At 65.0% G+C, this 55,864-nt stretch carries 53 protein-coding genes and 1 tRNA gene (1 of these 54 cut by a window edge); 27 read left to right on the top strand and 27 right to left on the bottom strand.

Annotated features, from left to right (window positions below; all coding sequences use genetic code 11):
- Positions 1 to 784: ABC transporter substrate-binding protein (locus PMN64_RS08130; RefSeq protein ID WP_411780332.1), on the top strand; the 784-nt coding region annotated here is incomplete at its 5' end.
- 102 nt (positions 785 to 886) lie between these two features.
- On the opposite strand, the gene PMN64_RS08135 is transcribed toward PMN64_RS08130, so the two are convergent.
- Together PMN64_RS08135 and PMN64_RS08140 are read right to left on the bottom strand one after the other, a co-directional pair.
- Entirely contained in the window at positions 887 to 1,954 is a 1,068-nt protein-coding gene (locus PMN64_RS08135) for an ABC transporter substrate-binding protein (protein ID WP_411780333.1), read from the bottom strand.
- Between the two features lie 183 nt (positions 1,955 to 2,137).
- Positions 2,138 to 4,441 (bottom strand): PAS domain S-box protein, encoded by a 2,304-nt coding sequence (locus tag PMN64_RS08140; protein WP_411780334.1) that lies wholly within the window; start codon positions 4,439 to 4,441, stop codon positions 2,138 to 2,140.
- Between the two features lie 761 nt (positions 4,442 to 5,202).
- Between PMN64_RS08140 and PMN64_RS08145 the strand changes: the two genes are divergently transcribed.
- On the top strand, positions 5,203 to 5,991 hold the full coding sequence (locus PMN64_RS08145) for a hypothetical protein (RefSeq protein ID WP_411780335.1): 789 nt from the start codon (positions 5,203 to 5,205) through the stop codon (positions 5,989 to 5,991).
- Between the two features lie 614 nt (positions 5,992 to 6,605).
- Here the strand turns inward: PMN64_RS08145 and PMN64_RS08150 are convergent.
- Positions 6,606 to 7,376 carry a gamma-glutamyl-gamma-aminobutyrate hydrolase family protein gene (locus PMN64_RS08150; protein WP_411780337.1) on the bottom strand — a complete coding sequence of 257 codons (771 nt, stop codon included), beginning with the start codon at positions 7,374 to 7,376 and terminating at the stop codon, positions 6,606 to 6,608.
- A gap of 276 nt (positions 7,377 to 7,652) precedes the next feature.
- On the opposite strand from PMN64_RS08150, the gene PMN64_RS08155 reads away from it, so the two are divergent.
- On the top strand, positions 7,653 to 8,789 hold the full coding sequence (locus tag PMN64_RS08155; protein WP_411780338.1) for an AI-2E family transporter: 1,137 nt from the start codon (positions 7,653 to 7,655) through the stop codon (positions 8,787 to 8,789).
- A 2-nt stretch (positions 8,790 to 8,791) separates the two neighbouring features.
- Here PMN64_RS08155 and PMN64_RS08160 read toward each other — a convergent pair whose 3' ends face one another.
- The 5 genes from PMN64_RS08160 to PMN64_RS08180 form a co-directional block, all read right to left on the bottom strand.
- Complete coding sequence (locus PMN64_RS08160) at positions 8,792 to 9,028, bottom strand: hypothetical protein (RefSeq protein ID WP_304495581.1); 237 nt, start codon at positions 9,026 to 9,028, stop codon at positions 8,792 to 8,794.
- Positions 9,029 to 9,072: 44 nt separating this feature from the next.
- Positions 9,073 to 10,290 carry a GGDEF domain-containing protein gene (locus PMN64_RS08165; RefSeq protein ID WP_057020653.1) on the bottom strand — a complete coding sequence of 406 codons (1,218 nt, stop codon included), beginning with the start codon at positions 10,288 to 10,290 and terminating at the stop codon, positions 9,073 to 9,075.
- Positions 10,291 to 10,537: 247 nt separating this feature from the next.
- Positions 10,538 to 11,014, bottom strand: a complete 477-nt coding sequence (rpsI, locus tag PMN64_RS08170) for a 30S ribosomal protein S9 (protein ID WP_028333930.1) — start codon at positions 11,012 to 11,014, stop codon at positions 10,538 to 10,540.
- Positions 11,014 to 11,478: a 50S ribosomal protein L13 gene (gene rplM, locus PMN64_RS08175; RefSeq protein ID WP_016840522.1), complete on the bottom strand. Its 465-nt coding sequence runs from the start codon at positions 11,476 to 11,478 to the stop codon at positions 11,014 to 11,016. The genes rpsI and rplM overlap by 1 nt, the downstream gene beginning before the upstream one ends.
- 153 nt (positions 11,479 to 11,631) lie before the next feature.
- Entirely contained in the window at positions 11,632 to 12,060 is a 429-nt protein-coding gene (locus PMN64_RS08180) for a PaaI family thioesterase (protein ID WP_028340177.1), read from the bottom strand.
- 71 nt (positions 12,061 to 12,131) lie between these two features.
- Here PMN64_RS08180 and PMN64_RS08185 point away from each other — a divergent pair, with 71 nt between their 5' ends.
- The 8 genes from PMN64_RS08185 to nadC all read left to right on the top strand — a co-directional run bounded on the left by PMN64_RS08185 (position 12,132) and on the right by nadC (position 19,949).
- Positions 12,132 to 12,959, top strand: a complete 828-nt coding sequence (locus PMN64_RS08185; protein WP_304495584.1) for an enoyl-CoA hydratase — start codon at positions 12,132 to 12,134, stop codon at positions 12,957 to 12,959.
- A gap of 7 nt (positions 12,960 to 12,966) precedes the next feature.
- Positions 12,967 to 13,551, top strand: a complete 585-nt coding sequence (locus tag PMN64_RS08190; protein ID WP_057020656.1) for a CoA-binding protein — start codon at positions 12,967 to 12,969, stop codon at positions 13,549 to 13,551.
- Positions 13,552 to 13,698: 147 nt separating this feature from the next.
- Positions 13,699 to 14,979 carry an O-acetylhomoserine aminocarboxypropyltransferase gene (locus PMN64_RS08195; protein ID WP_411780340.1) on the top strand — a complete coding sequence of 427 codons (1,281 nt, stop codon included), beginning with the start codon at positions 13,699 to 13,701 and terminating at the stop codon, positions 14,977 to 14,979.
- 158 nt (positions 14,980 to 15,137) lie between these two features.
- On the top strand, positions 15,138 to 15,542 hold the full coding sequence (locus tag PMN64_RS08200) for a hypothetical protein (RefSeq protein WP_411780341.1): 405 nt from the start codon (positions 15,138 to 15,140) through the stop codon (positions 15,540 to 15,542).
- Between the two features lie 119 nt (positions 15,543 to 15,661).
- Positions 15,662 to 16,513 (top strand): NUDIX hydrolase, encoded by an 852-nt coding sequence (locus PMN64_RS08205; protein ID WP_411780370.1) that lies wholly within the window; start codon positions 15,662 to 15,664, stop codon positions 16,511 to 16,513.
- A gap of 54 nt (positions 16,514 to 16,567) precedes the next feature.
- Positions 16,568 to 17,554, top strand: a complete 987-nt coding sequence (nadA, locus tag PMN64_RS08210) for a quinolinate synthase NadA (protein WP_411780342.1) — start codon at positions 16,568 to 16,570, stop codon at positions 17,552 to 17,554.
- Positions 17,551 to 19,101 carry an L-aspartate oxidase gene (locus PMN64_RS08215; RefSeq protein ID WP_411780343.1) on the top strand — a complete coding sequence of 517 codons (1,551 nt, stop codon included), beginning with the start codon at positions 17,551 to 17,553 and terminating at the stop codon, positions 19,099 to 19,101. The genes nadA and PMN64_RS08215 overlap by 4 nt, the downstream gene beginning before the upstream one ends.
- Positions 19,098 to 19,949: a carboxylating nicotinate-nucleotide diphosphorylase gene (gene nadC, locus PMN64_RS08220; protein WP_304495590.1), complete on the top strand. Its 852-nt coding sequence runs from the start codon at positions 19,098 to 19,100 to the stop codon at positions 19,947 to 19,949. Before PMN64_RS08215 ends, nadC begins: the two co-directional genes overlap by 4 nt.
- Positions 19,950 to 19,987: 38 nt before the next feature.
- Here nadC and PMN64_RS08225 read toward each other — a convergent pair whose 3' ends face one another.
- Positions 19,988 to 21,073, bottom strand: coding sequence for a COX15/CtaA family protein (locus tag PMN64_RS08225; protein WP_411780344.1), 1,086 nt, complete (start codon positions 21,071 to 21,073; stop codon positions 19,988 to 19,990).
- Between the two features lie 83 nt (positions 21,074 to 21,156).
- Here PMN64_RS08225 and PMN64_RS08230 point away from each other — a divergent pair, with 83 nt between their 5' ends.
- Positions 21,157 to 21,366 (top strand): DUF2842 domain-containing protein, encoded by a 210-nt coding sequence (locus PMN64_RS08230; RefSeq protein ID WP_016844954.1) that lies wholly within the window; start codon positions 21,157 to 21,159, stop codon positions 21,364 to 21,366.
- Here PMN64_RS08230 and PMN64_RS08235 read toward each other — a convergent pair.
- On the bottom strand, positions 21,363 to 22,391 hold the full coding sequence (locus PMN64_RS08235; protein ID WP_411780345.1) for a polysaccharide deacetylase family protein: 1,029 nt from the start codon (positions 22,389 to 22,391) through the stop codon (positions 21,363 to 21,365). The two genes, PMN64_RS08230 and PMN64_RS08235, sit on opposite strands and share 4 nt — an antisense overlap.
- A 172-nt stretch (positions 22,392 to 22,563) precedes the next feature.
- Between PMN64_RS08235 and PMN64_RS08240 the strand changes: the two genes are divergently transcribed.
- On the top strand, positions 22,564 to 23,757 hold the full coding sequence (locus tag PMN64_RS08240) for a GNAT family N-acetyltransferase (RefSeq protein WP_411780346.1): 1,194 nt from the start codon (positions 22,564 to 22,566) through the stop codon (positions 23,755 to 23,757).
- Between the two features lie 4 nt (positions 23,758 to 23,761).
- On the opposite strand, the gene PMN64_RS08245 is transcribed toward PMN64_RS08240, so the two are convergent.
- On the bottom strand, positions 23,762 to 24,700 hold the full coding sequence (locus PMN64_RS08245; protein WP_069276853.1) for a LysR family transcriptional regulator: 939 nt from the start codon (positions 24,698 to 24,700) through the stop codon (positions 23,762 to 23,764).
- Positions 24,701 to 25,023: 323 nt separating this feature from the next.
- On the opposite strand from PMN64_RS08245, the gene PMN64_RS08250 reads away from it, so the two are divergent.
- Positions 25,024 to 26,361: an MFS transporter gene (locus PMN64_RS08250; RefSeq protein ID WP_411780347.1), complete on the top strand. Its 1,338-nt coding sequence runs from the start codon at positions 25,024 to 25,026 to the stop codon at positions 26,359 to 26,361.
- A gap of 45 nt (positions 26,362 to 26,406) precedes the next feature.
- Here PMN64_RS08250 and PMN64_RS08255 read toward each other — a convergent pair whose 3' ends face one another.
- On the bottom strand, positions 26,407 to 27,366 hold the full coding sequence (locus PMN64_RS08255; RefSeq protein ID WP_411780348.1) for a LysR family transcriptional regulator: 960 nt from the start codon (positions 27,364 to 27,366) through the stop codon (positions 26,407 to 26,409).
- A gap of 139 nt (positions 27,367 to 27,505) precedes the next feature.
- Between PMN64_RS08255 and PMN64_RS08260 the strand changes: the two genes are divergently transcribed.
- Complete coding sequence (locus tag PMN64_RS08260) at positions 27,506 to 28,486, top strand: tripartite tricarboxylate transporter substrate-binding protein (protein WP_411780349.1); 981 nt, start codon at positions 27,506 to 27,508, stop codon at positions 28,484 to 28,486.
- 9 nt (positions 28,487 to 28,495) lie between these two features.
- Here the strand turns inward: PMN64_RS08260 and PMN64_RS08265 are convergent, their stop codons facing one another.
- Complete coding sequence (locus PMN64_RS08265) at positions 28,496 to 30,862, bottom strand: GumC family protein (protein WP_411780350.1); 2,367 nt, start codon at positions 30,860 to 30,862, stop codon at positions 28,496 to 28,498.
- A 175-nt stretch (positions 30,863 to 31,037) separates the two neighbouring features.
- Here PMN64_RS08265 and PMN64_RS08270 point away from each other — a divergent pair, with 175 nt between their 5' ends.
- The 4 genes from PMN64_RS08270 to PMN64_RS08285 all read left to right on the top strand — a co-directional run bounded on the left by PMN64_RS08270 (position 31,038) and on the right by PMN64_RS08285 (position 35,862).
- The gene (locus tag PMN64_RS08270) at positions 31,038 to 31,649 is read left to right on the top strand and encodes a polysaccharide biosynthesis/export family protein (protein ID WP_411780351.1); all 612 of its coding nucleotides are present in this window, start codon (positions 31,038 to 31,040) and stop codon (positions 31,647 to 31,649) included.
- Positions 31,650 to 31,652: 3 nt separating this feature from the next.
- The gene (locus PMN64_RS08275) at positions 31,653 to 32,792 is read left to right on the top strand and encodes a glycosyltransferase family 4 protein (protein ID WP_411780352.1); all 1,140 of its coding nucleotides are present in this window, start codon (positions 31,653 to 31,655) and stop codon (positions 32,790 to 32,792) included.
- A 114-nt stretch (positions 32,793 to 32,906) separates the two neighbouring features.
- Positions 32,907 to 34,451 (top strand): undecaprenyl-phosphate glucose phosphotransferase, encoded by a 1,545-nt coding sequence (locus PMN64_RS08280; RefSeq protein ID WP_411780353.1) that lies wholly within the window; start codon positions 32,907 to 32,909, stop codon positions 34,449 to 34,451.
- A 142-nt stretch (positions 34,452 to 34,593) separates the two neighbouring features.
- Positions 34,594 to 35,862: an O-antigen ligase family protein gene (locus PMN64_RS08285; RefSeq protein ID WP_411780371.1), complete on the top strand. Its 1,269-nt coding sequence runs from the start codon at positions 34,594 to 34,596 to the stop codon at positions 35,860 to 35,862.
- Here PMN64_RS08285 and PMN64_RS08290 read toward each other — a convergent pair.
- Positions 35,834 to 36,328 (bottom strand): MarR family transcriptional regulator, encoded by a 495-nt coding sequence (locus PMN64_RS08290; protein ID WP_155258446.1) that lies wholly within the window; start codon positions 36,326 to 36,328, stop codon positions 35,834 to 35,836. The two genes, PMN64_RS08285 and PMN64_RS08290, sit on opposite strands and share 29 nt — an antisense overlap.
- Before the next feature lie 123 nt (positions 36,329 to 36,451).
- On the opposite strand from PMN64_RS08290, the gene PMN64_RS08295 reads away from it, so the two are divergent.
- On the top strand, positions 36,452 to 37,651 hold the full coding sequence (locus PMN64_RS08295; protein WP_411780354.1) for an FAD-dependent oxidoreductase: 1,200 nt from the start codon (positions 36,452 to 36,454) through the stop codon (positions 37,649 to 37,651).
- Between the two features lie 131 nt (positions 37,652 to 37,782).
- Here the strand turns inward: PMN64_RS08295 and PMN64_RS08300 are convergent, their stop codons facing one another.
- From PMN64_RS08300 to PMN64_RS08310, 3 genes are all read right to left on the bottom strand, one after another.
- Positions 37,783 to 38,958, bottom strand: coding sequence for a saccharopine dehydrogenase family protein (locus tag PMN64_RS08300; RefSeq protein ID WP_411780355.1), 1,176 nt, complete (start codon positions 38,956 to 38,958; stop codon positions 37,783 to 37,785).
- Positions 38,959 to 39,024: 66 nt separating this feature from the next.
- Complete coding sequence (locus PMN64_RS08305) at positions 39,025 to 39,807, bottom strand: DUF169 domain-containing protein (protein WP_038385424.1); 783 nt, start codon at positions 39,805 to 39,807, stop codon at positions 39,025 to 39,027.
- Positions 39,808 to 39,893: 86 nt separating this feature from the next.
- Entirely contained in the window at positions 39,894 to 40,688 is a 795-nt protein-coding gene (locus tag PMN64_RS08310) for a YdcF family protein (RefSeq protein ID WP_028340202.1), read from the bottom strand.
- Positions 40,689 to 40,754: 66 nt separating this feature from the next.
- Between PMN64_RS08310 and PMN64_RS08315 the strand changes: the two genes are divergently transcribed.
- The 4 genes from PMN64_RS08315 to PMN64_RS08330 all read left to right on the top strand — a co-directional run bounded on the left by PMN64_RS08315 (position 40,755) and on the right by PMN64_RS08330 (position 44,665).
- Positions 40,755 to 41,696, top strand: a complete 942-nt coding sequence (locus PMN64_RS08315) for an acetamidase/formamidase family protein (RefSeq protein WP_411780356.1) — start codon at positions 40,755 to 40,757, stop codon at positions 41,694 to 41,696.
- A gap of 192 nt (positions 41,697 to 41,888) precedes the next feature.
- Positions 41,889 to 43,715, top strand: a complete 1,827-nt coding sequence (locus PMN64_RS08320; RefSeq protein ID WP_411780357.1) for an AMP-binding protein — start codon at positions 41,889 to 41,891, stop codon at positions 43,713 to 43,715.
- Between the two features lie 174 nt (positions 43,716 to 43,889).
- Complete coding sequence (locus PMN64_RS08325) at positions 43,890 to 44,090, top strand: hypothetical protein (RefSeq protein WP_016844973.1); 201 nt, start codon at positions 43,890 to 43,892, stop codon at positions 44,088 to 44,090.
- Positions 44,091 to 44,197: 107 nt separating this feature from the next.
- On the top strand, positions 44,198 to 44,665 hold the full coding sequence (locus PMN64_RS08330; protein WP_411780358.1) for a GcrA family cell cycle regulator: 468 nt from the start codon (positions 44,198 to 44,200) through the stop codon (positions 44,663 to 44,665).
- A gap of 83 nt (positions 44,666 to 44,748) precedes the next feature.
- Here the strand turns inward: PMN64_RS08330 and PMN64_RS08335 are convergent, their stop codons facing one another.
- The 3 genes from PMN64_RS08335 to PMN64_RS08345 all read right to left on the bottom strand — a co-directional run bounded on the left by PMN64_RS08335 (position 44,749) and on the right by PMN64_RS08345 (position 48,402).
- Complete coding sequence (locus PMN64_RS08335) at positions 44,749 to 45,711, bottom strand: SDR family oxidoreductase (protein WP_411780359.1); 963 nt, start codon at positions 45,709 to 45,711, stop codon at positions 44,749 to 44,751.
- A gap of 539 nt (positions 45,712 to 46,250) precedes the next feature.
- Complete coding sequence (locus tag PMN64_RS08340; protein WP_304500318.1) at positions 46,251 to 46,430, bottom strand: hypothetical protein; 180 nt, start codon at positions 46,428 to 46,430, stop codon at positions 46,251 to 46,253.
- Between the two features lie 439 nt (positions 46,431 to 46,869).
- Entirely contained in the window at positions 46,870 to 48,402 is a 1,533-nt protein-coding gene (locus PMN64_RS08345) for a porin (RefSeq protein ID WP_411780360.1), read from the bottom strand.
- 454 nt (positions 48,403 to 48,856) lie between these two features.
- On the opposite strand from PMN64_RS08345, the gene PMN64_RS08350 reads away from it, so the two are divergent.
- Positions 48,857 to 49,369 (top strand): MarR family winged helix-turn-helix transcriptional regulator, encoded by a 513-nt coding sequence (locus PMN64_RS08350; protein ID WP_304495607.1) that lies wholly within the window; start codon positions 48,857 to 48,859, stop codon positions 49,367 to 49,369.
- 49 nt (positions 49,370 to 49,418) lie between these two features.
- Here PMN64_RS08350 and PMN64_RS08355 read toward each other — a convergent pair.
- The 7 genes from PMN64_RS08355 to PMN64_RS08385 all read right to left on the bottom strand — a co-directional run bounded on the left by PMN64_RS08355 (position 49,419) and on the right by PMN64_RS08385 (position 54,267).
- Positions 49,419 to 49,496: transfer RNA gene (locus tag PMN64_RS08355), tRNA-Pro, on the bottom strand.
- Between the two features lie 98 nt (positions 49,497 to 49,594).
- Positions 49,595 to 50,188, bottom strand: coding sequence for a MerR family transcriptional regulator (locus PMN64_RS08360; protein ID WP_018271909.1), 594 nt, complete (start codon positions 50,186 to 50,188; stop codon positions 49,595 to 49,597).
- A gap of 127 nt (positions 50,189 to 50,315) precedes the next feature.
- On the bottom strand, positions 50,316 to 50,651 hold the full coding sequence (locus PMN64_RS08365) for an integration host factor subunit alpha (RefSeq protein ID WP_035631661.1): 336 nt from the start codon (positions 50,649 to 50,651) through the stop codon (positions 50,316 to 50,318).
- Positions 50,652 to 50,780: 129 nt separating this feature from the next.
- A complete protein-coding gene (locus tag PMN64_RS08370) occupies positions 50,781 to 51,758 on the bottom strand; it encodes a beta-ketoacyl-ACP synthase III (protein ID WP_028340939.1) in 978 nt (325 codons plus the stop codon).
- Entirely contained in the window at positions 51,755 to 52,816 is a 1,062-nt protein-coding gene (plsX, locus tag PMN64_RS08375) for a phosphate acyltransferase PlsX (protein WP_137477763.1), read from the bottom strand. The genes PMN64_RS08370 and plsX overlap by 4 nt, the downstream gene beginning before the upstream one ends.
- A gap of 309 nt (positions 52,817 to 53,125) precedes the next feature.
- Positions 53,126 to 53,719 (bottom strand): YceD family protein, encoded by a 594-nt coding sequence (locus PMN64_RS08380; RefSeq protein WP_411780361.1) that lies wholly within the window; start codon positions 53,717 to 53,719, stop codon positions 53,126 to 53,128.
- Complete coding sequence (locus PMN64_RS08385) at positions 53,716 to 54,267, bottom strand: ubiquinol-cytochrome C chaperone family protein (RefSeq protein WP_411780362.1); 552 nt, start codon at positions 54,265 to 54,267, stop codon at positions 53,716 to 53,718. The genes PMN64_RS08380 and PMN64_RS08385 overlap by 4 nt, the downstream gene beginning before the upstream one ends.
- A 137-nt stretch (positions 54,268 to 54,404) precedes the next feature.
- Here PMN64_RS08385 and PMN64_RS08390 point away from each other — a divergent pair, with 137 nt between their 5' ends.
- Both PMN64_RS08390 and PMN64_RS08395 read left to right on the top strand, forming a co-directional pair.
- Positions 54,405 to 54,881: an outer membrane protein assembly factor BamE gene (locus tag PMN64_RS08390; protein ID WP_018271914.1), complete on the top strand. Its 477-nt coding sequence runs from the start codon at positions 54,405 to 54,407 to the stop codon at positions 54,879 to 54,881.
- A gap of 154 nt (positions 54,882 to 55,035) precedes the next feature.
- Positions 55,036 to 55,864: the 5' portion of a Bug family tripartite tricarboxylate transporter substrate binding protein gene (locus tag PMN64_RS08395; RefSeq protein WP_411780363.1), read on the top strand. The gene runs 179 nt beyond the window's last position; 829 of the gene's 1,008 nt are visible here — the first part of the coding sequence; its start codon is at positions 55,036 to 55,038; its stop codon lies beyond the right edge, outside the window.

Genomic DNA, 55,864 nt, shown 5'->3' on the forward strand with positions numbered 1-55,864 from the left:
CCCGTGGACCATGGGCTGGCAGCCCAGCTATCAGAGCGAGGGACGGATCTACGCCAAGCACATATTGAAGGAAAGGCCGAACGGCAGGATCGCGGTCCTCTACCAGAACGACGATTATGGAAAGGACTATCTCAAGGGCCTGAAGGACGGCCTCGGCGACAAGGCGGCGTCGATGATCGTCATCGAGGATGCCTATGAGGTGGCCGAGCCGACCATCGACACGCACATCGTCAAGATGAAATCGATGAATGCCGATGTATTCGTCGACATAGCCACACCGAAATTCGCGGCGCAGGCCATCAAGAAGACGGCCGAGATCGGCTGGAAACCGCTGCACATCCTCAACTCGGTCGGTTCCTCGCTCGGTGCCGTGATCCAGCCCGCCGGCTTCGAGAACGCGCAAGGCATCATTTCGGTGGCCTACCTGATGGATCCGCTCGATCCGCAATGGAAGGACGACCCCGGCATGAAGGCGTTCGACGAATATCTCTCCAAATATTTCCCCGAGGGCAATCGGGCCGACGGCCTGATTGTGACAGGGTACAATGCCGCCCAGACGCTGGTTCAGGTGTTGAAGCAGTGTGGCGACGATCTCACGCGCGCCAACGTGATGAAACAGGCCGCCAACCTGAAGGCCTTCCGGACCACCAACCTGCTTCCCGGCATCACGATGAACACCAGCCCGATCGATTTCGCGCCGATCAAGCAGATGCAACTCAGACGACTCAAGGGCGAGAGATGGGAGCTGTTCGGGCCGATGCTCAGCGCGGAAGTGGGCGGTTAGCGCGATCTGTAGGATGGGTAGAGCGCAGCGAAATCCATCACCCTCGCCCCTTTGCACAGGCGATGGGTTTCGCTTCGCTCTACCCATCCTACAGGGGCCGAACTACACCCGGAACAGCTTCGCGTACTTCGCCTTGATCTCCTCGCTCTGCACCTGCACCTGGGCCGGATCGGCTTTCAGCATCTTCAGTTTGTCGAGCGGCACGTGCCCGGCCTTCTCCTTCACCTTGGCGTGGAACGAACGGTGCGCGAATTCGTCGGCCAGCATCTGCTGGGTCTCGGCGCTGAAAAAATAGCTCTGGAACAGCCGCGCGGCATTCGGGTTCGGCGCGTTCTTGAAGATGCCGCTGGGGACGATGATCAGCGGCGCGCCTTCGGTTGGATAGACCACCTCGACCGGCTTGCCCTGATCCTTGGCCAGCACGAGGTTATAGTCGTTGCCGTCGGCCATCACCGCGCGCTCGCCGAGCAGGATCTTCTTCGGTGGATCGGCCGCCGACTGCACCTGCATCACCCGCTGCTGCGAAAGCTTCTCCAGATACGGCCAGCCGAGATCGCGCGCCAGCACGAAGGTCGCGGTCATGATCGCGCCGGAGTAGCTCGGGTGGCCCTTGACGATCTTGCCGCGCCACTTGGGATCGAGCAGATCGGCGTAGCTCTTCGGCGCCTCCTCGCGCTTCACCTGGTCGGTGTTGTAGCCGATCACCTCGAACCAGGCGCAGGATGTCGCCGAGGTGCCGTCGGGATCGATCTGGTCGGCCGGAAAATGCCTGGCGACGTCTTCCGGGACATAGGCCGCGAGCCAGTCGTTCTTCTTCCAGTCGAGGTAGTGCGCCGGATCGGTCGAATTGGCGACATCGACGGCGTTGATGCCGCTGCCCTGCTCCTGCGCGATGCGTTGGAAGATGCGCTCCGCGCCGGAGCGCTCGACACGGACGCTGATTCCGGGATATTTCTGCTCGAAGTCACGCGCGAGACGCTCGGCCGTGTTCAGTTCCAGCGCGCTGTAGAACGAGATCTTGCCTTCCTTCTTGGCGGCTGCGATCAGCTCCGGCGTCACCGCTTCCGCCGGCGGCGCCGCCGCGCGCAGCGGCTCCGCGAACACCATGCCGGCGGCGGTGGCCGTCGTCACCTTGAGCCAGTCGCGCCTCGACCATTTGCGGTCCTGCATTCCATACTCCCTGAAATCGGGCCGTTGACCGGCCGCGCCTTTGTCGCGGGAGCTTAGCGCGTAGGATGGGTAGAGCGAAGCGAAACCCATCAAATGGCGGCCGCATCGGGGATGACGGATTTCGTGCAGTTTATCATCGGGCCGTGCGTTGCGGACCCGGTGGCATCCAGGCCACGCCGCGGTCTACGTCTTCCCCGGCGGATTCTCGCGCAGGAAGCGCTCGAGATCGGGCTGCACGGAATAAGGCTGTGGAACCGGATCGCCCTGAAAGTCGACCTGAAGATCAAGGCAGCGCCGCAGCATCCGCGCCAGCTCGCCGCGCCGATAGGGCTTGGTCAGCAGCGGAATGCCGTGCCCGCCACGCCCCTGCTGTGCGGGCAGCACGCCATCGCTGTAGCCCGAGGTGAACAGCACCCGCAGTGCCGGGCGCCCTGCCATCAGTGTCTCCGCCAATTGCCGGCCGTTCATGCTGCCGGGCATCACGATATCGGTGAACAGAAGGTCAAACGCGGTGCCACGTTTGACGATTTCGAGCGCGGCGTCCGCGTTCGCCGCGACCAGCACGTTGTAGCCGAGGCTTTCGAGCTGGCCCGTGACATAGTCCCGGATCGTAGGGTCGTCTTCCACGCACAGGATCGTCTCGTCGCCGCCCCTGACGGGCGGATCGTCCTCCTCCGCCGCGCGCTGTGCGGTGCCGTCGGCCTTCGGCAGATAGATCCTGAAGATGGTGCCGCGCCCCTGCTCGCTCTTGACCTCGATGCCGCCGCCGCTTTGCTTGACGAAGCCGAACACCATGCTGAGCCCGAGCCCGGCGCCCTGCCCGACCTCCTTGGTGGAAAAGAACGGATCGAAGATCTTCTCCAGATGCGTCGGCGAAATGCCGGTGCCGGTATCGGTCACCTCGATCACGAGATGATCGCCGGCGCGCTCGACGCCGCACGCCACGGCGTCGGGAATCCCGAGCTGGATGTTGCGGGTCGCAAAGCTCAGCGTGCCGCCGTCAGGCATGGCATCGCGCGCATTGATGGCGAGATTGACCAGCGCGGCACCAAGCTGGCTGCGGTCGACGAAGGCGAGCCAGGCGTTGCGGCCGAGCTCCGTCCTGATCTCGGTCTGCGATCCCAGCGTCTGCGACAGCAGCCGGACCACCTCGCCGATCAGGTCGTTGACGTCGGTCTCGGCGGGCTGCAGCGGTTGCTTGCGCGCGAATGCCAGGAGGCTCGAGGTGAGCTGCGCGCCGCGATCGGCGGCATCGCTGATCAGCTTGGCGATCGCGGCAAGTTGCGGGTTGTCCTTGACGCCGTCGGCGAGGATCTCGATCGTGCCGGTGATCACGGTCAGCATGTTGTTGAAGTCGTGCGCAATGCCGCCGGTCAGCCGCCCCAGCGATTCCGACCTCTGCGCCTGGATCAACTGCTCCTCGGCGATCCGGCGCTGGCTGACGTCCCTGACAAAGGAATTGATGATCCAGCCATCGCCGCGGCGCAGCGCGTTGAGCGACACCTCGACATAGAACCGGTGACCGTCGCGGTGCAGGCACGCCGTTTCATAGCGCATGCCCATGCCGCCGGCCGCGGTCTCCTGCAGGAAGCGGGTGATCCGCTGCCGGTGCGCGAGGCGCAGCTCCTCCGGAAACACCAGTTCAACCACCCGATAGCCGACCGCCTCGGACCGCGTCCAGCCGGTCAGCGCCTCGGCCTGCGGGCTCCAGTCGAGAATGAAGCCGTCCTGGTCGGTCTGGACGAAGGCGTCGAGCGCGGTCCTGACGATGGCCTGCGCCATCTGCTCGCTCTCGACCAGCGCCTGGTGTGCCCGCCGCTGCGCGGTGACGTCGTGCAGCACGGCGACCGCGCCCCGCAGATTGCCGGTATCGTCGCGCAGCGGCCGTGCGTTGACGACAAGACAGACGGCCGGTTGCGGCGGTTGCGGTTTGACGATCAGCTCGAAATCGTCGACGTCATCGCCGCGCAGCGCACGCGCCATCGGCGTGTCCGGGATCGGCATCACGGTGATGCCGTCGGCATAATAGTTCTGGAAGGTGCGAACGCCGGTCAGGGTATCAAAACCGGGTTCGACGCTGTACAGCCGCCGCGCCGCGGCGTTGACGATCACGATCATCCCGTGCTCGTCGGCGACCACCACCGGATCGCGGATGCTCTCGACGGTCTTCTCCAGCAGGTGCTGCCTGCTGCCCAATTGGGCCGACAATTCGGCCAGCGTCGCCGCGAGCTGAGCGGTCTCGCCGTCATCGCTTGAGCCGAGCGAGACCTGCTGGCCGCGCGACAGCGCCTCCGCCGCCCGCACCAGCTGGGCGGGCGTCTTGGACAGCGATCTCGCAATCACCTCAGCCGTCATCAATACCACCGCAACCGCGCCACCCGCGAGCAGAATGCCCGGCCAGGTCACGCCATGGATGAAGCCCAGCGCGAGCAGGAGCGCGGCGACGGGAAACATCATCCCCATCGCCAGGCGGCCCGACAAATTCATCCCGACCAACCCCTCGTGTCGGCTGCACCGAAAATGGAAAAGGAAAAACAGTATTCGGAAAAGGGGTCGTCGGCGCCGGAGCAAATATCCCTGTTGCTTAGCCGAGTCCGGCGCGGCAATCCGCCACTTTCGTATCCGTATTAGTACGGAGAAAGACCGATTCCGGCGCGCGCTCGATACCGGAAGAACAGCTGCGACCTGTCGACCAGCGGGACTTTCTCGCCAGCAGCGCAACTCAACATACCGAGAATGCGCGTGAGGGCCCCGGGGTACATGTCTGGCGCCACGGTCAGGCACCGGCGGCCGAAGGCGCCTTGCAGGATGCCGACATGGTCCCTTGCCGAACATGGAACGCTCCGCATCCCCGCGTTTCCGGGTCCAGCCCGCCCCTCTCCGTCGCTTGGTGACGCTCTCAACGCCGACTAACGATACCTCGACGTAATGTGCCTCGGCTCCGAGAGGCTTCCGATGTTCGCGCTCGATAGCGTGAGGCGGCCGAACGGCACCCCGATCCACGAGCTCCAGCGCTCCATGGCAAGCGGTGTTCCCGATTGCGGACGAACGATATCTCGGTCAAAATCGTCGGGACAGTTCAGGAAGGGTGAGCTGATAAAAGAAAGACGATGTGACGTACAGGCCGCATCCTCATCCCTGGGAAGCTTAAGCTGCAAATACCCATCCGGGTCCCGTTGAATGTTAGCGCGCCGAGGAGCGGATCTGCTCTCAAGGCGGGTGACCTTGCATTTGATACGGAGCACAAAATGCATTCCATCCTGGATGACAGGGGCGCGGAAGGGCGGCTCGCGAGCTTGGAAGAGCAGCTTTCGAACCTCGCGCGCGAAGCGGGAGTCACTCCTTCCAACCCGCCGACCACCATGAAGGCGTTTCGCGCGCCGCTAGCGACGGTTCATCGATTGGTGGATTGGCGCCACCTGGCTGTTGTCGGTACTGTGTTGGCAGCATGCATTGGTGGCGCTGCTTGGTGGTGGTCGTCACCCGTTGATACGGCGATGGTGGCCTCCTCCGGCCCCCCATCGCCTCCTGCGCAAACCCCGCCGAAAGACGCCGCGCCGAAAGACGTTGCGCCGGCTGCTGCGGCACTTTCTTCCGACTTGGCGCAGCAGCTTCAACCGATGGCGCGCGATCTCGCTGCCTTAAGGCAAGCGGTCGAACAGCTTGAGGTGAGGCAGGAACAATTGGTCCGCGACCATAAAAACGTCGCGAGCCAACTCGAGGCGAGCCAAGCAGAAATGGCGCGCAGCAAAGATATCATCGACCAGATCAAGGCGACCCAGGATCAGATGGCGCGCGAAAGCGAGACGGTCACCGAGCGGCTCAACGCAAGCCAGGAACAGCTGGCTGGTGTCATCGCCAACGCCGCAGAACCGAAGGTGAGCCCCGAACAACCAACGGTAACCCCGGAAATACCACTGCCGCGCCCGCGGCCGTCGGCCAATGTTGTCCAGACGCGCAAACCGGCGCCCCCCCCGGCGCGGCCGCACGCCACCGCCAAACCGCAACCGTCGGCATGGCCATGGTCAGTGCGCTAATGCCGTGACGTGCTTGCTTCCTGCGCGCCATCGACGCGGCGACGGCCCCTACCTGCATTTGCGATCAATGAAGCAACACGAAGAGGCCGCTGGCGCTGGTCAGCGGCCTCCTGAACCTGATCTCAAATGAACGTCTTGGTGGTAAAATCTTTGCCTCAGGTCCGCCGTTATTAGACTGGGAATTCGCCACACAGTGAAGTCCCAACAGGTGCGATGCTCGACGGAACTCTTGTGACGTTGCGGGGACAACACACTTTGCGTCGTGACGCCCTGATTTCGGGACGATCTACTCGCCTGCCGCTCGGCTCGCGCGGATTGGCTCAGGAAAGCCCCGCGTCTTTCATGGCTTCCCAAACCGGCGAGACTGGGCTTGTTTGTCACCGTCTTCACAGACGACGCCACACATTCGCTGTCGTCCCTGCCTAGTGCGCAATTGCGCACGGGAGCAGGGACCCATAACCACCGATGGTCATTGTTGAGCAGTGCTGCAACGACGAGTCCCCTCCACTACAACCGCTGCGGAGTATGGGTCCCTGCTTTCGCAGGGACGACAGCGCGCTTTTTGAAGACGACGTCGTGACTAGACGCGCAGGGACGATGGCGGTGAGACCATCCTACGCCGCCCGCCGCCGCTCGCGCAGCGCGTCGCCGAAGGCCTCGAACAGGGCGCGGTTGATCGGATTGCGCTGCGGATCGTATTCGGCGTGCCACTGCACACCCAGCGCAAAACCCGGCGCGTCGGCGATGCGGATCGCCTCGATGGTGCCGTCCTCGGCGATGCCCTCGATCACGACGCGCTTGCCGGGCTCGAGGATGCCCTGGCCGTGCAGCGAATTGACCCGAATGGTCTCCCGGCCGAGGATTCTTGCGAACGCACCGCCCGGCGTCAGTGCGACGTCGTGACGGTCGGCGAACACAACGGTCGGGTCAGGATGGATTTCACCGTTCTCGAGCCGTGGCATCCGGTGGTTCATGCGGCCCGGAATCTCGCGGATCTCCGGATGCAGCGAGCCGCCGAAGGCGACGTTCATCTCCTGCAGGCCGCGGCAGATGCCGAAGATCGGCACGCCGCGCGCGACGCAGGCTTCCGACAGCGCCAGCGCGACGTCGTCGCGATGGATGTCGTAAGGCTCGTGCGCGGCACACGGTTCGGTGTTGAAGCGCGTCGGATGAACATTGGCGCGGGCTCCGGTCAGCACCACGCCGTCAACCACGTCGAGCAAGGCGCCGACCTCGGTGATTTCGGGGCTGCCCGCGAACATCAGCGGCACCGCGCCCGACACCTCGGCAACCGCACGAAGGTTGCGCTCCCCGACCATCTGGACTGTGAAACGATTTTCGATGCGATGGGCGTTTCCGATCACGCCGACCACGGGCCGTCTCATTATTGAAGTCTCGCGCAATGATTCTTCTAAGTTTGCGACGTTGCGGAGACGATCATGCCTTCGAGTTCCGGCCGGATCAACTGTCTATATCTGCACAGGGGGCCTTGCAGTCCTGCACAGATTCGCGCCCCTCGGGACCCAGAGCCGGCCAGATGCCCACCAATCGCGCCCGGCGCCGCGGCGCGTCAGCGGCAAACCGGCACGCTCCCGCCAGCTTGATCCCGGCGGGATTTTCGCCAAAGACTGCTTCGGACCGTCGCGAAGGGGGAATCACCCGTGACAGACTCGGCTGACAATCGCCTGCAGGCCCGCAACGACTTGGCATGGGCGATCGCCGTCGGCGGCATCGGCGTGGTGCTGTTCGCAGCCCTGCTGACCTTCGCCTGGCATTTCGCCGCGACCCTGTTCCTGCTGTTCGCGGGCATGCTGCTCGGGGTTGCCCTCAATGCCATGACCACCCTGCTCGGCCGGCTGACCAAGCTGCCCCACGCGCTGCGGCTTGCGATCGTCTGCCTGGCGATGGCCGGGCTGCTGTCCGGCATTGTGTTCCTCGGCGGCACCACGATCGCGCAGCAGGCCACGGTGTTGAGCAACACGATCAAATCACAGCTCGGCAGCGTCAAGGACTTCCTCGAGCAGCACGGGGTCGACACCAGCTATCTCGATTTCACAAATGCCGCCGGCGAGGCGAAGGGCGAAGGCAGCGCCGTCACGACAACGACGACGATACCCGCGCCGTCCCAGTCCCATGGCATCCCCGGCGCCGGCGCGCTGGCCTCAAGCGGCGGCGCCATCATCAGCCAGACGCTAAAGGTGCTGCTCGGCACCGTCAGCGTCGTCGGCAACTTCTTCATCGTGCTGTTCCTCGGGCTCGCCTTTGCGGCCCAGCCAAGCATCTACCGCGCCGGGCTGTTGTTCATCGCGCCGGCGAAGTACCGCGCGCAGTCGACGGTCATCGTCGACCGCATCGGCGAGACGCTGGAGCGCTGGCTGATCGCGCAGATCATCACGATGACGGCGGTGTTCCTCGTCACCTGGATCGGGCTTGCCATCATCGGCATTCCGAGCTCGTTCATCCTCGGCATCCAGGCCGGCCTGCTCGCCTTCATCCCGACGGTCGGCGCGATCCTCGGCGGGCTGATCGTGGTGCTGGCGAGCCTTGCGACCGGATGGATCGCGGCGCTCTCGGCCTTCATCCTGTTCCTCGGCGTCCACGCGCTGGAAAGCTACGTGCTGACGCCGATCATCCAGCGCCAGGCGCTCGACATCCCGCCGGCCACGCTGTTCGCGTTCCAGATCCTGCTCGGCGTCGTGTTCGGTATCTGGGGGCTGGCGCTGGCGCTGCCGCTGATGGCAATCGCCAAGGTGATGATCGACCACTTCAAGACGGAGGATCCGGCGCGGGCCGCGTGACGTCAGGAGAGCAGCAGCACCGTTCCCGCGACCATCAGCATCACGCCGGCCAGCATCACCACCGGCCAGCGACTCTTCGGCGGCTGGTATCGCCCCTGCGCGCGCCGTTCGGCGATCAGCGCGGTCTCGTATTCATGGGAGTCCGAGAACAGGCAGGCGAAACCGCTGCGCGCCGAAACCGCATCGGCTTCGAGCGACATCAGGGCTGACTGCGGATTACGGGTGCGGATCGACTCCATGCCCGAAAGCATGGGATTGAATGGTTAACCGCTCGTTACCGCGCTCATGCCCGGACGCTCGCCGGCTTTTGTCGCGCCGAAGCCGGCAGGCCCGCGGTCTTGCGCCGCCAGTTCTCCAGCGAGAGCGGCAATTCCTCCGCCGCCTCGACGCGGTTGCGGCCGCCGCGCTTGGCCTGGTAGAGCGCGGTGTCTGCCGAGGCCAACAGCACCTCGAGCTCGGTCCCGGCGGGGCCGCCGGCGACGCCGATGCTGACCGTGGTGTCGACCGCGCCTTCCTCGCAGGTGATGTTGCTGTTCTCGAAGGCTTCGCGCACGCGCTCGGCGACCAGCACACCCTCCTCCAGCGAGCACGGCAGCAGCGCCGCGAATTCCTCGCCGCCGATCCGGCCCGACAGATCGCTGATCCTGAGACTGTTGACCACGACAGCGGAGAACAGCTTCAGGATCTCGTCACCGGCGGGATGGCCGAAGCGGTCGTTGATCGACTTGAAGTGATCGATGTCGAAGATCATCACGGTGACCGGCCGGCCGGCAATGGACTCGCGCTCGATCACCCGGGCGCAGGCCTCGGTGAAGCCGCGGCGGTTGAGCATGCCGCTCAGGGGATCGATCGACGCAGCCGTCTTGTGCACGGCCACCGCGCGGTCCGACACCATCATGAAGATCACGAACACCGTGCCGATCGCGTACAGCACGAGCTCGATCGAAAACAGCGTGACCCAAAAGCTGGAGACGAAATTCTGGCCGTTCAATCGCAGCAGGTCGCCGACCAGGATCGGCAGCATCAGGACGCAACCGTGCGCGACCGGAATGACGATCGCAAGCCAGCGCCGCTGCATCGCGCGGCGGCGCTCGCTCCACAGCTCGGAGGCGGTCAGCGCGGCGTAGATCGCGACGATCCCGGCGCCGATCGTCAGGCGCATCGCGGGATCCTCAACCGTCGTCACCGCCCCGATCCATGCGATCGGGCCGAGCACGAGGCCCAGCAAATTGGCCTTGCGGCCGTGGAAAATGCGCGCGGCATTCCAGACCAGGCCGCAGGCGGCGAAACCGATCGCATTGAGGCCCAGCAGAACCATCGGATCAAGCGTCGAACTGCCGACCGTCCAGACCGCGACCGAGGCTGCGCCGAGCAGATAGGCGGTGCCCCACCATTTCAGCGCGGAAATGTTCTCCTGCCTGCCGAACAACCACAGCATGGCGCCGAGCATGCCCGCGACCATGGTGGCGAACAAATAAAGTGTCGATGGATCGAACGACATAAACTCACCCCAGCCCGGTGATGCAACGTTCGCAGGCGCAAATAAATACGGTGATGCAGCGCCACTGCGAGCCCGCAAGCTAGAAGGTGCGAGTTCCAATTTCGTTTGCACGCACACGCAAGTTTTCATGAAAAACTGCGCTAATTCGCGCCGAAGCGCGGCCGGTCGGACGCAGCAAAAAGGGCGCCTCGCGGCGCCCTCTGCAACTCGATGCCTGCGGCAATTGCCGCGAATTTTAGAACTCGAATTAGCGCTTCGAGAACTGGAAGGACTTGCGGGCCTTCGCCTTGCCGTACTTCTTGCGCTCGACCGAGCGGCTGTCGCGGGTCAGGAAGCCGCCCTTCTTGAGGACGCCGCGCAGCTCAGGCTCGAAGTTGGTCAGCGCCTTCGAGATGCCGTGCCGAACAGCACCGGCCTGGCCGGAGAGACCGCCGCCGGCGACGGTGCAGATCACGTCGTACTGGCCGTTACGGGCCGCAGCGACCAGCGGCTGCTGGATCATCATGCGCAGCACCGGGCGGGCGAAGTAGACTTCGAACTCGCGGGTGTTGACCGAGATCTTGCCGGAGCCGGGCTTGACCCAGACGCGGGCGACCGCGTCCTTGCGCTTGCCGGTGGCGTAGGCGCGATTGTATTTGTCGACCTTCTTGACGTATTTCGGCGCGTCGGGCGCGGCCGGCTTGACCTGCGAGAGCTGGTCGAGGGACTGCAACGTATCGGACATTATGCGGCCCTCGTGTTCTTGCGATTCAGGGAAGCGATATCGACCTTCTCGGGGCTCTGCGCTTCATGCGGATGATCGGCACCCGGATAGACGCGCAGATTGCCCATCTGCATGCGGCCGAGCGGACCGCGCGGGATCATGCGCTCGATCGCCTTCTCGACGACGCGCTCGGGGAAGCGACCCTCGAGGATCTGCTTCGCGGTGCGCTCCTTGATGCCACCGATGAAGCCGGTGTGCTTGTAGTAGGTCTTCTGGTCGCGCTTGCGACCGGTCAGCACCACATGCGCGGCGTTGACGATGATGACGTTGTCGCCGCAATCGACATGCGGCGTGTAGGTGGGCAGGTGTTTGCCGCGCAGGCGCATCGCGACGAGGGTGGCGAGACGACCGACGACCAGACCCTTGGCGTCGATCACGACCCACTTCTTCGTCACTTCGGCGGGCTTGGCCGAGAACGTGCTCATGTGTGAAATCCGTGAAAAGGAAATCGGCGCCGTATGCGCCGAACTGGGCTGCTTTCTAGAGAAGCCGCGATCGCGCGTCAACGCCGACGCGCTCGATTTACATCAGCGAAAACAATGGCTTGTAAATATGGTGCAATAATACCGCAGAAAAGCCTATTGATTCGGAATGGAATAGGTCGCCGTGACATGGGCAATGGGATCGGGAGACGAGCCGGACAGCAGGTTGACCTCGCCGACCGCGAGCCGCTTGCCGAGCTTGAGCAGCCTCGCCACCGCAAGTACGTCCTGCCCCGGCTGGCCCTTGCGCAGGAAGTTGATGTTGAGGTTGGTGGTCACGGCAAGGCCGACCGGCCCGATTGCCGACAGCAGCACCACGTACATCGCGAAATCCGCCAGGCCCATCAGGGTCGGCCCCGACACCGTACCGCCCGGCCGCAGCATGCGCTCGCTGAAGCGCTGGCGCAGCAGGGCCGTCTCGCCGTCGGCGCTTTCGATCCGGACATCGTCGTGGACGAAAGCCTGCGGGAATTCCCTCCGCAGGAACTCCTCCACGTCAGCCACGCTCATTTTCGCAGTCGCCATGCCGTCCCTGCCCTCGCTTCAGCCTGCCTGTTACATTAAGTTGTCACAGAGACCAAAGTGGAATTTTCAGCATGTCCGCCCAAGCCGCCCGCGCCGAAGCGCCGCAACGCCAGCCGATCCTGCTGCGCGAGACCATCGGCAGCATCGCGCTACTGACGCTCAATCGGCCCGGAGCGCGCAACAGCCTCTCCGAGGGCCTGATCGCCGAGTTGCACGCCGCACTGAACGATGTCGGCGGCGACAAGCGCATCCGCGCCGTCGTGCTCGCCGCCAACGGCCCGGCGTTCTGCGCCGGCCACGACCTCAAGGAGCTTACCGCGCGCCGCAGCGATGCCGACCGCGGCCGCGCCTATTTCGCCCAAATCATGAACGCCTGCAGCGCGATGATGCAGGCCATCGTGCGCCTGCCGAAGCCGGTGGTCGCATCCGTCCAGGGCATCGCCACCGCGGCCGGCTGCCAGCTGGTCGCAAGCTGCGACCTCGCGGTCGCCTCCGACGCGGCGGCGTTTGCGACGCCGGGCGTCGACATCGGGCTGTTCTGCTCGACGCCGATGGTGGCGCTGTCGCGCAACGTGCCGCGCAAGCAGGCCATGGAGATGCTGCTGACCGGAGAGCCGGTCTCGGCGGCAACGGCGCAGAGCATCGGCCTCGTCAACCGCGTGGTATCCGCGGGCACCGAACGCGACGCCGCGATCGCGCTGGCCGAGAAGGTCGCGCTGAAATCGGCCTACACCGTCAAGCTCGGTAAGGAAGCGTTCTATCGCCAGGCCGAGATGACCCTCGCCGACGCCTATCGCTTCGCCGCCGAGGTGATGACCGAAAACATGATGGCGCGCGACGCCGAGGAAGGTATCGGCGCCTTCATCGAGAAGCGCGATCCGAAGTGGCAAGACAAGTAAGATCGAAATGAATCACGACGCCTACGACGACAATTACATCCGCAGCATTCTGAACAACGTCAAGACCATCGCGATGGTCGGCGCGTCGCCGGTCAATGTGCGGCCGAGCTATTTCGCATTCAAATATCTGGCGCAGCGCGGCTACGACATGATCCCGGTCAACCCCGGCCATGTCGGCAAGACGCTGATGGGCAAGCCGTTCGTCGCCTCGCTTGCGGACATCGATCGGCCGATCGACATGATCGACATCTTCCGCAATTCAAGCCACATCATGCCCGTGGTCGAGGAGGCGCTGAAATTGTCGACGCCGCCGAAGGTGATCTGGATGCAGCTTGGCGCGCGCGACGACGCCGCGGCCGAGAAGGCGGAAGCCGCGGGCCTCAAGGTGGTGATGAACCGCTGCCCGAAGATCGAGTATGGCCGGCTGTCGTCGGAGATCTCGTGGATGGGCGTCAACTCGCGCACGCTGAGTTCCAAGCGTGCGCCGATCCCGACGCAGGGCATGCGGCTGTCGCTCAATCGCACGAGCTTCGGCGGCGGACAGACCGCGGCATCCGACCGCGCGGCAAAGAACAAGACCGAGACGACCTGACATCGCGGCGGAATAATCGCTGCGATCATCCGGTATAGCGCGGGATGCCCCTCCAGAAACTGGCGGCGTGCCCAACTCGCTTGACGGCGGGCGCCGGCGCCATCAGCATGCCGCGCGTTTCGACCAGGCCACAACAGGATACAAAGAATGACCGATCGCCTTCCGGGATTTTCCACCCTCGCCGTGCACGCCGGCGCGCAGCCTGATCCCACCACCGGCGCGCGGGCGACGCCGATCTACCAGACCACGTCATTCGTCTTCAACGACGCCGACCACGCGGCCTCGCTGTTCGGCCTGCAGGCATTCGGCAACATCTATACCCGCATCGGCAACCCGACCAATGCCGTGCTCGAGGAACGTGTCGCAGCCCTCGAAGGCGGCACCGCGGCGCTCGCCGTCGCTTCCGGTCACGCAGCGCAGGTCGTCGTGCTGCAGCAGCTGTTGAAGCCCGGCGATGAGATCATCGCGGCACGCAAGCTCTATGGCGGCTCGATCAACCAGTTCACCCACGCCTTCAAGGCGTTCGGCTGGAATGTGGCCTGGGCCGACCCCGATGAGATCGAAAGCTTCGAGCGCGCGGTGACGCCGCACACCAAGGCGATCTTCATCGAGTCGATCGCCAACCCGGCCGGCAGCATCACCGATATCGAGGCGATCGCCGCCGTTGCGCGCAAGGCCGGCGTGCCGCTAATCGTCGACAACACGCTGGCCTCGCCCTATCTGATCAAGCCGATCGATCATGGCGCCGACATCGTCGTGCACTCCCTGACCAAGTTCCTCGGCGGTCACGGCAACTCGCTCGGCGGCATCATCGTCGACGCCGGCACCTTCGACTGGTCGAAGGACAACAAATATCCGATGCTGAGCGAGCCGCGCCCGGAATATCATGGCATCAGGCTCCAGGAGACCTTCGGCAATTTCGCCTTCGCGATCGCCTGCCGCGTGCTCGGCCTGCGCGACCTCGGCCCCGCACTGTCGCCGTTCAACGCCTTCATGATCCTGACCGGCATCGAGACGCTGCCGCTGCGCATGCAGAAGCACTGCGACAACGCCAAGGCGGTGGCGGAATTCCTCTCCACCCACCCCGCGGTCTCAGCGGTGAATTATGCCGGCCTGCCCGGCGACAGGTACAACGCGCTGCAGCGCAAATATTCGCCGAAGGGCGCCGGGGCGGTGTTCACCTTCAGCCTCAAGGGCGGCTACGACGCCGGCGTCAATCTGGTGTCGAACCTGAAGCTGTTCTCGCATCTCGCCAATGTCGGCGACACCCGCTCGCTGGTGATCCATCCGGCCTCCACCACCCACAGCCAACTCGACGACGCCGCCAAGGTGAGGTCGGGCGCGGCGCCCGAGGTGGTGCGGCTTTCGATCGGCATCGAGGACAAGGAAGACCTGATCGCCGACCTCGACCAGGCCCTGCGCGCCTGATCCCGCAATTGTTCCGGAGCGGTGCGCCGCATCGCTCCGGCAACTTTGCCCAAAGCGACCGGCCTCCCGTTAACGCTTAATACCGACGGGCCTCTCGTTAACGTTCAATCCGGCTTAAAGTGGCAGTGATAGGCTCCGGATGATTCGGGAGACCATTGATGCTGCGCTGGACATTGCCGCTCGCGATCGCATTGTTTGCGATCCCGCCTGCTGACGCCGCCGACGGCCCGGCCGTCGCCAAGAGCGCGACCGTCAAGGCCGCGCGCCAGCTGCCGGCGGGCCTGCCGCGGCAGCATTACGCCTACCGCACCACCATCACATCGCCGACCTATGTCCGACGCGGACGCCAGCTCGTGGTCGTCGAGCCCGTGGTGATCCCGCTCAATACCGAGCCGTATATCCCGTTCGTGCCCGGCGAACCGCTGCTGCCGGGGTCGTCGTCACTGCCCGGCTATTACGGCAACTGGCACTCCTACAACTATTTCGGCCCGTACTACGGCGGCGCCTATGTGACCTATTGGGACCGCCTGCCCTACGCCTGCGGCGTCTACGGCTACTGCTAGCGCGGACCGATCGCGTGGCCAGATCGCCGCAGAAATCCAGCGCACCGGCTTCGGGGAACGCGGTGACCGCCGATCTCGTCGCGGTGCTGGTCGCCGTCACCGAGGGCACGCCGAAGATCATGACCATCGCCGGCGGCTCCGCGCTGCCGAGCGGCCCGTTCGAGTTCACCCATCGCTCGCTGCAAACCGCGCTGCGGGCCTGGGTCGAAGCGCAGACCGGCCACCCGCTCGGCTATGTCGAGCAGCTCTACACCTTTGCCGACCGCGGCCGCTCCGGCGACACCAAGGTGCCGCACAGCGTCTCGATCAGCTATCTCGGCCTGACCCGCGAGGATCGTGTCGGCGAAGGCTTCGAGGCGCACTGGTCCGGCTGGTACGACTACTTCCCCTGGGAGGATCATCGCGCCGGCGCGCCGGCCTTCCTGGCCAAGACGATCGCGCCGAAGCTCAAAACGTGGGCGAAGGCGGCGCCGTCACCAACGCTGCAACGCGAGCGCTGGCAGCGCTGCGCCATCACCTTTGGCCTCGATGATCGCGACTGGAACGAGGAACTGGTGCTGCAGCGCTATGAGCTGCTCTACGAGGCCGCTCTGATCCCGGAAGCCGGGCGCGGGCATGGCCGCGAGGCGCCGGTCGTGCCGGGCAAGCCGATGACGGCGGATCACCGCCGCATTCTCGCGACCGGGATCGCGCGGCTGCGCGCCAAGATCAAATACCGTCCGGTGGTATTCGAGCTTATGCCGGCCGAGTTCACCCTGCTGCAACTGCAACGCAGTGTTGAGGCACTCGCAGGCCGGCTGGTCCACAAGCAGAACTTCCGCCGGCTGATCGAGCAGCAGGAACTCGTTGAAGAGACTGGCGCAATGGCCGCCGATACCGTCGGCCGGCCGGCCAAGCTATTCCGCTTCCGCCATGCCGTGCTGGCCGAGCGGGCCGTCGCTGGCACCAAGCTCCCGCTTTCGCGCACTTGACACGCCTTATGCTCAGGATAAGTATAAGCCATCTTATGCTCACGGAGAGTATAAATGGTTGCACTCGATACCGATCTGCTCACCCGCACCGCGCCGCTTTATGAGCGCGTCAAGCGCGTCATCCCGCCGTTCGAATGGGCCACATTCGCCGAGGACGTCGATGCGATCCTCACGCTGAAACGCCGCCGCAATGCGGTGGTGCTGGCGCACAATTATCAGACGCCAGAGATCTTCCACGGCGTTGCCGACATCGTCGGCGACAGCCTGTTGCTCGCGCGCGAAGCGACCAAGGTCGACGCCGATGTCATCGTGCTCGCGGGCGTGCATTTCATGGCCGAGACGGCGAAGCTGCTCAATCCGGCCAAGACCGTGCTGATCCCCGACCTCAAGGCCGGCTGCTCGCTGGCGGATTCCATCACGGCGCAGGACGTGCGGCTGATGCGGGCGCGCTACCCGGACGCACCGGTCGTCGCCTACGTCAACACCTCGACCGCGGTGAAGGCCGAATCCGACATCTGCTGCACGTCAGGCAATGCGCTGAAGGTGGTTGAATCGCTGGGCGCCGAGCGCGTCATCATGCTCCCTGATGAATATCTGGCGCAGAACATCGCCAAGCAAACCAGCAAGAAGATCATCGCCTGGAAGGGTCACTGCGAGGTGCACGAGCTGTTCACCGCCGATGACGTGCGTCAGCTCCGCGAGGATCATCCCGATATCACAATCCTGGCGCATCCGGAATGCCCGCCCGAGGTGGTCGCCGAAGCGGACTTTGCCGGGTCGACGGCTGCGATGCAGTCGTTCGTCGAGACCAAACGTCCGCCGCGCGTCGTGCTGCTGACGGAATGCTCGATGAGCGACAACATCGCCGCACTAAATCCCGGTGTCGACTTCGTCCGCCCCTGCAATCTCTGTCCGCACATGAAGCGGATCACGCTGAAGAACATCCGCCACGCGCTGGAGACCAACCAGCACGAGGTCACCATCGACCCGGCGATCGCCGATCGCGCGCGCAAGAGCGTCGAAAGGATGCTGGCGATATGAGCACCGATATCTCCGCTCTCAGCGGCCGCCCGGTAATCATCGGCGGCGGCGCCGCCGGGCTGATGACCGCGCTTCAGCTCGCGCCCGAGCCGGTCGTCCTGCTGTCGAAATCGCCGCTCGGCGCGGAGGCTTCCAGCATGTGGGCACAGGGCGGCCTTGCCGCGCCGGTCGGCGCCGATGACAGCCCTGCCCTGCATCTCGCCGATACGCTCGCGGCCGGCGCCGGCCTTTGCGACGCGGCCGCCGCGAGCCGGATAGTCCATGCCGCGCCCGCCGCCGTCGAACAGCTGGCGAGGCGAGGCGTCGCCTTCGACCGGCACGCCGACGGCAGCTGGCGCCTCGGGCTCGAGGCCGCACACCGCCGCAACCGCATCGTGCACGCCACCGGCGACGGCACCGGCCGGGAGATCATGCGCGCGCTGATCGCGGCGGTCCGACAGACGCCGTCGATCACGCTGCTGGAAGGCGTCGAGGCGCGCCGGCTGATCGTCGAGGACAATGCGGTCAGGGGCGTGCTTGCAGCCAGCCCAAGTGGCGCGTTGACGATCGCGACCAACCGCGTCGTGATCTCGACCGGCGGCATCGGCGGGCTGTTCGCCGACAGCACCAATCCCGGCGGATGTTTCGGCCAGGGGCTCGCGCTCGCCGCACATGCCGGCGCGAAACTGTCGGACATCGAGTTCGTCCAGTTTCATCCGACCGCGTTCGACGGGCCGTCGCGCCCGATGCCACTGTTGACCGAGGCGATCCGCGGCGACGGCGCGATCCTGATCGACGAGACCGGCCAGCGCTTCATGGCCGATCAGCCCGGCGCCGAGCTTGCGCCACGCGACATCGTCGCGCGCGCCGTGTGGCGCCACCGCGCCGCGGGGCATCGCACCTTCCTCGACGCGCGCCAACATCCGGGCGCGGAGTTTGCGCAGCGCTATCCCGTGATCAGCGCGTTCTGCAAGATGGCCGGCATCGATCCCGCCCATGATCCGATCCCGATCCGGCCGGCGGTTCACTACCACATGGGCGGCATCGCGGTTGACGGTTTTGGCCGCAGCACGGTGCAAGGCCTGTGGGCCTGCGGCGAGGCCGCGCGCACCGGGTTGCACGGCGCCAACCGCCTCGCCAGCAACTCGCTGATGGAAGCGATCGTCTGCGCGCGCTGGGTCGCCGAGAGCATCGAAAGCGTCAGCGCAGGCCCGCGGGCAATGCTGCGCGACGACGCCATGCCGCCGGCTTCCGATCCCTCCGCCGTGCGACCGATCCTCACCCAGGGGCTCGGCGTGCTGCGCGACCGCGACGGCATCGCGCGCGCGATCCGTAGCCTCTATCCGCTCGCGCGCGGCCAGAGTGGAGCATCCGACGCAGCGCTGGTCGGATTGATGATCGCGGTTGCCGCGATCAGGCGTGAGGAGAGCCGCGGCGGTCATTTCCGAACCGATTTCCCGCACACCGCCCTGTCTGCGGCGCCCTCTTCCCTCACCCGTGCGGAAGCGCTCGCCGCCGCGCACGACATCGTTGAATCCGAGCTACCAGCCAGGAGTGCCCGCTCATGACCCTCAATCCCCTGTTGCCGCTTCTATACGAACCGATCGTGCAGACCGCCTTGCGCGAGGACCTCGGCCGCGCCGGCGACATTACGGCGGACGCGATCGTGCCGGCCGGCCAGCAGGCCCGGCTGGTGATGCGGGCGCGGCAGCCCGGCGTGGTCGCTGGGCTCGATGTTGCGCGGTCAGTCTTCCAGACGGTGTCGCCGGCCATCGAGCTGCACGCCGAGCGGCCCGACGGCAGCGCGGTCGAGCCCGACCAGGTGATTGCGATCATCGACGGCCCGGCGCGCAGCCTGCTCACCGCGGAGCGCACCGCGCTCAACTTCCTCTGCCATCTCAGCGGCGTCGCGACCGCAACCGCCACGCTCGTCAAGGCCGTTGCCGGCACCCGCGCGCAGATTGTTTGCATCCGCAAGACCACGCCGGGACTACGGGCACTGGAGAAATATGCGGTGCGCGCCGGCGGCGGCCGCAATCACCGCTTCGGGCTCGACGACGCCATGCTGATCAAGGACAACCACATCGCGCTCGCCGGCGGCATCCGCACCGCGATCGAACGCGCCAAGGCCAATGCCGGCCATCTGGTCAAGATCGAGGTCGAGGTCGACACGCTGTCGCAGCTCGAGGAGGCGCTGGCGCTGGGCGTCGACGCTGTCCTGCTCGACAACATGACGACCGAGCAGCTCACCCAGGCGGTGGCGATGGCGCGCGGCAAGGCGATCACCGAGGCCTCGGGCCGCATCACGGCGGCGACCGCGGCAGCGATTGCCGCCACCGGCGTCGATTTGATCTCGGTCGGCTGGGTCACCCACAGCTCGGCCGCGCTCGATATCGGGCTCGACTATCTGTCCTGATCGATCAAAGAGGTTGATGGATCAACAGGGTTGATGGATCAACCGGGCTGGCCGACCGGAACGAGGGTCGGCTGGTCCCGTTCGGTCCGGCGCGCCGCGAAGCGCTCGACCTGCAGCACGGCGAGCGTCAGCACGACGATTGCGACCGCCTGGTGCGTCAGCGCCAGATCGATCGGCACCTGATGCAGCAGCGTCAGGATGCCTAGCGTCGCCTGCAAGGTGATCGCGGCCACCAGCCACCAGGCGCCGGCAATGACCGCGCCGCCGGCGCGCGCGCGCATGGCATCGATCGCATGCGCGATCGCCAGCGCGAACAGCAGATAGGCGGTCATGCGATGTTCGAACTGCACCGTCAGCGTGTTGTCGAACAGATTGCGCCACCACGGCGTCTCGAACCAAAGCCGGTCAGCCGACGGAATGAAGCCGCCGTCGATGTCGGGCCAGGTATTATAAACCCTGCCCGCGCGCAGCCCCGCGACCAGCGCGCCGAAATAGAGCTGCACGAAGGTCAGCACGAGCATCACCGCGCTCGTGATCTTCAGCCTGAGCGGCGCGATCACGGAAGGACGGTCCGTCAGGCGCCGCAGCGTCCAGACGATCGCCGCGAAGATCAGGAGCGCCAGCACCAGGTGGGTCGCCAGCCGATACTGCGACACCTCGACGCGTTCCGAGAGGCCGGACGCGACCATCCACCAGCCGACGCCGCCCTGCAGCGCGCCGAGGCCGAAAATCACCCAGAGCCGCCGGCCGAGCTCGCCGCTCACCGCGCCGCGCCACAGGAAATACAGGAACGGCAGCAGATAGGCCGCGCCGATCACGCGGCCAAGCAGCCGGTGGCTCCACTCCCACCAGAAGATCGTCTTGAAGTCCGCGAGCGTCATCCCGGCGTTGAGCTCGCGATATTGCGGGATCCTCTTGTAGCCCTCGAAGGCCTGGGTCCACTGCGCCTCGGTCAGCGGCGGCAGCGTGCCGGTCACCGGTTTCCATTCGACGATCGACAGGCCGGACTCGGTCAGCCGCGTGGCGCCGCCGACCAGCACCATCAGCGCGATCAGGGCGGCGACCGCGACGAGCCATACCCTGACGGCGCGGAGCTGCGATGTCTTTGCGGAAATACCGGCCATTTCGCCCTGACTTGATTGGATTTTCGGGCCCCTTATAGTCCGCCGCGCCCGCAGCGCAAGATCACGAGTTACCCATATCAGCCATGGCCATACGCACCCGCAAATTGCTCGGAACCATTTTCCTGCTCATCTTGGTGGTGGTGTGGTCGCTGCTCGGCATGACGGTCGCGCAGACGCCGTGGCTCGCCAATTCCGGATTGTTGCAGGCGATCTTCTACGTCGTCGCGGGCCTCGGCTGGGTGCTGCCGGCGATGCCGATCGTCGCCTGGATGTCGCGGCCCGATCGCGCCTAAGTAACGTTCTGATCGCGCGCGCTGCGCGTCGGCCGCACCGGCGCGAACATCACGCCCGACAGCAGCACCCGCATCATCCGCAGCGAGCGCACCCGGCCGTCCCATGCGATCCGCGGCAGCGCGTGCAGATTGGTGCGGCCCTGCGCCTCGACAACCCCGGAGATGGTCGACACCGCGCTGGCAAAGCCGGCCTCCTCGGCCATCACGACATGCGGACGGCCGAACGCTTCGCGGTCCCCGAACGGGAATGCGAAATGCCTGACCTGCCGCCGCAGCGCGCTCTCGGCCACCGCCTTGCCCATCGCCATTTCGCGCTGCGCGTCGGCATCCCTGAGGCTCGACAGCGCCGGATAGTTCACGGTCGCACTGCCGAACGTCACGTTCGGATCGGCGCCAAGCTTCGCCAGATCCTGCCAGTCGAGTGACGCATGGCGTGACAATTGGGCCGCGTCGACCGAATAGCGCCTTGCGAGATCATTGAGCGCGTAGGACAGGTCCGACGGCGGCAGCTTGCGCAGCCAGCCGGACAGGAAATCGAACAGCTCGTATTTGTCCGACGGCGTCGAGATCGCAAAGTGCTGCTCCCTGCCGTCGACCATCATGCCGATGCGGCTCTCGCGGGCGATGATGTCCTCGAGCGCCAGCCACCACGCGACGCCCACGCCGTCCGGGAAAGCCGTCGGCAAATACAGGGTGAAGGGGACGCCGTGCCTGGCGAGCACCGGCCAGGCATGGGTGACGATGTCCTTGCTGGCGCCGTCAAAGGTCAGGCAGGCAAAGCGCCGGCGCTCCGGCAAGGTCACCGCGCGGCGGCAAGCCTCGTCGATCCCGACGATGTCATACCGCCAGCGCTTCAGCGCGCGGATCGTGCGATCGAGGAATGCCGGCGTGATCTCCTGGGACTTCAGCGGCTGAAACCGGCCGCGTCGCGCGGGACGAACGCGGACGAACCGCAGGATCACCCCGGCGCCGCCGCTCTCGCGTTCCCGCAGCCTGAACGCGCCACTGAAATACGCGAGCTCCATTCGGGCCCGTCGTAAAATCCCGCTGTCCGGCGCCAAGGTCCTCTACCCGTCCCTGCCTGGCGGTTCCCGCACGCCGCCGCGGCATTGTTCTTACTCTTTGTTGACATTTCCCTGCGAAGGTCGGCCCCAGCCGAGAACTGTAAATTAATACCTAAAAATTTCGAGTTCCGAGATGACCATGGCGGCGGCAATCGAAGGCCAGACGGCTGAGGCGCGAGCGTGGCCGAACGCAATCCGCGTCGCCGGCGTCGACATCTTTCATGACCTCACCGCGGCCGAGGCCACCTGGCGCGGCTTCGAGACATCGCAGCACAGCTACACGCCCTATCAGCGGTTCGATTTCCTCGCCGCTTGGCAGCGCCAGGTCGGCGAGCGCGAGGGCCTGCGGCCCTTCATCGTCGTCGCGCATGACAGCGAACGCCGGCCGCTGCTGCTGCTGCCGCTCGCAATCGAGTCCCGCCTCGGCGCGAACTGCGCGAGCTTCATGGGCGGCAAGCATACGACCTTCAACATGGCGCTGTGCGCGAAGGATTTCGCCGCCAACGCGACGGAAGCCGACATCGCGGCTCTGATCGGATCGATCGCCGAACGCTCCCGCGCCGATGCGCTCGTGCTCTGCCAGCAGCCGCTACGCTGGCAGGACCTCCCGAATCCGCTGGCGCTGCTGCCGCATCAGCCTTCGGTCAACGACTGCCCGGTGCTGGCGATCGAGCCCGGCGCGGCACCGGCGACGCTGGTCAGCAACTCGTTCCGCCGCCGCCTCAAGGGCAAGGAGCGCAAGCTGCAGGCGCTGCCCGGTTACCGCTATTACGTCGCGAGCGAGAGCGCCGATGTCTGCCGCCTGCTCGACTGGTTCTTCCGCGTCAAGCCGCAGCGCATGGCCGAGCAGAAGCTGCCGAATGTGTTCGCCGAGCCGGGTATCGAGCAATTTGTTCGTGCCGGCTGCCTCGCGCCGCGCGCCGACGGCAACGGCTATGCGATCGACATCCACGCGCTGGAGTGCGACGAGGAAGTGATCGCGATCTTCGCCGGCGTGTCCGACGGTCATCGCTTTTCGATGATGTTCAACACCTACACGATGTCGGCCAATTCCAAGTTCAGTCCCGGCCTGATCCTGATGCGCGATATCATCGATCGCCATGCCGGCCTGAACTACCGCGCCCTGGATCTCGGCATCGGCTCGGACGAGTACAAGCGGCTGTTCTGCAAGGACGATGAAGCCGTCGTCGACAGCTTCGTTCCGCTCAGCCTGCGCGGCAAGCCGGCGGCCAGCGCGCTGTCGGCCATCAATCGCGCCAAGCGCGCCGTGAAGCAAAATCCGGCGCTGTTCGAGATTGCGCAGAACCTGCGCAGCATGTTCCGCTGAGCACTCAGCTCGCCGCGTCGCCCTGCTCTGCGCCGCCATTCGGTACGCCGAGCCGCTTCATCGCGTCGAAGAGCAGTGCCGCGGCTGGTGACAGCGCACGCTTGCGCAGCTTGATCAGGCCGTAATTCTCCAACAACAGCCTGTCGCGCAGGCGCAGCACCTTGAACCGCTGCGGATCGACCAGATCGAACACCAGCATGGGGACCGGCACGATCGCGTCGATGCCCGCGGCAATTCCGACCGAGGCGAAAAACGACTCGGTGTTGATGACCCGGCGCGGCGGCGTCACGCCGCGGCTCATGAACAGCCTCTCGAGCGCCTGGCGCATGAAGGATTCGCGCGGCTGGCAGATCCATTGCTGGTCGGCCATGTCCTCCAGTTCGACCGTCTCGCGGCCGGCCAACGGATGCTCCGCACGGACGAGCAGCACCGCCTCCTCCGCGCCGATCTCATAGTAGTCGAATTGCCGGGGATCGATGCCGGCCGGAATCCTGGCGACGACGAAATCAAACTCGAGCGCCAGCAGTCGCGTGATCAATGGCGGGCTGGTGCTGACATCGAGCGAGATGTTCACCCGATTCAGCTTCTCGCCGAGATACTGGATGACGTCAACGACGAGGTCGATGCTCGGCTTGGCGACTGTTCCGACGGAGACGGTGCCGAGCTCACCGGATTTGTAGCCCGCGAACTCGTCGGTGACCTGGTCGAGATCGGCCAGCACGCTCTTGCCGCCACGGATCAGGATCGATCCATAGGCGGTCGGTTCAACGCCGCGCGCCGTGCGCTCGAACAAGGGAACCCGCGCCAGCGCCTCGATTTCGGCGAGCATCTTCGATGCAGCGGATTGGGTGATGTTCAACCGCTCGGCGGCGAGCTGCAACTTGCGCTCATTGTCGAGAGCGACCAGCAGGCGCAGCTGGCGCAGTTTCAGATTATTGATCACGGCCCGCCACCATCCTGCCCGGCAGGAGCCTGTTCCGTTCCGATTAAACCGGAACAGGGCTCCAGATTCCGCTTTGAGGCGTTTTCTTGACGCGAACGAGCAGCCACTTCGCTGGAAAACGCTCCAGGGTTCCCGCGTTTATACCGCGGTGCATCATGACAGTTTCGCCGTGGCTCCATTCCCAAATGCCATTAGTCACGCGGCAGTCGATTACACAACAATGAAGAAGACTTGCAAGAGCAACGCAACGAACCGCTGCGGGTGCGCCAGATGCCGCCCCGAACAGCGCAGTGACCGTCTGCCGAATCGAAAAACAGGAAGGGATGGGAACGATGAGCGACGATGTCGAGAAGCGCGCGATCGGAAAGATGATGCGGCGGCTGATTCCGTTTCTCATCCTGTGTTACTTCGTGGCCTATCTCGATCGCGTCAATGTCGGCTTCGCCAAGCTGCACATGAACGCGGCGCTCGGCCTCAGCGAGGCCGCCTACGGGCTCGGCGCCGGTCTGTTCTTCATCGGCTACTTCTTCTTCGAGGTGCCCTCCAACATCCTTCTGGAGCGGTTCGGTGCTCGGCGCTGGATCGCCCGCATCATGATCAGCTGGGGCATCGTCTCGGCCGCATTTGCCTTCATCCCGCAGATGTCCGCGGCGAGCGGCCTGTCGAGCGAGTGGATCTTCTACTCCCTGCGCCTCCTGCTCGGCGCCTGCGAAGCCGGCTTCTTCCCCGGCATCATCTTCTATCTGACGCTCTGGTTCCCGTCGGTGTATCGCGCGCGCGTCATCAGCCTGTTCATGCTGGCGATCCCGATCTCGAGCATCATCGGGGCACCGATCTCGGGATTGCTGCTCAACCTGTCGGGCGCCGGCCTGACCGGATGGCAGTGGCTGTTCGTTTGCGAGGCATTGCCGTCGGTCCTGGTCGGCTTCGCTGTCCTGACCTTCCTTCCCGACTTTCCGCGCCAGGCGAGCTGGCTGCAACCCGACGAGATCAAGTGGATCCAGACCACGCTTGAACGCGAGCGGCAGCAAACCGAGGCCGTGGAGCATATTTCCGTTCTGCAGTCCCTCACCGACTCGCGGGTCCTTGCCTGTGCCTTCGTGTATTTCTGCCTCAACGCGGCGAGCTACGGCGTCGCCTTCTTCCTGCCCACCATCATCAAGGCGTTTGGCGTCACCGACACCCAGACCGGCTTGATCGCGGCCCTGCCCTTCGTCTTCGGCGCGGTCGGCATGGTGCTGCTCGGCCGCCATTCCGACAAGACCGGCGAGCGGCGTTACCATGTCGCTGGCGCACTGACGCTCGCCGCCGTCGGCATCGGCCTTGCCGGGCTGATGTCGAATCCGGTGCTGATCGTCGCCCTGCTCTGCCTTGCGCAGATCGGCGTGTCGGCGGTGCCGCCGATGTTCTGGCCGATGCCGGCCGGCATCCTGACCGGCGCCTCGGCGGCGGCAGGCATTGCCGCGATCAACTCGCTGGGCAACCTGTCAGGCTTCGCCGGCCCGTTCGCCGTCGGCTACCTGAAGGACCTGACCGGCAGCTTCACGGCGGGGCTGCTGCTGCTCGCCGTGATGGGACTGATCGGCGCGCTCGTCACGATCAGGCTGCGGATCGATCCGGTGCTCGAGCGAACCGCGCGCGAGCCGATGATGGCGCACTAGGCATCGGGCGCCCGCACCGGAAGGGAACGGCGCTCGTAATGCCCGTCACTTGCCAGCGGCCGCCTTGCTTGCGGCCGCCTTGGCGACCTCGCGGATGCAGGCGATGAATATCTCGGCGGTCGGGCCCAAGGTGCGGCCTTTCAACGTGACGATCGCGGCCGAGACGGCGGCCGCGCGCGGAAGCTGAACCGGAAGCACCTTCAGGCCGAGATCGCCGCCGGCAAACCGCGCGACCGAGCCCGGCAGCACGGTGATGAAGCGGCCGGCCGCGGCGAGCCGGCAGCACAAATGAAGCGACAGCGTCGTGATCGGTGCGCTTGGCATCCGCATTCCGGTTTCGCAAAACATCTCCGCCACCGCGGAGCCCGGAAAGGTGTCCGGCGGAGGCAACACCCAGCGCTCGTCTGCGAGGTCGGCCAATTCAAGCCTGGATGCGCGCGCCCATTTGCTTCGCCTTCCCGCGACCACGACGCGCCGATCATCGAGCAAGGGCTCGACCGCCAGGTCCGTCTCGTCAAACGGCGTCGGCGTCCATCCAAGCAACAGATCGATGTTGCGCTCGCGCAGTTCGCGGTAACGCAGATCGCTGAGAACGGTCTGCGCGACATTGATGCGGATGCCGGGATGCTGCTGCGTGAAGCGGTCGATCGCCACCGGAAGCATGCCCGCTGCGATGCTCTCCGTACTGCCGATGCGCAACTCTCCGATGCTCGGATCAGCCAGAAACTCGAGTTCCTGCAAGCCCTGGGTAAGCTCGTCGAAGATCGAGACCCCGCGTCGCACCAGAGCATGGCCATAGGCCGTCAGTTCGATGCCGTTACGGCAACGATCGAACAGCCGAAGTCCGAGCGCGTGCTCCATGTCGCTGACCGCCCGCGAGATGGCCGGCTGCGACACCGCGAGCTCCGCGGCAGCCTTCGCCATGCTGCCGCGCTGCGCGATGACGAGCAGGATGTGCAGGTCGCGCAGCTTGATCCGGCGTCGGGCACGCTCGATGTCCTGCATCAGCGAACCTTACCAAAACGGTTATGGACGCCTCAGACACTAGCATTGGACGTTTATCCCCGCCTCACGCATCCTCCGCGTGCGATGACGCAGATCGTCGCGCCCCGGACGGCGCGGCTCGACGACCATGGAGGCATGCATGTTGACCCGTCGCGACGTCCTGACCGCGTCAGCGGCCGGTGCCGCGCTCGCCGCCGCGGGCCTGGTCCGGCCAGTCGCCGCGCAGCCCCGCCTGAAGACCGCCCATATCCTGACCGGCTACACACCCGGATTGCCGGACGCCGTCGCAAGGCTCATTGCCGGGCAGATGAAGGATTATGCCGACACCATCGTCGTCGAGACCCGGCCCGGCGCGAGCGGCCGGATTGCGATCGAGGCCGTGAAGAACGCCGAGGCCGATGGATCGGTCATGCTGCTCGCGCCGCTTGGGTTCATCGCGCTGTTTCCGCACACCTACAAATCGCTCGCATACGCACCGCAGGACTTCACGCCGGTATCGACCGTCGGCTCATTCGCGACGCTGCTGGCGGTCGGCCCGAAAGTCCCGAACGACGTCAGGAGCCTCGCCGATTTCGTCGCCTGGTGCCGCACCAACCCGACGCAGGCGACCTACGGCACACCGGGCGTCGGCACCACGCTGCATTTCATCGGTGCGATGCTCGGCCGGACCGCGGGCTTCGACTATCTCCACGTGCCCTATCAAGGCAGAGGGGCGGTCCAGGATCTCCTCAAGGGCGAGATCGCGTCGGCGGTGATGCCGATCGACAGCCTGCTGGGCCAGGTCCAGTCCGGACAGCTTCGCGCTCTTGCGACGACCGGTCCCAGCCGTCTCAAATCTCTCCCCGATGTGCCGACGGTGGCGGAAGCCGGTTACCCCGCGCTCCAGGACGTGACCTGGTTCGGCATCTTCCTGCCCGCAAAGACCCCTCCCGCAATCGTCGCGCAACTCAACAGCGCGATCCAGGCGTCACTGCGCACCGAGGAGGTCAAGTCCGGCATGGCCAAACTGTCGGTCGACGTCGACGCAGTCGCGATGAATGACTTTGCCCGACTGCTCGCCACCGAATCCGATCGCTGGAAAGGGATCGTGCGGGCGACCGGGTTTACCCCGACGGGCTGACGGTGGCGCTCAGGCGGCCACCACCCGCGGGCCCCTCGCGACCGCTTCCGACGCCGCGCAGGGTTTGCTCAGCATCGTCACTTCGGCGAAGCCGACCGCCCTGAGTTGCTCGACCATCGAGCGGCGGGCATCCTGCGCCATGGCGGCGTCGGGCACGACGACCGCCTGCGCCTTCGCGGTCAGCAGTTCGGCCGGCAGGTCGACGGCCGAACCGGCGTCGAGCAGCACGTGATCGTAGACCCTGAGCAGCGCGTCAATCGCAAGTGCGAGCCGCGGCGACTGCAGATGCGAGCGATCGAAGCCCGGACGCCCGGCGCTGACGATCTGAACACGCGACTGCCGATCCTTGGTGATGATCTGCGCGAAGGTCGCCTCGCCCTGCATCAGTTCGGCAAGGCCGGGCGCCGCGGGATCGACGGTCGCTGCCGTCAGCACCGGCGAGGACGCGACGAGATCGACGACGACGACCTTGGCCTGGCGCGCCATCAGACGCGCCAGCGTCAGGGCGGTCAGCGTAACGCTCTCAGCCGCGGCCGGGCCGAGCACGGTGACCTTGTGGGCGGCGGGACCGGCGGCGACGAGGCGCTCGGCGAGCTCGTCGATCTCGTCGACCGTCAGGGTGGACGCAGGCTGCGGCTCGCTGGGCGCAGGTTCATAGGCAGCCGCAGGCTCCGGCGGCAGTTCGGGCTCCACCGCCGGCCTCGGCGCGACCGGCGATGCGAGCGCGGGTTCCGGCGGCAGGGCCTGCGCGGGCTGGTCGGCCGTTGCGGCATCCATGACCGGCTCGCGGCGCCTGATCACGGCGGCCGCCGGCGCGAAGGCGCGGCCAACCGCACCGGGCGCGGAGATGCGCAGCAGCTCGCCGGTAATGATGATGCCGGACGACAGCAGCAGCGTCGCCAGCGTCGCGATCAGCACGATCGGCAGCTTCTTCGGATAGGCCGGCGTATTCGAAACCGAGGCGCGCGAGATGATACGACCGTCGGTCGGCGCGGCCTCGATGTTCTCGCGCGCCGTCGCCTCGCGATACTTGGCGAGATAGGCCTCCAGCAGGTCGCGCTGCGCCTTGGCCTCACGCTCCAACCCGCGCAGCTGCACGTCCTGGCTATTGCTCGACGATGCCTGCTTCTTCGACTGGTCCAGGCTCGCCTGCAGCGCCATGACACGGCCATCGGCGACGCGGGCGTCATTGTCCAGCGAGCGCGAAACCTTGCCGGCTTCCTCGCGCAATTGCCGGTCGAGATCGGCGATCTGCGCCTTCAATTCCTTGATGCGCGGATGGTTGTCGAGCAGCGTCGACGACTGCTCGGCGAGCTGCGCGCGCAGCGTGCCGCGCTGTTCGGCGAGCCGGCGGATCAGCTCGGAGTTGAGCACCTCCGACGCCTCGATCGGCTTGCCGCCCTGAAGCATCTCGCGGATCAGCCGCGCCTTGGTCTCGGCATCCGCCTTCAGCGCGCGGGCATTGTTGAGCTGCGTGTTCAGCTCACCCATCTGCTGGTTCGACAGCGGGATGTTGTTGGTGCCGACGAACAGGCTCGACTTCGAGCGGAATTCCTCGACGCGCGAATCCGCGTCCGCGACCTTGGTGCGCAGCTTGTCGATCTCGCCGAGCAGCCAGGCGCTGGCGGATTTGGCCTGGTCCTGCCGCGCGGCCTGCTGCAGCACGAGATAGCCGTCCGCGATCGAGTTGGCGACGCGCGCCGCAAGCTCGGGATCCTCGGACTGGAACTCGATCACCATGACGCGCGACTTGTCGACCGCAAAAGCCTGGAAGCGCTCGTAATAGGAATCAAGTACCCGCTCTTCCGGCGTCAGGCTGAACGGGTCACGGCCGATGCCGAACAGCGCCAGCAGCGACTTCAGCGGCGAAAAGCCCCGCAATACCGGATCGAACTCCGGACGCTCGGCCAGCTTGTTCTTCTTGATGATGTCGCGCGCCAGATCGCGCGACAGCAACAGCTGCACCTGGCTCGTCACCGCCTCGGCGTCGAGCGAGGTACGCTCGAGGTCGCGCTCGCCGTTCGGACGCAGGAAGGCGTTCTCGCGATTGTCGATCAGGATTCGCGCTTCCGACTTGTAGCGCGGCGTCACGACATTGACCGCGGCAAGCGACAGCGCAAATACGAGCACGGTCGGCACGATGATCCAGCCGCGCTTGCGTGCCAGCGCGCGGCCGAGCACGTGCAGGTCGAGATCGGCCGCCTCCGCTGGACGCGCCGGCTTGTCAGGAGCAGGCTTGTCAGAAGCAGGCTTATCAGGCGCAGGCTTGGGCGCAGCCGCCTTCACGACAGCGTCGTCGGCGACGGGCGCAGACTTCGGCAACGCCCGTTGCACGACGGCCTTATCCTTGCCTCTACGCCAGAATGCAAAACGCATAACGAACTCCCGCGGACGCCGCGACTCCATCGCAATGGGGCGATTACAGTCCATTAAGGTTGCCGCTGGGTTAATCGGTGGGGTTGACGGGCATCGCGGCCACCACCCACCCCGTCATTCTTTGTTAACCACGAGTGCCGTTAATCGAGGCCGATATTGTCGCGGGATTCCTCATATGCGCGATCTGCGCGCTCCCCTTATTTGCCTGGTCGCTGCGCTCGCGCTGTCGGGCTGCATGGGCCGGACGTCGCCGGTCGCCGGCGACCCCGGCCTCGATTCGATGGCGTATGCTGCGCCCGTGGCCTATGCCGAGCCCGCGCGGACGCGCGAAGGCTACAATCTCGGCCCCGGCGACAGGCTCCGGGTCGTGGTCTATGGCCAGGAAGGGCTCACCAACGCCTATGCGATCGACGCCGCCGGCGCGATCACCATGCCGCTGATCGGCTCGGTGCCGGCGCGCGGCCGCACCCCTGCCCGGCTTGCCGCCGAGATCACCGCACGGCTGCGCAACGGCTTCATCCGCGAGCCGTCCGTGGCGGTCGAGATCGAGGCCTACCGGCCGTTCTTCATCCTCGGCGAAGTCCAGGCCCCCGGCCAATATCCCTATGTGCCCAACATGACGATCGAAAGCGCGGTTGCAATCGCCGGCGGCTTCTCGCCGCGCGCCAGGCGCGACGAGGTCACCCTCACCCACACCGATGCATCCGGCGCGGGCCGCTTCGTCGCTCCGCTGGGCACGCCGATCGGCCCCGGCGACACCGTGTTCGTCGGCGAGCGCTGGTTCTGATCGATGGCGCGGGATCAAAATCAGCAACCGCCGCTCCGCATCCTGCATGTCGTCCGTGCCCCGGTCGGCGGCATCATTCGTCATATCCTCGATGTCGCCAACGGCCAGATCGAACGCGGCCATCATGTCGGAATCGTCGCCGACAGCCTGACCGGCGGCGCGCGGGCCGACGCGGCGCTTGCCGAGATCGAGCCGCGGCTCAAGCTCGGCGTCCGCCGGGTGGCGATACGCCGCGAGCCGCGCTTCGCCGACTTCATGGTCTGGGCCCACATCGCCGGCCTGATCCGCAAACTGAAGCCCGATGTCGTGCACGGCCATGGCGCCAAGGCCGGCGCCTATGTCCGGCTGCGGCGGCGCTCGAGCAAGGTGATCCGGGTCTACACGCCGCATGGCGGCTCGCTGCACTACCCGCTCGACACCTGGAAGGGCCGCTTCTACAGCCAGCTCGAGCGCACCCTGATGAACAGCACCGACCTGTTCCTGTTCGAGAGCGCGTTTGCCCGCGACACCTATCAGCGCACCGTCGGCAAGCCGGCGGGCCTCGTGCGCTGCGTGTTCAACGGCGTCACCGCGGAGGAATTCGAACCGGTCCCCCGCGCCGATGATGCCACCGATGTGGCCTATGTCGGCGAGTTCCGCCGCATCAAGGGCGCCGATCTCCTGATCGACGCGGTGGCGAAGCTGCGCGCCGAGGGGAAACCGGTGACGCTGACGCTCGGCGGTGACGGCGAGGAATTCGAACGCCTCAAGGAGCAGGTGAAGCGGCTATCGCTCGGTGAGGCCGTCCGCTTCATCGGTCACGTCAAGGCGCGCTACGGTTTCTCCAAGGGCCGACTGCTGGTGGTGCCCTCGCGCGGCGATTCGATGCCCTATGTGGTGATCGAGGCCGCAGCCGCCGGCGTTCCGATGATCGCCGCCGATGTCGGCGGCATCCCCGAGATCTTCGATACCCACACCGACGCGCTGTTCGCGCCGAGCAATGCCGGGGCGATGGCCGACGCGATCAAGACCGCACTGGACAATCCCGCCGCGACCGCGGCGCGCGCCGCCAGACTGCGTGAGCGGATTTCGGAACATTTCTCGCAGGACGCGATGGTCGAGGGTGTGCTGGCCGGCTATCGCGACGCATTTGCCAAACGTTAACCACTTCTTGCACACGTAACCGTTTCTTCCGATTTGTCCCCTTAAGTCACGTCCGGGGGAATTTCGTGCTGCGCGCGGATGCCCGTCTGCATGCGCAGGAATGGACGTGGACTCGTGGAACCGTTTAACGCACGCTCGATGCTGGATGCCGCTGCGTCTGCGACGGCCGCTCAGCCGCAGATCGAACGGCGCCGGCGCCTCTCGCCGGCCGCGCTCGCCGTTACCAACCAGAAGGTTCGCGGCGCCTACTCGCCGGTCGTGATCGCCGGCGTGGTTCGCCTCGCCGACTTCGTGCTGCTCAGCCTGGTCGGCGTCGGGCTTTATTTCGCTTATGTCAGGCCGCTCGCCGGCGGGGGCATTCACTGGGGATACATCGCATCGATCCTCGGCATGGCGGCTGCCGCCGTGGTCTGCTTCCAGGCCGCCGATATCTACCAGGTGCAGATCTTCCGCGGCCAGCTTCGCCAGATGACGCGCATGATCTCGTCATGGGCCGTCGTGTTCCTGCTGTTCATCGGCATCTCCTTCCTGGTCAAGCTCGGCGGCGAGGTCTCGCGAGTCTGGCTGTCGTCGTTCTTCTGCGTCGGCCTTGCGGTCCTGATCGCCGAACGGCTGCTGCTGCGATCGATGGTGCGCGCCTGGGCGCATGACGGCCGGCTCGACCGCCGCACCATCATCGTCGGAGCCGACCATAACGGCGAGCAGCTGATCGAGGCGCTGAACGCCGAGGATGATTCCGACATCCATTTGCTCGGCGTGTTCGACGACCGCAATGACGATCGCGCCACCAATACCTGCGCCGGCTCACCGAAACTCGGCAAGATCGATGACATCGTCGAATTCGCCCGCCGCACCCGCGTCGACCTCGTGCTGTTCGCGCTGCCGATCTCGGCGGAGACCCGCATCCTGGAAATGCTGAAGAAGCTCTGGGTGCTGCCGGTCGACATCCGCCTGTCAGCCCATACCAACAAGCTGCGCTTCCACCCCCGTTCCTATTCCTATATCGGCAAGGTGCCGACGCTCGATATGTTCGAGGCGCCGATCACCGACTGGGATCTGGTGCTGAAGTGGCTGTTCGACCGCGTGGTCGGCGGCATGGCCCTGCTTGCCGCGCTGCCGGTGTTGGGACTGGTGGCGCTCGCGGTGAAACTCGACAGCCCCGGCCCGGTGCTGTTTCGCCAGAAGCGCTTCGGCTTCAACAATGAGCGGATCGACGTCTACAAATTCCGCTCGCTCTACCATCACCAGGCCGATCCCACCGCCTCCAAGGTGGTGACCAAGAACGATCCGCGCGTCACCCGCGTCGGCCGCTTTATCCGCAAGACCTCGCTCGACGAATTGCCGCAACTGTTCAACGTCGTGCTGAAAGGCAATCTCTCGCTGGTCGGCCCGCGTCCACACGCCGTGCAGAGCAAACTGGAGAACCGCCTGTTCGACGAGGCGGTCGACGGCTACTTCGCCCGCCACCGCGTCAAGCCCGGCATCACCGGCTGGGCGCAGATCAACGGCTGGCGCGGCGAGGTCGACACCGACGAGAAGATCCAGAAGCGCGTCGAATACGACCTCTACTACATCGAAAACTGGTCGGTGCTGTTCGACCTCTACATCCTGCTCAAGACCCCGTTCTCGCTGCTGACCAAGAGCGAGAACGCGTACTGAGAACCAACCTACTGTCGTCATTGCGAGCGCAGCGAAGCAATCCAGTTCGCAATTCGGGGATAGGTGGATTGCTTCGTCGCTTCGCTCCTCGCAATGACGAAGCATCTGTTGCGTGTTTTGTACCAAGTTGCGTGAGTATCCGATGGCCTATGCGGCGGCAGCCGGGACGTCCCATTCGCTGACATCAGCACCAACGGGCGTGCTGGCGCTGCAGCGGGCGCTGGTGTGGCTGGCCGGCGCGTCCGGCGCCATCGTGTTCATCGAGCCGAGCCCGTATGAGCTCGTCACGCTGACCGCCTGCGTGCTGTTCTTCGCCACGGGACTGCGCATGCGGCTCGTGTTCATGCCGCTGCTGTTCACATTGATCGTGCTCAATGTCGGCTACAGCATCGGCGCGATACCGTTCCTCGACAAGCCGGAGGTGGTGAACTGGGTGCTCACCTCCTGGTACATGGCCGTCACCGTCATCTTCTTCGCGATGGTGATGTCGGAGGACACCGAAGCTCGCCTCGACATGCTGCGCCGCGGCCTGATCGTCGGCGCGATGATCGCCTCGCTCGCGGGCATCGCCGGCTACTTCCGTCTGGTGCCCGGCGGCTACGATCTGCTGACGCTGTACGATCGCGCCCGCGGCACCTTCAAGGATCCGAACGTGCTCGGCGCCTTCCTGATCCTGCCGGCGCTGTTCACGCTGCAGAGCGTCGTCTCCGACCGCTTCGGCAAGGCGTTCCGCAACGCGATCGCCTTCGGCATCATCTCGCTCGCGATCCTGCTGTCGTTCTCGCGCGCCGCCTGGGGCGGCCTCGTGATCACCGCGGCCTTCATGCTGGCGCTGATGGTGTTCACCAGCCGCTCGCAGGCGCAGCGCTCACGCATCATCGTGATGACCTTGATCGCCGCGATCCTGGCCGTGGCGCTGATCGCGGTGCTGCTCTCGATCGGCTCGGTCGCCGACATGTTCAAGCAGCGCGCGAGCTTCGACCAGAGCTACGACGAAGGCCGCTTCGGCCGGTTCGGCCGCCACATCCTCGGCGCCCAGATGGCGCTGGAGCTGCCGTTCGGCATCGGGCCGCTGCAATTCCACACCTACTTCCCCGAGGACACCCACAATTCCTATCTCAACGCCTTCATGTCGGGCGGCTGGATCTCCGGCATCTGCTATCCGGCGCTGGTGTTCGTCACCGCGATTATCGGCTTCCGCTACATCTATCTGCGGGTGCCGTGGCAGCGCGACTATCTCGCGGTCTTCTCGGCGTTCCTCGGCTTCGTCGGCGAGAGCTTCATCATCGACACCGACCACTGGCGGCACTTCTGGATGATGCTGGGCACGATGTGGGGCATGTATGCGGCCGCCGAGCGCTATCGCGCGACGTCGGCACGGATCATCGACGAGTCTTCGGCGGCATCTTGAGACTGGCGCGCTGCTCCGGCGGCATGTCGATCACCGCCTTCAACGCTCCGGTCGCTTCCAGCACGCCCTTGTAGCCGTCATTGGCGAAGCGCAGCAGCAAGCGCAGCTCGTCGTCGGTGTAGCCGCTCCACAGCTTGAGCATCGCCTCCTGCATCGGCACGTAGAACTTGCCGATCTCCGCCGCCTTTTCCTCCACAACCGAGATGAAGACCTTGCGGCGGTCGCTCTCGTCTCGCTCGCGGCGCACGTAACCCGCCTTCTCCAGACGATCGACCACGCCGGTGATCGCGCCGGTGGTCAGGCCGGTGACTTCGGCGAGACGGCCGGCGGTCACGCGCCCCTCCAGATGCAGGATGTCCATGCATTCCATGTCGGAGTTGGAGATTCCGGCCATGTTCGCAACGGCTTGGCCGTACATCACGCCCTGCGCCGATGACCGGCGCATCGCCTCCTCGAGTTCCTGCATCAGCGCTGCACGCGACTTCGCACTTGACAAAGCGGCTCCTGTATCTTACTCGCCTTATATCTTAGATACTAAGATAGTTAGCAACTGACCTTTCCTACCCCACACGGATGCATGGAGCAAGGCATGACCTCTCGTCCCCGTAAAGCTCTGATCATCGGCGCCGGCATCGCAGGTCCAGTGACCGCGATGTTCCTGACCCGCGCCGGAATCGAGACCGAGCTCTATGAAGCCTGGCCCTATTCCACCGGGATCGGCGGCGGGCTTCAGATCGCGCCGAACGGCATGCATGTGCTGGCGGAGCTCGGCCTCGCCGACGAGTTGATCCGCAACGGCTCGATCGCGGAGTCCTTCGACTTCTATTCGCAGGGCGGCAAGAAGCTCGGCTCGCTTAATCAGAACATGCGGCAGCGCTTCGGCCAGCCAGCGGTGAACATGTGCCGCGCGACGTTGAACGAGACGCTGATCGACAAGGCCTGGGCCTCCAACGTCTCGGTGTTCTTCGAGAAGAAACTGGTGAAGATCGAAGACCGAGGCGACCAGCCCGTGATCGCCTATTTCAACGACGGCACCACCGCCGAAGGCGATTTCGTGATCGGCGCCGACGGCGTGCACTCGGCGGTGCGGCGCCACGTGATTCCGGATGGGCCGACGCCGTTCGACACCGGGCTGATCGGCTTCGGCGGATTCGTGCCCCGCGCGGTGATCGAGAAGCTGCCGATCGGCCAGAGGGTGGCGACCACGTTCGGGCAGAGCGGCTTCTTCGGCTATGGGATGTGCAGCCCCGATCCGGACACGGGCGCGATGTGGTGGAGCACGCAGCCGTCGCACGGCATGACCGCGGCGGCCTACCGGCTGCAGAGCCAGGACGCGATCAGGCAGCATCTGCGCGATTTCCACGCCGGCTGGCACGCGCCGATCCCCGCGATCATCGAAGCCGCCGAGAATATCGTGGTCACCGACACACTCGACGTCGCAACGCTACCGACCTGGTCGCGCAAGCGCACACTGTTGATCGGCGACGCCGCGCACGCCACCAGCCCGCATGCCGGCCAGGGCGCATCGCTGGCGCTGGAGGACGCGCTGCGGCTCGGGATCCTGATGCGCGAGGGCCAGGAGTTCGGCATGACGTTCCAGGCCTTCGAGCACGAGCGGCGCCCGCGCGCCGAGAAGATCGTGGCGATCGCCCGCCGCAACGGCAACAGCAAGCGCGAGTTCAGCCCGACCGGCGCCTGGCTGCGCGATCATATCCTGAAGCTGCTGCTGCCGGTGTCGTCCAAGGGCATGGACTTCATGTACGCGTATGATCCGCGGGCGGCGGCGTAGCCGTTACTGTCATGCCCCGCGAAAGCGGGGCATCCAGTATTCCAGAGACGCTCGTGCTTCAACCGAGAGGCCGCGGAGTACTGGATCGCCCGGTCAAGCCGGGCGATGACACCGATAGGGACGGCATAAAGCTACTTCTCGACCTCGAACGTCAGCCCGGCGTGATCGACCAGGCGCTTGATGAGCTTGTGCTGCATCGCGGCTCCCGGCGTCCAGAAGCCGGCCGCAACGTCGGGCGTGTCGCGCAACAGGCAGATCGCGCATTCCGAGATCATCTTCGAGGTCGAGCCATAGCCGGGATCGCGATCGCCCTTGACGCCGGCGCGGACCATCCGGCCGTCGGGTGCGACCGCGAGATAGAGCAGATCGTAGCGGCCGTTCTCGCGCTCTTCCTTTGACGGGCCCTCGCCCGGCTTCGGCGCGCTTGGGCCGGTCTTCTCGGCGTTCAGCGCCATCACACGCTTGGCGTTGACCTCGCCCTTCTCACCCGGGCCGGTCAGGACCATCTCGTCGTAGACGAAGTCCCGTCCGTAGGGAAAGCCCATCAGCATGTTGGAGCGGTGGACGTTGCGCGTGTTGATCAGCGCCATCATGAATGGCGCGGTCCAGGAGTGCAGATCCTCCTCGTAGGCCGGCTTGCTGCCGCGCGGCTGCTTCGGACCCTCGAAGCCCGGCGTCAGCGCGAATGGGTTGTTGAGGATCGCGACCAGGCTGAGGTCCTTCGCGACCGCATCGAACGTCGCCTTGGCGCTCGCGGCGGTGCCGCCGGACAGCGTGCCGCGCATGTCGCGCACGCGGCCCTTGACGCGCGGCGCCGGCGCGCCGAACACGCGCCTCGCTTCCTCCTGGACGAAGAACGCACCGAGCTCGAACGGCACCGAGTCGAAACCGCAGGAGAATACGATGCGCGCGCCGCTCGTCTTCGCGGCGGCTTCGTATTTATCGATCATCTGCCGCATCCAGACCGGCTCGCCGCACAGATCGAAATAGTCGGTGCCGCTTTCGACGCAGGCCGCGATCAGCTCGTTGCCATAGAGCTGATACGGTCCGACCGTCGAGATGACCGACTTGGTTTGCGCCAGCATCGCCTTCAGCGAGGCGGCATCGCCGGCATCGGCGACGATCAGCGGCGTGTCCGCGGGCGCGCCGATCGCGTCGCGTACCGAGGCGAGCTTGTCCTTGCTGCGCCCGGCCATCGCCCATTTCAGGCTGCCGTCGCGATAATGCGCCGCGAGATATTCGGCGACGAGCTGGCCGGTGAAGCCGGTCGCACCGTGGACGACGATGTCGAATTTCGACGAGGACATGGATCAGGCTCCCTGCGCAGCGAATTGGGCGCCCTTTTGTCATCGCGGGCGCGGCAACGCAATGCGCTATTTCTTGTACGATACACCCATGCCGGCGCGCACGTCGGCCTGGATGCCGTAGGGCGCGATCGGGTAGCGCAAACCGTTCTTGGCAAGCTGCTTCATGCCGGCGATCGCCTTCACCAGATAGGCCGGCGGCAGCGCCATCAGCATCTCCTCGTCCGGCACGCCACCATAACGGCGTTCGGCGAAGCATGGCAGCGACAGGCTCGGCTCGCCGGTCTTCAGCGCCCGCCCCCACGAATCCGCGCAGGCGGTCTCGCCGACCACGCCCCACTCGAACTTCTTGTAGCCGGTATACTGAAGCCCGTTGATCAGGATGATCATCTGTCCCGGCGTCGCATAGACGAGGCAGATGTCGGGCGGGTTGAGCCGTCCGCTGGTCAGCGGGCTCACCGCCATCGCCTGGTACTGGCCGTAAGGCACCACATCGAGCGCCTCCTGGCGCTTGCGCGCGTCTTCGGCGGTGCCGTGCCAGACGCCGACATAGTTCTCGCCGGCAAGCCACTTCTCGTCCTGCGGCGCGAGCCCGATCACCGCACGGCATTGCGCGCCGACCAGATCGTCGCCGGTGATGCCGACGGTCCAGCCGAGCCGCGAGGCCATGCTGACGATCTGGTCCGTGGTGTGGACCGCCGACGGGCGGCGGATCTTCGGGATCGCCTCCATCTCCTCGACGCGCGCGAACATCTTGATGCCGATGACCGTGGTCTTCAGCCGCAGCAGATTGTTCAGGTCGGTGACGATTGCGCCGAGGTCGAACTGTTCCGGCGGTGTCTGCTGTTGCATGGCGTGAACTCCCGTGATCGGCGGCTTGGCGCCGCTTGTTGCGTCGATGTTAGGATTGGCCGTTGGAGGCGACAAGTCCCTGCGGCTCAGCGCGCGGCCGGTCCCGGCAGCAAATCGTCGGTTCTGCCGGCCAGATGATAGGCCAGAAGCCCGATCCACTCCCGTGTGCCGAGATCGGTGCGCGACAGGCCCTCGATCGCAAGCGTCGCGAAGCTGAAGACATTGCCGACGCGCCAGTCGACCGGATAGGCCTCGACATTGAATCCCGCCTTGCGGAACAGCCCGACCGAGCGCGGCATGTGGTAGGCCGAGGTGACGAGCAGCCAGCGCTCACCGGGCTTGGGATCGACCAGTGCCCTGGAGAACTCGGCGTTCTCCACCGTGTTGCGGGAGCGGCGCTCGATGATCAATCGCGACCTGGCAATGCCGAGACCCTCGAACATCTCGGCGGCATAGTCGGCTTCGCGCGCATCGTTCGAGATCAGGTTTGCGCTGCCGCCGGTGAACACAAGGCGCGCATTCGGATATCTGCGCGCGAGCGCCGCCGCCGCGATGACGCGATCGGCCGCGCTGCGCACCACCGGCGTGCCATGCGCAACCGACAGATCGGCATCGATCGAGCCGCCGAGCACGATGATGCCGTCCGGCGCGCCGCGCGAGGCGTCCCATGGCGGGAAGCGCTGCTCCAATGTGGAGATCAGGACATTGCCGAGCGGCGAGAAGCCGCAGATCGCGAGCAGCAGCAGCGCGGCGACCATCAACCTGCGGCCGAGGCGCGCAAACCGCGTCAACAGCAGCACGGCGCCGATCACGCCGATGCCGATCAGGAAGTTGATCGGCAGCAGCATGATGCCGAGCGTCTTGGAGAGCACAAAAAACAAGAGAAGCCCCTGAGAAGTTCTGCTACAGCGTCATACGCTGCTGGGAAACCAATCAAAAGCCGTCACATGACCCATCATCATCTGAAGTCGAGCCCCGAAACCTGCCATTGGGGCTTCTTTGAAGCCAAGCTGAAACCGGTTCTGACCGTTGCGAGCGGCGACGAGATCACGATCGAGACCGTCAGCGGCGGCCCGGACGTGTTGCCCGACCGCGGCAAATTCTTCGTTCCGCCGGAGCTCGACGATATCCATGCGAAGTGCGAGCGGATGGTACCCGGACACATTCTGACCGGCCCGATCGCGGTTGCCGGCGCCGAACCCGGCAACGTGCTCGAGGTCGATATTCTCGACGTTCAGCTGCGACAGGACTGGGGTTACAATCTGATCAAGCCATTGTCCGGCACCCTGCCCGACGATTTCCACGAGACACGCGTCCTCAACATCCCGCTCGATCGCGGGCGCATGGTCGGCCGCATGCCCTGGGGGCTCGATCTGCCGCTCAAGCCGTTCTTCGGCGTGATGGGCGTGTCGCCGCCGCCGGCCTGGGGCCGGATCTCCTCGCTGATCCCGCGCGCGATGGGCGGCAATCTCGACAACAAGGAGCTCGGCGCCGGCGCCAAGCTCTATCTGCCGGTGTTCGTTCCGGGCGCGCTGTTCTCCTGCGGCGACGGCCATGGCGTGCAGGGCGACGGCGAGGTCTGCGTCACCGCGATCGAGACCGCGCTGACCGGCCGCTTCCGCCTCACACTGCGCAAGGATATCCAGCTCGCCTATCCGCGCGCAGAGACCGCGGACCATTACATGACCATGGCGATGGATCCCGATCTCGACCAGTGCGTGGTGCGGGCGCTGCGCGACATGATCGTGCTGCTCGGCGAGAAGCGCAATCTGTCGCGTGAGGACGCCTACACGCTGTGCAGTCTGGCCGCCGACCTGCGCGTGACGCAGACGGTCAACGGCTCCAAAGGCATCCACTGCATGATCGCCAAATCCGTGGTCCACGGCTAGCCGCCCGCGTCATTCCGGAGCGATGCGCAGCATCGAATCCGGAATCTCGAGATTGGCTTGCACGCTCAACAACCTTGAGATTCCGGGTTCTCGCTTCGCGAGCCCCAGAATGACCAATAGCCGCACTTGTGTTCCGCGAGCACGGCTCGATACAATCCCCGTCCCAACGAACAAAAATGGACGGGGACGGATATGCTGAAGGACAGGCTTTCGCCGGCCGACGAGGTTGCGCGCGACAGGGAGATGCAGGAGACGCTCGCGGCCTGCCCGCGCATCCTCGACCTCATTGCCCGCGGCCCGCAAGGCGCGCCGGACGCCGAAGCCGCGATCTATCTGCGCTCGCCGCTCGATCCCAACCCGGTCGTGATCTCGAACGATCATTTGATGGGCTGCATCAAGGCCGCTGAAGCCTATTTCCGTAAGCAGGGCATCGGCAAGGACGATGCGGTGGCCGTCCTGCTCCCGGCGTGCCCCGCGACCGTCGTCGCGATCTTCGGCGCTGCCGCCTGCGGTGTCGCCGAGCCGCTCAACCTGCTGTTCACGCGCGAGGCTATCGTCGCCCAGCTCAATGCGATCAACGCAAAGCTGTTGCTGGCGCCGCCGCCGGGCATGCCGGGCGGGCTCTATGAGAGGGTCGAGGGCCTGCAGCGCGAGGTGCCGTCCCTGAAGCGCATCGTGATCGTGCCGCTCGACGGCAGCATCGCCTTCGACGGCGAGGTGCTGCGGCCTGATCCCGCCTGGCGCGACGACTACGGCAAGTCCAAGGACATGAGCGAGGCCGACCGCGTCGCCGTGATGCTGCCGACCGGCGGCACCACCGGCCACCCCAAGGTGGCGCGGCTCACCAATCGCGCGATGGTCGCCTCCACGGTATCCTCGCGGATGGCGCTCGATTTCCATCGCGGCGAGCGCGCGATGATCACGATGCCGCTGTTCCATGTCGGCGGCCTGTTCTGCACCACGGCCAATTCCCTGGCGGCCGGCACGACGATGGTCATCCCCGGCCCCGCCGGCGCGCGCGATCCGGCGCTGGTCCGGCACTTCTGGCAGATCATCGAGACGTACCGCATCAACATCGCCGGCAACGTGCCGACGATACTCGGCGCCCTCGCCGATATCCCGGTCGCGGACAGCGATATCTCGACCCTGCGTGTCACGGCCACCGGCGCCTCGATCTGTCCGCCGGAGATCGAGCGGCGTTATCTTGCGACCTGGGGCGGCCCCTGCATCCAGCAGCTCTACGGCATGACCGAACTCGCCGGTGCCATCACTCACGATGTGCACGGCGTGAAGCCGCGCGCCGAGAGCGTCGGCACCCGCAATCCGCTGGTCGAGCTTGCGATCCTCGACGGCGGCAAGCTCCACACCGGGCCGTGGCCCTCGCCGGTCGGCGAACTGCTGACCAGGGGCCCGCAGGTGTTCGCCGGCTATGTCGACAAGAAGCAGACCGAGGAGGCGTTCCGCGACGGCTGGCTGCGCACCGGCGACATCTGCCGGATCGATGCCGACGGCTTCGTCTACATCATGGGCCGCGCCAAGGACGTCATCATCCGCGGCGGCCACAACATCGATCCGCGCGCGATCGAGGACGCCGCGCTGGCCTTCCCTGGCGTGGCGCTTGCCGCGGCCGTCGGACGTCCCGACACCTACGCCGGCGAAGTGCCGATGCTGTTCGTCTCGGCGCAGCCCGGCACCCATATCGATCCGAACGCGCTTGCCGCCTTCGTGCAGGACAACATCCTGGAGCCGCCGGCGCGCCCGCGCGTGGTGTCGGTGATTCCGGAGATGCCGGTGACTCCGGTCGGCAAGATCTTCAAGCCGAAGCTGCGCGAGATCGCCGCCGGCGAGGCCGCGCGCGAACTGCTGGCGCTGGAAGGATTGTCCGGCGTGGTCAGTGTCGACGCGATCACCGATCCGTCCCGCGGGCTGTACCTGAGTGTGAGCGCGCCTCCGGACAAGGCAGAGACGGCTGAGCGACTTCTCAAGAAGTTCCCGGTCAAGGTCGAATTACGGTCCTAACACCCTCATTATTCAAGACAATCTGACTACAATACCGCGCCGGAACTGGCCTCCGGCGCGGCTGGACGCGGCTGCCCGCATTTTGCGGTCCATGGCTTGACGGACCGCCACATTCCTAAATAGACTCTAAATAGATACTTTTCAGTACGGGCGTTCAGGGTTAAGCGTTTCACCATGGCTACGGAAAAGGCCGAAACCGACCGCGTCCCGGTCACGCTGGCGCTCTCGACCATCGGATATCTCGAGAAGTTGGTGAGACAGGGCACCCACGGCACGAGCGTCCCGGGCGTCGCACGGACATTGATCGAGGAAGGCATTCGGCTCGCCATCAAGGACGGGTTGCTTGCAATCCGCGACAACGGCCGCACGCCCTGAGAGCATGATCCGGAAAAGTGGAAACCGGTTTTCCGAAAAGATCATGCTCAAGAACTAAGGGCGCGTGTGCCGGCGCGGCGGTTCAACACAGAACGTGGAACCGTCAGATGATTGCCATCCAAGAGACCTGGACGCCGGAGCGCGTCGACCAACTCAAGATCTACTTTGAAGCCGGCCTCTCCTGCCGCGACATCGCCGTCAACATCGGCGTCAGCCGCAATGCGGTGATCGGCAAGCTGTCGCGGCTGAACCTCACGCGCACGACGCCGGACGAACGTCGGGCGCGGCGCAAGAAATCCGCCGCCCACGCCGCACAACGGGCGACCGCCAAGCAGCAGCTCCGGTTGCTTCAGGCGGTCTACGAGCAGCCCTGCGACGATGCACCTATCGTCAGCGCCAACAATTGCTCGCTGTTCGAGCTGAGCGAGCAGCGCTGCCGCTGGCCGATCAGCACCCCGGGCGCCGATGATTTCTGCTTCTGCGGCAACACACCGCTCGGCGGCATGCCCTATTGCTCGGGGCATTACCGCCTCGCTTATCAGGCGGGCTCGCGCCAGCGCGCGATGCGCGGGTAGTTGGATCGCAAGACGGAAGCGCTTATCCCGTCATCCCCGCGCAAAGGCTTTGCCTTTGCGCGGGGGTGACGGGTCTTCTGCAATCAGCCGACCTTCCAGCCGGTTGCCGCTACGATGCCTTGATAGAACTCCGGCGTGTAGGCCTGTTCCGGAGTCTTGCGCACGCGCTCGTCGAGCAGATGCGCATCGTCACCGACCAGAATGCGCCAGCGCTCGGCCTTGACGCCGTCGAGGATGATCTTGGCGGCGGCCGCCGCCGAGGTCGGGGCTTCGTCATGGAAGATGCGGGCGCGATCGAGCGCGAGCTGCTGGATGTCGGCATCCGACATCTTGGCGACGTCGATCCCCTGCCCTTGCAGACGCTGACGGGCCTGCTTGAGCTCGTCGGCATTGAGTTGGTCGGAGCCGTTCTGCACCTTGCGCGAGTTCGACACGATCGAGGTGCCGATGTGACCGGGCATCACGACCGAGCACTTCACATGCGGCGCATTGAGGCGGAGATCGTTGATCATCGCCTCGGTGAATCCCTTCACGGCAAATTTCGCCGCGCTGTAGGCGGTGTGCGACACGCCCATGCCGACCGAGGCCCAGAAGCCGTTGACGCTCGAGGTGTTGACGATGTGCGCCTCGTCGGCCTTCACCAACAGCGGCAGGAAGGTGCGGACGCCGAGATAGACGCCGCCCCAACAGATGTTGAAGGTGCGCTCCCACTGCTCGCGCGTGTTGCTGAACAGGCTGCCGCCGCCACCGATGCCGGCATTGTTGATCAGCAGGTGGATCTTGTCGGTCGCCTGCTGCTCGATCAGCTCATCGCGAAAGCGCTTGTAGTGATCCTCGATCGAGACGTCGGCAATGTGGGTCGTGATGCGCAGGCCCTGCGGCAGCTTCTCGACCTCGCAGAGCCGCTTGGTCTCCGCCATCGCCTCGGCCGAGACGTCGCACATCGCGACATTGCAGCCCTCGGCAACGAGCTGCCGTGCCAGCTCGCGCCCCATGCCCGTGCCGCCACCGGTGATGACGGCGATCTTTCCTGCAAAATCCTTCATGTGAGATCCGTTCCTTCCCTTATTTTTCTTGCCCTGTTCTTCTTTGTTTCGGCCGGAGCGCGGATCGCAGTCCCAACCGCTTGGCTGCGGCACCTTACATCACCGAATTGTCGCCCAGCAACGGCGCCTCCTCACGCGCAAGTGAGCCGCTTGCAGCAAATTGAAGCAGCGGCCACGTAACGAAATCATTCCGCGTTGCGAACAATCCGACATCGACAATCGGAGACGATGATCGTGCACATCCTGAACAGATTGGTCGCGACAACGCTGATGGCGATCGCGGCCGGAATTTCGACCGCGGCCGCTGCCGCCGAGGTAACTCCAGCGAAGCAGAACGATAGCACCTGCGCAGATGGACCACGTTGATCGCAGAGCGCGGCGCGCGGCGTGACACAGCGCGCGATCGTCATAGGCGGAGCTCTGACAATGTTGGGATCAGGTCGCCCGAATTCGATACTTGTTCGCGAGGCGCGTGAGCCTCACGCGATGATCGCGCGCATATTGGCCGCAGGCCAAGCCGCGTCATGATGCGGCCCGCGCTATTCGGCGGTCTCGATGCGCACGGATGCGCGCCGCCGCAGGACGCCGGCACCTGCGCTCAGGGCCAGCTTGAACAGGCCGCGCCACGAGAAATCGATGATCACCTCATGGTGCCGCAATCCCTTGCCGCCCTTCACCAGCCCGAGATCCCGGATCAGGCAATAGTGGCCGCTGCTCATGCGCGCCAGACGACTGTTCTTGAAGCGTCCCATGAATGGCGAGAATGCACTGCGGATCGATTCCGTCAAATCTTGACGGCATCGAATCGGCAAGACGACGGCAACCCGATCGCCAGCCGCAGCTTGCGCGGGCCGCGCACACCACCATCGTCGCCGCCGGCTGAGCCCTTGAATCAAAAACCTCCGGCAGGGCATTGCCGGAGGTTTGGGAGGCTTAGCAGCTAGCTAAGAGCCATCATTCAATGTGTTGGCCGTGGCGTATATAGTTTAGTAGATCAGGTAAGTAAATAAGTTTGCGGCTAATGAATCGCATGGCTCGTCTTCGTCGTTCGCGTGGACCGAAATGACGCAGCTCAGCTCTTCTCGGAATCTTCCGCAAACAAAAACCCCGGCAGTTGCCTGCCGGGGTTCTGTTGGATCGTGATCAGATCAACCGGTATTACCAGTTGCGCTGAGCGCGGAAGAGCATCTGGACAGTGTCCTGATCCTTCAGCTCGTAGGTCGCGGTCGGCTTGCCGATAGCAGTCGACGACGTGGTGATGATGCCGGCATACTTCTGATCGAGGTGCGAGTAAGTCACGTCGGCCGAGAAGGTCAGGTTCTTGACCGGGGTCCAACGGGTGATCACGCCGATCTGCGCGATGTTGTAGTCGGGGTTGCAGGCGGTCACGCCAGCGCCGCCAGCGAATGCGGCACGGAACGAACCACCGACGCCAGCAACGCCGCAGATGAGCGACTTAGCCGCGTCGTTGTACGAAACAGCGGCGAACGCACCGTACAAGCTGGTGTTCCAGTAGGGATCCCAGTTGTGGGTGTACGCACCGCGCATACCCCAGGTCTTGATGGACTGCTGCTGACCGCCGGGGCCGAACACCGTGTCGGGTGCCGTACCGAAGCCAACGCTGCCATAGACGCCCGGCAGGCTCGAACCGCCGAAGATGGCGATCGAGCTGGCCTGGCTGGCCAGTTCCTGGATGTTGTAACGGGTCGCACCGTCGGTGTAGACGCCCTGGATGTTGATGGTGTCGCCGGGTCCGGTCGGGATGTTCTTGATCGACAGGGCCAACGCACCAGCCCAACCCCACTTGTCGTCGGGATGACCGGTCAACTCGGTGCCGCCGTAGTAGGCAGCGTGGTTGTCATGCGCGGCGACCGACGCCTGGAAGATACCCCAAGCCTGGTCGACCTTGAGCGAAGCGACGAAGTCCGGAGCGATCGTGCCGGCGTAGTCGCTGGTGCCGTAAGCACCACCGGCGCCGATGTTGTTCACGCCAGCCTGCGAGTAGGCCACCTGATCCTGCGCCGACAAAGCGAGCGACACGCCGTTGCCGAACTGCGCGGTGTAGGTGAACTGGTTCACGCCGTTGGTGGTGTTCACGCCACCGACGAGGGCGTCGTAGTTGTTGCCCGGATAACCGTTCCAGGGGGCAGCGAACTGCGAGACCGCCTTACCCATCGTGAAGCCGGCGAACTGGATGAAGGCATAGTAGACGCCGACCGTGCCGGCGGCCACGTTGCCCGCACCGGCGTTGTTCGGCGCAGAAGACGAGCCGATCGCCGAGTACACGGTCGAGCCGTTGCCCTGGCCGGCATAGGTGTCAGACGTCCAGGTGAACACCGCATCGAAATAAGTGCGGACCACGCCGTATTCGGTCGCGGTGCGCGTATCGATGTTGAAGTCTTCACGCGAACGCCAGGTGTAGCCGTTCGTGAAACGGTTGTTGGCACCGCTGGCGCCGTTGTAGTTCGCGCCGTACACGCTGTTGCCGTTCACCACGACGTCAGCACGCACATAGCCGCCCAGCTTGATGCAGGTGTCGGTGCCGGGGATGTAGTAGAAGCCCGGACCGTAAAGCGAGCAAACCTTCACGTACTCGACCGCTTTGGCCTTGACGGGAAGATCGGCCGCCTGTGCCCCGCCGACCGCGACCAGCGCAGCCGTCGAGCCCAGGATAAGGCTCTTCAAATTCATATTAAACCTCCAAGTTGCTCATATGCGGAGAGTCCGAGGCCGCGAGCGCCCCGTGATCCTCCCGCATTGTCCAAGACCGTTTTCCCCAAACCCCGCACCCCCAGATCAATCTGTGGTGTGCGACGGACTTGAACGATCACCGCAACGGGACGATCGAGATTCCCCTACCGCCGGGTTCAATATGCATTGGCGTGTTCGCCAATCAAAATAGTTTATAAAGTCAGGAATGCGAATGCGGCCACACTGTGTCTCGCCGGCAACGCTGCCTGTAAGCCCTTTGCTTACCTGGGAAAACTTGTCACACCGCAAATAGTCCAACCGTCACACGGCCATCATAATTACTTTACGTTCACTTGCGTTCGTTGGCGGCTTGCGGGAAAAAACGTACTGCAGCGCAGAAAACAAGAAATAAATCAGCACAAAGCTGAGTCGGCGCCCGAGGGAAGAGGAAGCTGTGTCAGTGACAAGGAAGGATACGACGCGCCAGCGCGCCATCGAACATCTCGACATCATCAAGCGATTCACGCTCGAGATTTCCGCCATCAACTCGCATCTGGAGCGCGTCCGTCAGTTCTGGGGCAAGTCGCTTGGCGTCAGCGGTCCGCAATGGATGATTCTCATCGCGATCTCGGATCTCGACAAGGATGACGGCGTGCCGATCAACGTGGTGTCGAAGCTGCTGCACGTCGATCCGTCGTTCGTGACCACGCAGTCCAAGCTGCTCGAGCAGAAGGAGCTGCTGCGGCGCGCGCCCTCCCCGGCCGATGCGCGCGTGGTCCGCCTGTCGCTGACCGACAAGACCAAAAAGCACCTCGCGGGCCTCGCCGAACAGCACAAGGCGTTCAAGAAAACCGTGTTCGAGGAGTTCAGCGAGCCGGAGCTGGCCGAGTTCACGGCCAAGCTTTCGATGCTCACCAACCGCCTGGAAAAGGCCTGCCTGATTGTTGCGATGGAGGCCGAGGCCTGAAGTCGCGGCCACATCGGCCGGAAGGAACGCCGCCGAACGTTCCGAAAAATGGTCGGAGCGAGAGGATTTGAACCTCCGACCCCTAGTCTCCCAGACTAGTGCGCTAACCGGGCTGCGCCACGCTCCGATGCCGTTCCATTAGCTGCGATCCTGCGTTCGCGCAAGGCAAAGCAGGCCCCCGACGATTGCAATCCGGGCCCGGTTCCCTTGGCAGGCGTCCTTGCCTCAGCCGTCCTTCATCGCCGCGTCGATCATCTGCCGGCAGGCGACCAGCTCCTGCAGCACGCGTTCGAGCCGCTCCCGATCGACTGACGGAACGGAGGGACGAACCGGCGGCGCGGCGGGCGCCTTGCCCGGCTGGGCGTGCGCCTTGTAGGTCGACAGGATCGGATCCTCGTCGGGATCGACGAATCGGTAGTCGATCCCCTTCTCGTCGCCGTCGCCCTCCTCGCCGTCGAAATCGAGGCCGTCGCTGCTCTCGAGGTCGTCGGGCTCGGCCATGCTGTTGCCGACGGCTTCCTCGACCGCGCCGAACGAGACCGCCGCGGTCTGGTCGGCGATGCCCTGCACCGACTTGATGCCGTGCTCCTTCAGGATCCGCTGCACGCCGCGGATGGTGTAGCCCTCGCCGTACAGCAGCCGGCGGATCCCCTTGAGCAGGTCGACGTCGTCGGGGCGATAATAGCGGCGTCCGCCGCTGCGCTTCATCGGCTTGATCTGCGCGAAGCGCGTTTCCCAGAATCTCAGCACATGCTGGGGAATATCGAGTTCATCAGCGACCTCGCTGATGGTACGGAACGCATCCGGCGCCTTGTCCAAATGCCCGCTCCTTTGAGCTCAATGCCTGGAGCCTTTCCGTTCCGATTGAATCGGAACGGGGCTCCGGATTCTAGTTTTGCCGCGTCTTCTTCACGCGAACCGGGTATCCACTTCGCTTGAAAACGCTCTAGTCGGCCTTGCTGCCGTCGCCATTGGTGACGACATGGCCATTGATCCGCTGCTTCAGGATCGCCGACGGCTTGAACACCATCACCCGCCGCGGCGAGATCGGCACCTCGGTGCCGGTCTTGGGATTACGCCCGATACGCTGGCCCTTCTTGCGCACCATGAAGGAGCCGAATGAGGACAGCTTCACCGTCTCGCCCTTTTCCAGGCAATCGGTGATCTCCTTCAGCACCAACTCGACAAATGCCGACGATTCCGTGCGCGACAAACCCACCTTTTGGTAGACCGCCTCACACAAATCGACGCGCGTAACTGTTTTTCCGGTTCCCGTGGTCATCGCCTGCCCCGCACTCTCGGCGAACAATTTCTTGACTGAAATTAAAAGCTTAGCGCGCAATGGTCAACAGCGACAAGCATCCGGGTGCAGAAAGATACCAGCAACCTGTCGATACTCTTTGGCGATGCGCTACCAGCGCACGAGCGCCGAGCCCCAGGTGAAGCCGCCGCCCATCGCCTCGAACAGCACCAGATCGCCCTTCTTGACGCGCCCGTCCTTCACGGCGACCGACAGCGCGAGCGGGATCGAGGCCGCCGACGTATTGCCGTGCTTGTCGACCGTCAGGACCACCTTCTGCGGCGCAATATGAAGCTTGTGCGCCGACGCATCGATGATTCGCTTGTTGGCCTGGTGCGGGATGAACCAGGTGATGTCCTCGGCGGTGAAGCCGGTGGCGTTGAAGGCGTCGACGATCACGTCGGTGATCATGCCGACGGCATGCTTGAACACCTCGCGGCCCTCCATCCGGAGATGCCCGACCGTCCGGGTCGAGCCGGGCCCGCCATCGACGAACAGCTTGGCCTTGTGGCGGCCGTCGGAGCGCAGATGCGTCGTCAACACGCCGCGGTCGCTGGTGGTGCCGGAATGCTGCTGCGCCTCCAGGACGACCGCGCCGGCGCCGTCGCCGAACAGCACGCAGGTGCCGCGGTCGTTCCAGTCGAGGATGCGCGAGAAGGTTTCGGCACCGATCACCAGCGCCCGCTTGTGGGTGCCGGCGCGCAGGAAATTATCGGCGGTGGCCAGCGCGAAGACGAAGCCGGAACAGACCGCCTGCAGGTCGAACGCGACGCCATGGTTGATGCCGAGCCCGTGCTGGACGGCGACCGCGGTGGCGGGAAAGGTGTTGTCGGGCGTCGAGGTCGCGAGCACGATCAGGTCGATCGACTGCGCATCGACTTGCGCATGGGCGAGCGCGGCCTGCGCCGCCTTGATCGCCAGATGCGAGGTGAATTCGTCGTCGGCCGCGATGTGGCGCTCGCTGATGCCGGTGCGCTGCACGATCCAGTCATCCGACGTGTCGATCCGGCTGGCCAGTTCGGCATTGGTCAAAACCCGCTCCGGCAAATATGAGCCGCAGCCGAGCACTACCGAACGTATAGCAGTCACGAGACAGCCTCCTGCGCGGTCTGCGCCTGCACCAAGGCGCTGCCGTCGCGATTAAGCATCTGATTGATCTTGGTGAGGAGATCGAAGTGGGCCATCTCATAGCCAACATCCACCGCATAGGCAAAGCCTTCCGCGTTGGTGCCGCCATGGCTCTTGACCACCACGCCCTTCAGGCCGAGCAGCAGGCCGCCATTCGACTTGTTGGGATCGAGCTTGTCGCGCAGCTTCTGGAACGCGCCGCGGGCCAGCAAATAGCCGATCCGCGCCAGCCAGCTCGATGACATGGCCTCGCGCAGCAGCGTGAACATCTGGCGCGCGGTTCCCTCGGCGGCCTTGAGCGCGATGTTGCCGCTGAAACCTTCCGACACGATGACGTCGGCGAGGCCCTTGCCGATCGCGTCGCCCTCGACGAAGCCGATATAGTTGAACTGGGTCGAGTTCATCGCGCGCAACATCTCGGCCGCCTCGCGGATTTCCCCATGCCCCTTGATCTCCTCGGATCCGATATTGAGCAGGCCGACGGTCGGCCGTTCGAGGTTGAACAGCACGCTCGCCATGGCGCTGCCCATCACCGCCAGCGTCGCCAGATGGCGGGCGTCGCCGCCGATCGTGGCGCCGAGGTCCAGCACGACAGAGTCGCCGCGCAGCGTCGGCCACACCGCCGCAAGCGCCGGGCGGTCGACACCGGGCAGCGTCCGCAGATTGAGGCTGCCCATCGCCATCAGCGCGCCGCTGTTGCCGGCGGAGACCGCGACGTCGGCCTCGCCATGCTTCACGGCGTCGATCGCGAGCCACATCGAGGACGCTCTGCGGGTCCGCCGCAGTGCCTGGCTCGGCTTCTCATCGTTCTTCACGGCGACGTCGGTATGGATCACTTTCGATACCGCCTTCAGCGCTGGATGCTTGGCAAGCTCCGGCTCGATCTGGGCCCGGTCCCCGACCAACAGGAATTCGCTGTCGGGATGACGGCTTAACGAGATTGCGGCGCCGGGAATGACGACGGAAGCGCCGACATCGCCCCCCATGGCGTCAAGCGCTATTCGAACCTTTTGAGGCATGAACGTCCCGGAAGCCTGCTTTCCCGCAGCCTTCAGACGAAGACCGCGAGCTTGAAGTCACCGCCGTCAACGGCGCGCGGCGAAACACCAACTCGCGTCCCGGCCGGGCCGCGACAATAGCGTGTCCTCGATCCGACACAACCTCTTGACCGCAAATGAGGCAGCTGCCGAACCGTCACGCAACACATCAGAACATACCAGAAATACATTGTATTTCAATGTATTGTGACGCTTATTTGAAGTAACTGGGAACACCGCTCGCGCAAGCTTGCAGGCAAGCCATCCCCGCAAATGTGGCGCCGGCTGCCCTCAATTCCCCTTGGGCTTCTTGCCGTCCGGCTTTTCCTTCAGCGCCTTCAGCGCCGCGAAAGGATGATTTTCCGGGTCAGGCACTTCAACCTTCTGTTCAAAGACCGCATCCACCTTGCGCGGATACGGGTCTATGCCGAGAAACAGCGCATCGGTGGCGAGCCGGCCGATGTCGATGAAGCCGCCGACGATCGGCTCCGGCGGGTCCGGCGTTTCCTCATCGCTGTCATCGGCGTCGTCGACCAGGTCGGCCATTTGCGGAATCTGCTCGGGCGGCGCGAACACCACATCGATCGGCTCATCGATCTCGTTCTCGATCGGATCGAGCGTCACCACGCAGGTCTGCCCGATCCTGGCCTTAACTCTGCCGGTGACGTGGTAGCTGCCGTCGCGCTTGGGCTGCAGGTCGAACTCTGCATGCGCGGAGACGACTTCCCGCAACTCGGCAAGTTCGGCCATCGCCTTGCGCGCCGCCTCGTCGGCCGCGATCTCGCGATGCAGGCCGGTCTCCGGGATCTGCGCGACATTAACGAGAACCCGCCAGGGGTCGCGGTCGCGCCGTGCATCGGGCTGCCCTGTGGTGCCGCCGCTCATGCCGCGGTCCCCGCAGCCTGTGGTACCGGAAAGCGCCACGCGCCCTTGGCCAACGCCGCGAGATCGGCGCGCGCCAGCTCTTCGATCGCCTCCCCGGCGTAGGCGGCGAGCTCGCGGGCCTTGTCGATGTTCTGACCGTTGAGGATGTTCTTGCAGAACGACTCGGCCAAGGCTGCCTCGCTGTCGGTCAGCGCCAGATCATAGGCCGCGGTGCGGCCATAGAAGGCTTCACCGAAGGCCTGCATGCGCTTGGGCACCGTGAGGTCGCCGACGCCCATTTCGCGCAGATTGTCGTCCATATCGATGCAGAAATGATCGAACAGCGCCTGGGACAGCGCTACGCCACCCTCGACGGATTTGAGGCGCCGCAGCACCAGCCACAGATGCATCAGAAGCAGGTCAAAACGGCCGTTAACCGTGTCCGGAACGCCCAAGTCACGGTAAAACAACGGTTCTCGCGCCTGCGTCACGATCATGCCATAGATGGTCTCAATGGTGCTGCGCGCGGGCACCCGGGGTCTTCTGAAGTGATTGAACGGCCAAAGCATGACGGGTTCCGGCTGCCGGTCCCCAAAGGGTCGCCTGTTGAGAGGTCGCCCATTGGAGCTCGGCATGATTGCAATCCATTGAGCTGCCCGGTACGTCAATGCCTCGGCCGATGCAAGGGGACGGATCAGTTCCGCCGATGAACCACACTCTTTCACGACAGTCTCGCGCCGCTTCCGCGCGCGGGTTCTTTTCGCGTCTCCGCGCCGTCGCGGCGATCGGCCTCGTCTGCGCCGCACTCGGGGGCTGCGCCGGCGAACAATTCCAGAAGGGCTACATCCTGCCGGAAGGGGCGCTCGAGCAGATCCCGATCGGCGCGAGCCAGGACCAGGTGCTCATCGTCCTCGGCACGCCCTCGACGGTCGCAACGCTGGACGGCGAGGTGTTTTATTACATCTCGCAGCGGACCTCTCGCCCGGTCGCCTTCATGAATCAGCGGGTGATCGACCAGCGCGTGATCGCGGTCTATTTTGACAAGAACCGGCAAGTGCGCCGGCTCGCCAATTACGGCCTGAAGGACGGCAAGATCTTCGACTTCGTCAGCCGGTCCACGCCGACGTCGGGCCAGGAAATGTCCTACCTGACACCGCTCTTCAAGCTGCTGAGCTTCAACTAGAGCGTTTTCGAGCGAAGTGGACTCCGGTTCGCGTGAGAAAACGCGTCAAACCGGAGTCCAGAGCATAAGCCGCTGCGCCAAGTTGTCGCTTGCCCGAGGGGCAAGCGGTCCCCTAGTTTGCGCGCAAACAAGAGCCTGAGCAGGGGGTAAACGCATGAGAGCCAAGAGATTTTCCCGTCGTACGGTATTGTCGGGCACAGCCGCGATGACGGCCGCGTCGATCCTGCCGCGCACGAGCCTCGGCGCCGGCGACTGGCGGCCGACCGAGACCGTCCGCATCATCGTGCCGGCGGCGGCGGGCGGCTCGACCGACGTGATGGGGCGGCTGCTCGCGGCGCATTTGCAGCCGCTCTGGGGCCAGTCGGTGGTGGTGGAGAATCGCTCCGGCGCCGGCGGCACCATCGGCACATCCGAGGTCGCGCGCGCCAAGGGCGACGGCCACACCATCCTGATCGGCAATCCCGGCCCCAACGCGATCGCCTACAGCATCTTCCGCAACCTGACCTACAAGGCCGACCAGTTGCAGCCGGTCTCCAACATGATCCGGATCCCGAACATCGTGTCGGCGCATCCGTCGACCGGCCTCAAATCGATCCCCGAATTGATCGCCTTCCTGAAGCAGAACCCGGACAAGCTCACTTACGGATCGTCCGGCACCGGACAGAGCCCTCACCTCACCGGCGCCTGGTTCCTGCAACTCACCGGGCTGAAGATGACGCATGTGCCGTTCCGCGGCGCCGGTCCCGCATTGCAGGCGGGGCTCGCCGGCGACATCCAGATCCTGTTCGACAATCTCTATCCGTCGCTGCCGCAGGTGCAGGACGGCAAGCTCAACGGCCTCTGTGTCACCACGCCGGAGCGCAGCGATTCCGCACCGAACCTGCCGACGATGCGCGAGGGCGCGCCGGAACTGGCAAAGTTCGACGTCTCGTCCTGGTTCGGCGTGTTCCTGCCGAAGACCGCGCCTGCCCCGGTGCTCGACG

The organism is Bradyrhizobium sp. UFLA01-814, assembly GCF_046718885.1.
In the GTDB taxonomy this organism is placed as follows: domain Bacteria; phylum Pseudomonadota; class Alphaproteobacteria; order Rhizobiales; family Xanthobacteraceae; genus Bradyrhizobium; species Bradyrhizobium elkanii.

Bases quoted from the DNA above. Each gene is read 5' to 3' on its own strand.
- PMN64_RS08250 (WP_411780347.1), top strand. From the start codon at position 25,024: ATGGGAACGATGAGCGACGATGTCGAGAAGCGCGCGATCGGAAAGATG.
- PMN64_RS08185 (WP_304495584.1), top strand. From the start codon at position 12,132: ATGTCCGCCCAAGCCGCCCGCGCCGAAGCGCCGCAACGCCAGCCGATC.
- PMN64_RS08305 (WP_038385424.1), bottom strand. From the start codon at position 39,807: ATGCAACAGCAGACACCGCCGGAACAGTTCGACCTCGGCGCAATCGTC.
- PMN64_RS08320 (WP_411780357.1), top strand. From the start codon at position 41,889: ATGCTGAAGGACAGGCTTTCGCCGGCCGACGAGGTTGCGCGCGACAGG.
- PMN64_RS08135 (WP_411780333.1), bottom strand. From the start codon at position 1,954: ATGCAGGACCGCAAATGGTCGAGGCGCGACTGGCTCAAGGTGACGACG.
- PMN64_RS08195 (WP_411780340.1), top strand. From the start codon at position 13,699: ATGACCGATCGCCTTCCGGGATTTTCCACCCTCGCCGTGCACGCCGGC.
- PMN64_RS08290 (WP_155258446.1), bottom strand. From the start codon at position 36,328: ATGCAGGAACTCGAGGAGGCGATGCGCCGGTCATCGGCGCAGGGCGTG.
- PMN64_RS08270 (WP_411780351.1), top strand. From the start codon at position 31,038: ATGCGCGATCTGCGCGCTCCCCTTATTTGCCTGGTCGCTGCGCTCGCG.
- PMN64_RS08275 (WP_411780352.1), top strand. From the start codon at position 31,653: ATGGCGCGGGATCAAAATCAGCAACCGCCGCTCCGCATCCTGCATGTC.
- PMN64_RS08240 (WP_411780346.1), top strand. From the start codon at position 22,564: ATGACCATGGCGGCGGCAATCGAAGGCCAGACGGCTGAGGCGCGAGCG.
- nadC (WP_304495590.1), top strand. From the start codon at position 19,098: ATGACCCTCAATCCCCTGTTGCCGCTTCTATACGAACCGATCGTGCAG.
- PMN64_RS08390 (WP_018271914.1), top strand. From the start codon at position 54,405: ATGAACCACACTCTTTCACGACAGTCTCGCGCCGCTTCCGCGCGCGGG.
- PMN64_RS08215 (WP_411780343.1), top strand. From the start codon at position 17,551: ATGAGCACCGATATCTCCGCTCTCAGCGGCCGCCCGGTAATCATCGGC.
- PMN64_RS08160 (WP_304495581.1), bottom strand. From the start codon at position 9,028: ATGGAGTCGATCCGCACCCGTAATCCGCAGTCAGCCCTGATGTCGCTC.
- PMN64_RS08285 (WP_411780371.1), top strand. From the start codon at position 34,594: ATGGCCTATGCGGCGGCAGCCGGGACGTCCCATTCGCTGACATCAGCA.
- PMN64_RS08295 (WP_411780354.1), top strand. From the start codon at position 36,452: ATGACCTCTCGTCCCCGTAAAGCTCTGATCATCGGCGCCGGCATCGCA.
- PMN64_RS08345 (WP_411780360.1), bottom strand. From the start codon at position 48,402: ATGAATTTGAAGAGCCTTATCCTGGGCTCGACGGCTGCGCTGGTCGCG.
- PMN64_RS08335 (WP_411780359.1), bottom strand. From the start codon at position 45,711: ATGAAGGATTTTGCAGGAAAGATCGCCGTCATCACCGGTGGCGGCACG.
- PMN64_RS08330 (WP_411780358.1), top strand. From the start codon at position 44,198: ATGATTGCCATCCAAGAGACCTGGACGCCGGAGCGCGTCGACCAACTC.
- PMN64_RS08265 (WP_411780350.1), bottom strand. From the start codon at position 30,862: ATGCGTTTTGCATTCTGGCGTAGAGGCAAGGATAAGGCCGTCGTGCAA.
- PMN64_RS08200 (WP_411780341.1), top strand. From the start codon at position 15,138: ATGCTGCGCTGGACATTGCCGCTCGCGATCGCATTGTTTGCGATCCCG.
- PMN64_RS08380 (WP_411780361.1), bottom strand. From the start codon at position 53,719: ATGAGCGGCGGCACCACAGGGCAGCCCGATGCACGGCGCGACCGCGAC.
- PMN64_RS08140 (WP_411780334.1), bottom strand. From the start codon at position 4,441: ATGAATTTGTCGGGCCGCCTGGCGATGGGGATGATGTTTCCCGTCGCC.
- PMN64_RS08300 (WP_411780355.1), bottom strand. From the start codon at position 38,958: ATGTCCTCGTCGAAATTCGACATCGTCGTCCACGGTGCGACCGGCTTC.
- PMN64_RS08385 (WP_411780362.1), bottom strand. From the start codon at position 54,267: ATGCTTTGGCCGTTCAATCACTTCAGAAGACCCCGGGTGCCCGCGCGC.
- PMN64_RS08190 (WP_057020656.1), top strand. From the start codon at position 12,967: ATGAATCACGACGCCTACGACGACAATTACATCCGCAGCATTCTGAAC.
- PMN64_RS08165 (WP_057020653.1), bottom strand. From the start codon at position 10,290: ATGTCGTTCGATCCATCGACACTTTATTTGTTCGCCACCATGGTCGCG.
- PMN64_RS08365 (WP_035631661.1), bottom strand. From the start codon at position 50,651: ATGACCACGGGAACCGGAAAAACAGTTACGCGCGTCGATTTGTGTGAG.
- PMN64_RS08180 (WP_028340177.1), bottom strand. From the start codon at position 12,060: ATGGCGACTGCGAAAATGAGCGTGGCTGACGTGGAGGAGTTCCTGCGG.
- rplM (WP_016840522.1), bottom strand. From the start codon at position 11,478: ATGAGCACGTTCTCGGCCAAGCCCGCCGAAGTGACGAAGAAGTGGGTC.
- PMN64_RS08205 (WP_411780370.1), top strand. From the start codon at position 15,662: ATGACCATCGCCGGCGGCTCCGCGCTGCCGAGCGGCCCGTTCGAGTTC.
- PMN64_RS08225 (WP_411780344.1), bottom strand. From the start codon at position 21,073: ATGGCCGGTATTTCCGCAAAGACATCGCAGCTCCGCGCCGTCAGGGTA.
- rpsI (WP_028333930.1), bottom strand. From the start codon at position 11,014: ATGTCCGATACGTTGCAGTCCCTCGACCAGCTCTCGCAGGTCAAGCCG.
- PMN64_RS08315 (WP_411780356.1), top strand. From the start codon at position 40,755: ATGACCCATCATCATCTGAAGTCGAGCCCCGAAACCTGCCATTGGGGC.
- PMN64_RS08325 (WP_016844973.1), top strand. From the start codon at position 43,890: ATGGCTACGGAAAAGGCCGAAACCGACCGCGTCCCGGTCACGCTGGCG.
- PMN64_RS08255 (WP_411780348.1), bottom strand. From the start codon at position 27,366: ATGCAGGACATCGAGCGTGCCCGACGCCGGATCAAGCTGCGCGACCTG.
- PMN64_RS08145 (WP_411780335.1), top strand. From the start codon at position 5,203: ATGCATTCCATCCTGGATGACAGGGGCGCGGAAGGGCGGCTCGCGAGC.
- PMN64_RS08230 (WP_016844954.1), top strand. From the start codon at position 21,157: ATGGCCATACGCACCCGCAAATTGCTCGGAACCATTTTCCTGCTCATC.
- PMN64_RS08235 (WP_411780345.1), bottom strand. From the start codon at position 22,391: ATGGAGCTCGCGTATTTCAGTGGCGCGTTCAGGCTGCGGGAACGCGAG.
- plsX (WP_137477763.1), bottom strand. From the start codon at position 52,816: ATGCCTCAAAAGGTTCGAATAGCGCTTGACGCCATGGGGGGCGATGTC.
- nadA (WP_411780342.1), top strand. From the start codon at position 16,568: ATGGTTGCACTCGATACCGATCTGCTCACCCGCACCGCGCCGCTTTAT.
- PMN64_RS08150 (WP_411780337.1), bottom strand. From the start codon at position 7,376: ATGAGACGGCCCGTGGTCGGCGTGATCGGAAACGCCCATCGCATCGAA.
- PMN64_RS08260 (WP_411780349.1), top strand. From the start codon at position 27,506: ATGTTGACCCGTCGCGACGTCCTGACCGCGTCAGCGGCCGGTGCCGCG.
- PMN64_RS08340 (WP_304500318.1), bottom strand. From the start codon at position 46,430: ATGAGCAGCGGCCACTATTGCCTGATCCGGGATCTCGGGCTGGTGAAG.